This window comes from Sunxiuqinia sp., from assembly GCF_055140945.1.
Genome location: NZ_JBSQYS010000023.1, coordinates 1 through 57,671, shown reverse-complemented (window position 1 = coordinate 57,671; position 57,671 = coordinate 1). Strand labels below are relative to the sequence as shown.

Annotated in this window: 45 protein-coding genes (1 of these 45 running past the window's edge); 19 read left to right on the top strand and 26 right to left on the bottom strand. The window is 40.7% G+C overall.

The window, feature by feature from the left end:
- Window positions 1-2,435, top strand: the 3' portion of a protein-coding gene (locus ACTB00_RS12090; RefSeq protein WP_463300177.1) for a CHAT domain-containing protein. Its footprint begins 427 nt before the window's first position; only the last 2,435 of its 2,862 coding nucleotides appear in the window; its start codon lies off the left edge, out of view; the stop codon is at window positions 2,433-2,435.
- A 249-nt stretch (window positions 2,436-2,684) separates the two neighbouring features.
- Here the strand turns inward: ACTB00_RS12090 and ACTB00_RS12085 are convergent, their stop codons facing one another.
- From ACTB00_RS12085 to ACTB00_RS12075, 3 genes are all read right to left on the bottom strand, one after another.
- The gene (locus ACTB00_RS12085; RefSeq protein ID WP_463300176.1) at window positions 2,685-4,220 is read right to left on the bottom strand and encodes a tetratricopeptide repeat protein; all 1,536 of its coding nucleotides are present in this window, start codon (window positions 4,218-4,220) and stop codon (window positions 2,685-2,687) included.
- A 530-nt stretch (window positions 4,221-4,750) separates the two neighbouring features.
- The gene (locus tag ACTB00_RS12080; protein ID WP_463300175.1) at window positions 4,751-5,335 is read right to left on the bottom strand and encodes an RNA polymerase sigma factor; all 585 of its coding nucleotides are present in this window, start codon (window positions 5,333-5,335) and stop codon (window positions 4,751-4,753) included.
- Window positions 5,336-5,879: 544 nt separating this feature from the next.
- Window positions 5,880-6,617 carry a hypothetical protein gene (locus tag ACTB00_RS12075; RefSeq protein ID WP_463300174.1) on the bottom strand — a complete coding sequence of 246 codons (738 nt, stop codon included), beginning with the start codon at window positions 6,615-6,617 and terminating at the stop codon, window positions 5,880-5,882.
- Window positions 6,618-6,910: 293 nt separating this feature from the next.
- On the opposite strand from ACTB00_RS12075, the gene ACTB00_RS12070 reads away from it, so the two are divergent.
- Window positions 6,911-8,689 (top strand): BamA/TamA family outer membrane protein, encoded by a 1,779-nt coding sequence (locus ACTB00_RS12070; protein ID WP_463300173.1) that lies wholly within the window; start codon window positions 6,911-6,913, stop codon window positions 8,687-8,689.
- A 45-nt stretch (window positions 8,690-8,734) separates the two neighbouring features.
- On the opposite strand, the gene ACTB00_RS12065 is transcribed toward ACTB00_RS12070, so the two are convergent.
- Both ACTB00_RS12065 and ACTB00_RS12060 read right to left on the bottom strand, forming a co-directional pair.
- Window positions 8,735-10,843 carry a S9 family peptidase gene (locus tag ACTB00_RS12065; RefSeq protein WP_463300172.1) on the bottom strand — a complete coding sequence of 703 codons (2,109 nt, stop codon included), beginning with the start codon at window positions 10,841-10,843 and terminating at the stop codon, window positions 8,735-8,737.
- A gap of 92 nt (window positions 10,844-10,935) precedes the next feature.
- The gene (locus ACTB00_RS12060) at window positions 10,936-13,869 is read right to left on the bottom strand and encodes a DEAD/DEAH box helicase (protein ID WP_463300171.1); all 2,934 of its coding nucleotides are present in this window, start codon (window positions 13,867-13,869) and stop codon (window positions 10,936-10,938) included.
- Window positions 13,870-14,125: 256 nt separating this feature from the next.
- Here ACTB00_RS12060 and ACTB00_RS12055 point away from each other — a divergent pair, with 256 nt between their 5' ends.
- The 4 genes from ACTB00_RS12055 to ACTB00_RS12040 all read left to right on the top strand — a co-directional run bounded on the left by ACTB00_RS12055 (window position 14,126) and on the right by ACTB00_RS12040 (window position 20,071).
- A complete protein-coding gene (locus tag ACTB00_RS12055; RefSeq protein WP_463300170.1) occupies window positions 14,126-14,944 on the top strand; it encodes a sulfide/dihydroorotate dehydrogenase-like FAD/NAD-binding protein in 819 nt (272 codons plus the stop codon).
- A gap of 41 nt (window positions 14,945-14,985) precedes the next feature.
- On the top strand, window positions 14,986-16,494 hold the full coding sequence (gltA, locus tag ACTB00_RS12050) for an NADPH-dependent glutamate synthase (RefSeq protein ID WP_463300169.1): 1,509 nt from the start codon (window positions 14,986-14,988) through the stop codon (window positions 16,492-16,494).
- A gap of 41 nt (window positions 16,495-16,535) precedes the next feature.
- Entirely contained in the window at window positions 16,536-17,522 is a 987-nt protein-coding gene (locus ACTB00_RS12045) for a dihydroorotate dehydrogenase-like protein (RefSeq protein ID WP_463300168.1), read from the top strand.
- Between the two features lie 131 nt (window positions 17,523-17,653).
- Window positions 17,654-20,071, top strand: coding sequence for a LysM peptidoglycan-binding domain-containing protein (locus tag ACTB00_RS12040; protein ID WP_463300167.1), 2,418 nt, complete (start codon window positions 17,654-17,656; stop codon window positions 20,069-20,071).
- A 406-nt stretch (window positions 20,072-20,477) separates the two neighbouring features.
- Here the strand turns inward: ACTB00_RS12040 and ACTB00_RS12035 are convergent, their stop codons facing one another.
- Genes ACTB00_RS12035 through ACTB00_RS12025 form a run of 3 tightly spaced genes read right to left on the bottom strand, consistent with a single transcriptional unit; the run spans window position 20,478 to window position 23,365 of the window.
- A complete protein-coding gene (locus ACTB00_RS12035) occupies window positions 20,478-21,527 on the bottom strand; it encodes an NAD(P)/FAD-dependent oxidoreductase (RefSeq protein ID WP_463300166.1) in 1,050 nt (349 codons plus the stop codon).
- A 39-nt stretch (window positions 21,528-21,566) separates the two neighbouring features.
- Window positions 21,567-22,400: an endonuclease/exonuclease/phosphatase family protein gene (locus tag ACTB00_RS12030; protein WP_463300165.1), complete on the bottom strand. Its 834-nt coding sequence runs from the start codon at window positions 22,398-22,400 to the stop codon at window positions 21,567-21,569.
- Between the two features lie 11 nt (window positions 22,401-22,411).
- The gene (locus ACTB00_RS12025) at window positions 22,412-23,365 is read right to left on the bottom strand and encodes an alpha/beta hydrolase (RefSeq protein WP_463300164.1); all 954 of its coding nucleotides are present in this window, start codon (window positions 23,363-23,365) and stop codon (window positions 22,412-22,414) included.
- A 192-nt stretch (window positions 23,366-23,557) separates the two neighbouring features.
- On the opposite strand from ACTB00_RS12025, the gene ACTB00_RS12020 reads away from it, so the two are divergent.
- The 3 genes from ACTB00_RS12020 to ACTB00_RS12010 all read left to right on the top strand — a co-directional run bounded on the left by ACTB00_RS12020 (window position 23,558) and on the right by ACTB00_RS12010 (window position 25,526).
- Window positions 23,558-23,773 (top strand): hypothetical protein, encoded by a 216-nt coding sequence (locus tag ACTB00_RS12020; protein ID WP_463300163.1) that lies wholly within the window; start codon window positions 23,558-23,560, stop codon window positions 23,771-23,773.
- Between the two features lie 288 nt (window positions 23,774-24,061).
- Window positions 24,062-24,763 carry a MarC family protein gene (locus tag ACTB00_RS12015; RefSeq protein ID WP_463300162.1) on the top strand — a complete coding sequence of 234 codons (702 nt, stop codon included), beginning with the start codon at window positions 24,062-24,064 and terminating at the stop codon, window positions 24,761-24,763.
- Between the two features lie 31 nt (window positions 24,764-24,794).
- Complete coding sequence (locus tag ACTB00_RS12010) at window positions 24,795-25,526, top strand: TVP38/TMEM64 family protein (protein WP_463300161.1); 732 nt, start codon at window positions 24,795-24,797, stop codon at window positions 25,524-25,526.
- On the opposite strand, the gene hydF is transcribed toward ACTB00_RS12010, so the two are convergent.
- The gene (gene hydF / locus ACTB00_RS12005; RefSeq protein WP_463300160.1) at window positions 25,523-26,746 is read right to left on the bottom strand and encodes a [FeFe] hydrogenase H-cluster maturation GTPase HydF; all 1,224 of its coding nucleotides are present in this window, start codon (window positions 26,744-26,746) and stop codon (window positions 25,523-25,525) included. The genes ACTB00_RS12010 and hydF overlap by 4 nt on opposite strands.
- Before the next feature lie 361 nt (window positions 26,747-27,107).
- Here hydF and ACTB00_RS12000 point away from each other — a divergent pair, with 361 nt between their 5' ends.
- Both ACTB00_RS12000 and ACTB00_RS11995 read left to right on the top strand, forming a co-directional pair.
- Complete coding sequence (locus ACTB00_RS12000; protein ID WP_463300159.1) at window positions 27,108-27,911, top strand: T9SS type A sorting domain-containing protein; 804 nt, start codon at window positions 27,108-27,110, stop codon at window positions 27,909-27,911.
- Between the two features lie 95 nt (window positions 27,912-28,006).
- The gene (locus ACTB00_RS11995) at window positions 28,007-28,240 is read left to right on the top strand and encodes a PLD nuclease N-terminal domain-containing protein (protein ID WP_463300158.1); all 234 of its coding nucleotides are present in this window, start codon (window positions 28,007-28,009) and stop codon (window positions 28,238-28,240) included.
- A gap of 587 nt (window positions 28,241-28,827) precedes the next feature.
- On the opposite strand, the gene ACTB00_RS11990 is transcribed toward ACTB00_RS11995, so the two are convergent.
- The 4 genes from ACTB00_RS11990 to ACTB00_RS11975 all read right to left on the bottom strand — a co-directional run bounded on the left by ACTB00_RS11990 (window position 28,828) and on the right by ACTB00_RS11975 (window position 32,250).
- Entirely contained in the window at window positions 28,828-29,073 is a 246-nt protein-coding gene (locus ACTB00_RS11990) for a hypothetical protein (RefSeq protein WP_463300157.1), read from the bottom strand.
- A gap of 109 nt (window positions 29,074-29,182) precedes the next feature.
- Window positions 29,183-30,574, bottom strand: coding sequence for an aspartate ammonia-lyase (locus ACTB00_RS11985; protein ID WP_463300156.1), 1,392 nt, complete (start codon window positions 30,572-30,574; stop codon window positions 29,183-29,185).
- Window positions 30,575-30,599: 25 nt separating this feature from the next.
- Window positions 30,600-31,994, bottom strand: coding sequence for a [FeFe] hydrogenase H-cluster radical SAM maturase HydG (gene hydG, locus ACTB00_RS11980; RefSeq protein WP_463300155.1), 1,395 nt, complete (start codon window positions 31,992-31,994; stop codon window positions 30,600-30,602).
- Window position 31,995: 1 nt separating this feature from the next.
- Window positions 31,996-32,250, bottom strand: a complete 255-nt coding sequence (locus tag ACTB00_RS11975) for a TM1266 family iron-only hydrogenase system putative regulator (protein WP_463300154.1) — start codon at window positions 32,248-32,250, stop codon at window positions 31,996-31,998.
- Between the two features lie 325 nt (window positions 32,251-32,575).
- Between ACTB00_RS11975 and hydE the strand changes: the two genes are divergently transcribed.
- Window positions 32,576-33,664, top strand: coding sequence for a [FeFe] hydrogenase H-cluster radical SAM maturase HydE (gene hydE, locus ACTB00_RS11970; RefSeq protein WP_463300153.1), 1,089 nt, complete (start codon window positions 32,576-32,578; stop codon window positions 33,662-33,664).
- A 15-nt stretch (window positions 33,665-33,679) separates the two neighbouring features.
- Here the strand turns inward: hydE and ACTB00_RS11965 are convergent, their stop codons facing one another.
- The 4 genes from ACTB00_RS11965 to ACTB00_RS11950 all read right to left on the bottom strand — a co-directional run bounded on the left by ACTB00_RS11965 (window position 33,680) and on the right by ACTB00_RS11950 (window position 37,924).
- Window positions 33,680-34,159, bottom strand: a complete 480-nt coding sequence (locus tag ACTB00_RS11965; RefSeq protein WP_463300152.1) for a methylated-DNA--[protein]-cysteine S-methyltransferase — start codon at window positions 34,157-34,159, stop codon at window positions 33,680-33,682.
- Window positions 34,160-34,453: 294 nt separating this feature from the next.
- Window positions 34,454-36,244 carry an NADH-dependent [FeFe] hydrogenase, group A6 gene (locus ACTB00_RS11960; protein WP_463300151.1) on the bottom strand — a complete coding sequence of 597 codons (1,791 nt, stop codon included), beginning with the start codon at window positions 36,242-36,244 and terminating at the stop codon, window positions 34,454-34,456.
- Between the two features lie 17 nt (window positions 36,245-36,261).
- Entirely contained in the window at window positions 36,262-37,449 is a 1,188-nt protein-coding gene (locus ACTB00_RS11955; RefSeq protein ID WP_463300150.1) for an NADH-ubiquinone oxidoreductase-F iron-sulfur binding region domain-containing protein, read from the bottom strand.
- Window positions 37,450-37,459: 10 nt separating this feature from the next.
- On the bottom strand, window positions 37,460-37,924 hold the full coding sequence (locus ACTB00_RS11950) for an NADH-quinone oxidoreductase subunit NuoE family protein (protein ID WP_463300149.1): 465 nt from the start codon (window positions 37,922-37,924) through the stop codon (window positions 37,460-37,462).
- Window positions 37,925-38,265: 341 nt separating this feature from the next.
- Here ACTB00_RS11950 and ACTB00_RS11945 point away from each other — a divergent pair, with 341 nt between their 5' ends.
- From ACTB00_RS11945 to ACTB00_RS11935, 3 genes are all read left to right on the top strand, one after another.
- Entirely contained in the window at window positions 38,266-38,730 is a 465-nt protein-coding gene (locus tag ACTB00_RS11945; protein ID WP_463300148.1) for a CYTH domain-containing protein, read from the top strand.
- A gap of 87 nt (window positions 38,731-38,817) precedes the next feature.
- Window positions 38,818-40,794, top strand: a complete 1,977-nt coding sequence (locus tag ACTB00_RS11940) for a DUF3078 domain-containing protein (protein WP_463300147.1) — start codon at window positions 38,818-38,820, stop codon at window positions 40,792-40,794.
- 3 nt (window positions 40,795-40,797) lie between these two features.
- Window positions 40,798-41,178, top strand: a complete 381-nt coding sequence (locus ACTB00_RS11935; protein ID WP_159520050.1) for an SRPBCC domain-containing protein — start codon at window positions 40,798-40,800, stop codon at window positions 41,176-41,178.
- A 79-nt stretch (window positions 41,179-41,257) separates the two neighbouring features.
- On the opposite strand, the gene ACTB00_RS11930 is transcribed toward ACTB00_RS11935, so the two are convergent.
- The 3 genes from ACTB00_RS11930 to ACTB00_RS11920 form a co-directional block, all read right to left on the bottom strand.
- Complete coding sequence (locus ACTB00_RS11930) at window positions 41,258-42,784, bottom strand: TolB family protein (RefSeq protein ID WP_463300146.1); 1,527 nt, start codon at window positions 42,782-42,784, stop codon at window positions 41,258-41,260.
- Window positions 42,785-42,934: 150 nt separating this feature from the next.
- Window positions 42,935-45,229 carry a sodium-translocating pyrophosphatase gene (locus tag ACTB00_RS11925; RefSeq protein ID WP_463300145.1) on the bottom strand — a complete coding sequence of 765 codons (2,295 nt, stop codon included), beginning with the start codon at window positions 45,227-45,229 and terminating at the stop codon, window positions 42,935-42,937.
- 271 nt (window positions 45,230-45,500) lie between these two features.
- Complete coding sequence (locus ACTB00_RS11920) at window positions 45,501-46,847, bottom strand: MATE family efflux transporter (RefSeq protein WP_463300144.1); 1,347 nt, start codon at window positions 46,845-46,847, stop codon at window positions 45,501-45,503.
- 278 nt (window positions 46,848-47,125) lie between these two features.
- On the opposite strand from ACTB00_RS11920, the gene ACTB00_RS11915 reads away from it, so the two are divergent.
- Window positions 47,126-47,596, top strand: coding sequence for a low molecular weight protein-tyrosine-phosphatase (locus tag ACTB00_RS11915; RefSeq protein WP_463300143.1), 471 nt, complete (start codon window positions 47,126-47,128; stop codon window positions 47,594-47,596).
- Window positions 47,597-47,731: 135 nt separating this feature from the next.
- Window positions 47,732-48,484, top strand: coding sequence for a class I SAM-dependent methyltransferase (locus ACTB00_RS11910; protein ID WP_463300142.1), 753 nt, complete (start codon window positions 47,732-47,734; stop codon window positions 48,482-48,484).
- On the opposite strand, the gene ACTB00_RS11905 is transcribed toward ACTB00_RS11910, so the two are convergent.
- From ACTB00_RS11905 to nrfH, 6 genes are all read right to left on the bottom strand, one after another.
- On the bottom strand, window positions 48,481-50,010 hold the full coding sequence (locus ACTB00_RS11905) for a PepSY domain-containing protein (RefSeq protein ID WP_463300141.1): 1,530 nt from the start codon (window positions 50,008-50,010) through the stop codon (window positions 48,481-48,483). The genes ACTB00_RS11910 and ACTB00_RS11905 overlap by 4 nt on opposite strands.
- A gap of 109 nt (window positions 50,011-50,119) precedes the next feature.
- A complete protein-coding gene (gene ccsA, locus ACTB00_RS11900; protein WP_463300140.1) occupies window positions 50,120-50,923 on the bottom strand; it encodes a cytochrome c biogenesis protein CcsA in 804 nt (267 codons plus the stop codon).
- Window positions 50,923-52,158 carry a cytochrome c biogenesis ResB family protein gene (locus ACTB00_RS11895; protein ID WP_463300139.1) on the bottom strand — a complete coding sequence of 412 codons (1,236 nt, stop codon included), beginning with the start codon at window positions 52,156-52,158 and terminating at the stop codon, window positions 50,923-50,925. The genes ccsA and ACTB00_RS11895 overlap by 1 nt, the downstream gene beginning before the upstream one ends.
- 2 nt (window positions 52,159-52,160) lie before the next feature.
- On the bottom strand, window positions 52,161-53,378 hold the full coding sequence (locus ACTB00_RS11890) for an alginate export family protein (protein WP_463300138.1): 1,218 nt from the start codon (window positions 53,376-53,378) through the stop codon (window positions 52,161-52,163).
- Between the two features lie 12 nt (window positions 53,379-53,390).
- On the bottom strand, window positions 53,391-54,905 hold the full coding sequence (gene nrfA / locus ACTB00_RS11885; protein ID WP_463300137.1) for an ammonia-forming cytochrome c nitrite reductase: 1,515 nt from the start codon (window positions 54,903-54,905) through the stop codon (window positions 53,391-53,393).
- Window positions 54,906-54,920: 15 nt separating this feature from the next.
- Window positions 54,921-55,493, bottom strand: a complete 573-nt coding sequence (gene nrfH, locus ACTB00_RS11880; RefSeq protein ID WP_463300136.1) for a cytochrome c nitrite reductase small subunit — start codon at window positions 55,491-55,493, stop codon at window positions 54,921-54,923.
- A 331-nt stretch (window positions 55,494-55,824) separates the two neighbouring features.
- Between nrfH and ACTB00_RS11875 the strand changes: the two genes are divergently transcribed.
- Window positions 55,825-57,099 (top strand): hypothetical protein, encoded by a 1,275-nt coding sequence (locus ACTB00_RS11875; protein ID WP_463300135.1) that lies wholly within the window; start codon window positions 55,825-55,827, stop codon window positions 57,097-57,099.
- 218 nt (window positions 57,100-57,317) lie between these two features.
- Window positions 57,318-57,470: a hypothetical protein gene (locus tag ACTB00_RS11870; protein WP_463300134.1), complete on the top strand. Its 153-nt coding sequence runs from the start codon at window positions 57,318-57,320 to the stop codon at window positions 57,468-57,470.
- Window positions 57,471-57,671: the final 201 nt, after the last annotated feature.

Below are 57,671 nucleotides of genomic sequence, written 5' to 3'. Positions count from 1 at the left end.
CATTAAGAGCTTTTCAATTAGAAAATAGTAAATACCGTAATCAAATTGAAATTGCTCAATATACTATTTGCGAAGCTTTGTTTCTGTTGGGTGAATACAATCAGGCAATTGACAGAGCAATCCAGAATATAAGTCAATCTTCAAATGACTCTAAGTCTTTTTATTATAGTTTGTTAGCGCGCATTTACAATGAGCTTGAAAATATTGAGCTTACAAAGAAATACTATTTGAAAACATTCAATATTTTAGTTAAAATAGCTGGGGAAGACTCGTATGATTTGGGATTGGAATATACTGATTATACAGAGTTCTTATTGTCTGTTGATGAATATGATGAGGCTTTAAAATACGCTCAATTATCGGAAGGCATTGTAAAAAAGTATTTCGCAGAAAAGAGTCAGCAGTACAGTGATGTGATGCTGAATTATGCAGATTATTATTTCAACCGTAGTTCTTCTGCAAGCGTTGTTGCTGATTTTTATAGCAAGCGAAAGGAAGATTTAGCTGAGGCGCTAAAGTATTATCAAAAAGCTCTAGTTGCAGGATCAGAAGGATTTAACTCTCTTGTAGTCAGAGATAATCCAGAACTTGGACAGGAGGTGTCGGAAGTACAGGTTCTTAAGGCTTTAAAGAAAAAAGCGAATTGTTTGGAGACAATTGCTGATTTAAATATTTCTTCATCAAACAGACAGGGTGCGATTTCAAACTATAACCTGGCATTAAACACCATTGAGCGGGCTACTGAACTGATTCATCAAATTAGAACCGGCTACGTTTCAGAAGATAGTCAGTTTTTCTTGGCTGAAAATCAGGAGTCTACATTTGTTGACGCTGTCGGACTTAGTTATAAACTATTTCAACAAACAAATGATTTTAGTTATGCAGAAAGAGGGTTTGAATTTGCGGAAAAGAGCAAGTCGGCCAGCTTTTTAGCAGCTGTTAAAGACACCAAAGCCAAGGAGTTTGGTGGTATTCCAGATCGTTTGATAAATCGGGAGAATTATTTAAAAATGAATATCTCTAATTATAAGGAGATGTTATTTGAAGAAAAGCAAAATTCAGATCCCGATTCTGCGAGAATCGAATTGTTTAATTCCAAGATATTTCAGATGGGTGAGCAGTATGGGCAGTTAGTACAAGTGTTGGAAGATTCTTTTCCTAATTACTATTCGTTTAAATATCAGAATGATGTGGTTGGGGTTGTTGAGGTTCAGAAGAGAATTGACGAGAAAACAGCTCTTGTTGAGTACTTGATTGAAGAGCCAACCACAAGCTTACCTGAAGGGCAGGTTTTTAAATTTGTTGTTACTTCGGATGAGCTTCGTTTTACAAAAGAACTTGTAGATTCAAGCTTTGTGGAAAATATAGAATCTGTCTACCAGTTTTTAACGAGTTCAGCTTATTTATTTACTGGTTTAGAGGAGTTTAAAGGCTATGCTGTGTCGGCGTTCCAATTGTACGATGTGTTGTTGGATAATGAAAGTATGTTTCTGGATGGCAAAGATTTAGTGATTGTTCCTGACGATAAGCTTGCGTATATTCCTTTTGACGCTTTGCTTTCTGAATTTCCCGATACCACCAAAATGAACTTTAGGGTATTGCCATACCTGGTTAGGGATTATTCAATTAGTTACACTTATTCTGCAACCCTTTTGTACGATTATTTTGAGAATGATAAAACTGCAAAAAATGATTTGTTAGCATTTGCTCCAAGTTATGAAGGAGATAGCAGGGATTATACAGCCAACGCGGAGTATAGAGCAGGCTTGCTACCCTTACCTGCCGTAAAAAAAGAAGTAGAGTTCATTCATAAGTATGTGAATGGCGATGTTTTTGAAGATTCGCTGGCACAGGAAAGCCGATTTAAAGAAATGGCTTCTGATTATGATATCCTTCATTTAGCGATGCATACAATCGTTAATGACACACTGCCGATGTATTCAAAATTGGCCTTTTCGAAGCCATATTTGGACGAAAAGGAGGATGGATGGCTAAATACCAATGAAATTTACACAATGGATTTAAAGGCTCGTATGGCAGTTTTGAGTGCCTGCAATACCGGTAGCGGTAAATTGCAAAAGGGAGAAGGGGTAATGAGCCTTGCCCGTGGTTTCCTGTATGCCGGGTGTCCGTCTATTGTGATGACTTTATGGGAAGTGGAGGACGAGTCCGGCGCTCACATCATGAAAGACTTTTACAAGTTTCTATCAAAAGGGAAAAGTAAGAATGAATCTTTACGTTCAGCCAAGTTAGCCCATATTGAAAATGCTGATCCACTAAAGGCTCATCCTCATTATTGGCTTGGTTATGTGGTTGTTGGGAATGCTGACCCTCTTTTTGGAAGTAAAGACTTCTATTTTATTTTAATCATTTTTGGCGTTATCGTATTCCTATTTATCGATCAAATTTACCGCAAAAGAAAAGCCCGGGATTAACCAATCCGGGCTTTGTATAACCATTATTTAAAAACTTTATTTGCGAAAGGAAAGGTATTCGTAATTACTCTTCATGAACGTTTTAGGATAATTAGGAATTTCATCAGGAATACCGAAAAAAAAATGAACTTTTGAACTAAGGATATTGAACTGAACTAAGGAACGATTGAACAAAGGATGTTAAGTATTAACGGTTCATTTTTTCTATTTGCTAACGTTGTATCTTTCTATATTTACGTATTTAATTTGTTATTCGATGTATTTTATTTTTCTCAGGACAGCACTTGCTTTCTCCTGATAGTAGCCTTGGCTTGCTGCTATTCTTTTAAATTGCTTATAAGCTTTTTCCCTGTTTTCTGTTTGCAGGTAGCACAATCCGATGTACCACTGAGCTTGTTCAATAAACAGGTTATCTCTGTCGAGTATTACTCTCTGGTATGATTCCAGAGCCATTTTAACTTGACCTGTTTCCTGATAGGCAATACCTGAATAAAAGTTACTTACCGGATTATTTTTGTCTATTTCCAGTACTTCACCAAATAAGTTGATTGCCCCCTGGTATTCTTGTTTGTTGAACTGGTGCAGTGCTTTGGTTAGCTTGCTGTCGATCAGCGCGTCACCCGAACGGAATATACCGGTTGTTTCGTAAGGCTGATAAAACTGGCTGTAAAGTTGGGCATCGCTCGAGTTCGAGTGCCTGTTTATCAGTCCTGTAATGCTTAATATTAATATCAGCGAGGCCGCAACAGATGCAATGGCAAGTCTTGATGTTGTTATTTTGGTTGTGAACGATCGTTTTTGTTTTTCTTCCTGGTTTACCTGATCAATGATGGTTCCAAGTTTAGCCCGAAGATCCATAACACCTTTTTCCTGAACCGCCCGATCAATTTCTTCGAATAATTCGAGTTCGGCCGCTAAATCCTGATTGCTTTCCAGTTCAGCTTCAAAAGAGGCCAATGCTTCTTCGTTCAACTCATTATTCAGGTATTGGTCTATTTCTTCAACTTTGTGGGCTGTTGAAGCCTCGGTTTGTTGTATGGATTGCAGGTTAGCCCTAAGGTCCATGATGTCGCTTTCAGAAACAGCCAGGTCAATATCGTTGTGTAACTCAAAATCATTTTTCAAATCATTGCTTAGCATCATTTCCTGTTCGAAATCAGCCAGTTGCTGTTCGCTGAGTTCGTTGTTGATGTATTGATCAATTTCCTGAGTTGTTCTTTGGTGTGCCGGTACACTCGCTGCAATTTGTTGCAGGTTTGCCCTTAAATCATGGATGTCTGTTTCGTTTAGTGCATTCTGCACATCTTCAAAGATAGCTTCATCCATTGGGGTGAGGGTAAACTCGTCATCAGAAGCGACATCCTGTGCTTGTTGTTCTTTATAAAAGTGGTGGATATTTTCTTTGGAAGCGATGTTGTGCTGAGCCAGATGAATTTTAGGCAGGCTCTGTCCCAGGCTAATTAAATCGTTGATACTGACCGGTTGATTAAATTCTTTGAAAGACGATAGGTCTTCAGAAAGTTCGAAGCTGAAATATTCGTCTTCGCAATCTGTAATGGTTTCATTTATAGCCTCTTGTTCCTGCGAGATAATATTCTGCAGATTTTTTCTCAGGCTTTGGATGTCGGTTTCGCTGATAGCGTCCCGGATTTCCAGTTGAAGCTTTAATTCTTCTTTTAATTCTGAATCGTAGCTCAGTTGTGTATTGAATTCGCTTAGCGCTTCGCCGGTCAACTCCCCGCTAAGGTACTTATCAATTAGTTCTATTTTATTCTTACGTATCATCTTTCCAAAATTTTAATTTTCAATATCCTCTTCTACTTTTTTACGGGATTTATTTGAGATGTTTATACAAATTTCCCGTAGCACAAACATTTAATGACTATTGTTTTTAGGCGTTCTTTGATTTTTGCCAGTCAAATCACACTGTTTGTTTAAAAAAGCGAGCAAAAATTATACTTGAGAAGTTCGGTTGGTTAGAAACAATCATGAAAAAATGGATTGTCGTTACCGAAATCTTTGGGTAAATGTTCTTGTAGAATTGCTGTAGAATTAGAAGTCAACTCGGAATCTCCTGAGAAATTCTTCGTTCGTGTATTTTATCATTTTCACTCTTTTATTCCGGAAAGGGACAAAAGGTAACCCCTTAAATTTAATTTTTATAAGAATTTGTGTGTATTTCTTCAAATAGATATTCTTAGTAGTGATTCCCTGTATAGCACGACAACGATCTTTTTCAGAAAAAAATCAATCGGTAAAACGGTTGATTAGTGGCAATGGAAAATAAAATGTGTTTGGGTATATAAAATATAGAGTTAAGCGTTGTCTTCCAATATTTTTTTATACTCAATGTCCTGTTTAATACTTTTTACCAGATATTCTTTGCATTTATATTTTCTCTTTTTAGCGTATTTTTCGCTTTGGTAGCCCATTACCTGAGCTATTTGTTTAAGGGGAACCTTATCAAAAAAAAGTTGTAAAATCTTTTGGCAGTCTTTACCTAGATTTTTAAAATGCTTTTGATAGAGTTTGTATTTTTCATTTAAATCTGCTGTTTCTTCAAAACTGTTATCATAAATATCTTCATTGAAATCATGATTGTCTTGAATTTTTTCACGCTCATTTTTTCTTTTTTCAAGCTGTTTCAACCATAGAAACCTGCACACAGAGTACAGATAAGTTTCGAATGAGCAATCAAGGACAAGATCATTGGCTTTTAACTTACGATAGATAATAATAATTGCTTCCTGGAAAATGTCATTTGAATCCTCATCATCTCCGTTATTCTTTTTTATGAAGAAGTTGATTTTATAAAAGAAGTTTTTGTAAATGTACTGGAGAATTAAATTATCATTCCTCAGAATTCCATTGAGAAGCTCTTCATTCGTATAGTTAACCATTTTCTCTATTTAATTCTTTTATGTCTGGAACAGGCGGATTCGCTGCCACTAAAGTTAAAACCCAAACGGTACAGTCAATACCTCTGTTTTCCGCATTAAATATCCCTATAAAATGTTTAAAAAACAAATGAACGGTCGTATTCAAGGGTGGCTATTACTTTATTTAATTCAATTAATCGCTCAGTATTTTCTTAAGTATTCAACAACTGCTACAGCTTTTTAAAGTCCAAATTAATAAACCGAAGAACTAGAATGATGAATTATGGGATGTTCCAAAAATGGGTGTAAATTTCTAAAGTTTGAAATAAAACAGATTTTAAAGATGCTGTCGAATCTGAGATTCTAAGAAGTATGGTGGCTGAGATTGTGTTTTAAAAATAAAAAGGTAGACCCTCTGGCCTACCTTTTCTCACTAAACTAAGTAACCTAACTAAACCTAAACTTATGAAAAAAAACGTACTACAAAGATATGCTCTAAAGCATTAACTTGAGTTAAAAATTTGTTAATTGATGTTAAATATTTGTTTTTTCTTCACGAAGCCCACTATTGTGCTACAAATGTGTAGGAAATTGTACCTTTTTGTTGGGGTGGCGCGGTGTTGTCTGAATTAAAAACAGTACGATCTGCAGCTTGTTTGGCATAAATGGCTAACATCGGATCTTTTAAATCCCTCTCATTTCTAACATTTGATTCAATAACTCGCCCTCGCCGGTTTACAACAATATCTACAACAACCAGGCCTCCACCCTGTGTCAGGTACACGGGTATTGGAAGTCGGCGATGATACCGATCCTCGAGAAAATAGTGAATATTGCTTTCTCCCGAATAAATGGTACTTTTTATCGAATCTGGGTTCATCCCTTCTGTGGTTTCCTCAGGCATCGCAAATTCTTCAATGTCTTTTACTTCTTTTGACAGTTGTTTGTTCACATCCGCTACAAGCTTTTGGGCTTCGGCGATTTCTCGCTGATAATCCTCGTCGAAAAATGGGTCTTTTTTCGGCGCATCATTTACGGCCCGGTTACTTCTGGATGCCAATTGCTCCAATTCGCTGGGTGTTGAAGGGGTATTTTCGTCTTGTGTTTTTTCTTGCAGCTCTTCAGGTTTCGGTTCTTCCAATTCTTTGATGTTAGAAAAGTCAATAATGATTGGTTCTTCTTTCACCTCGCCTTTGGGCTTAACATTGACAAGTAAGAAACTACTAAATAATAGAATGTGGAAAAGCAGGGTTCCTATTATTCCATATATATTTTCTTTATATAATTTCTTGAATTTTGACATGTTCGGCAAAGTTAATAACAAAATGCCCTCAATATGATCATTCAATACAAAATTGCGTATCGTTTTTTTCATCAACAATATTTATTGAAGTATCTTCAGATTTCGATTTTTAGAGTAATTTAAACGAATTAATAAAGCGATTTATGTAGATGTTAAAACTAGTTAAAATGATAATTCGACTAAGGTTTGAACGTTTATAAAAGATAATATTGTGTAAAAAAGCTACTGTGATTAGGGCGGTTAACTTAATAGTGATTTTTTGTTTCGGATTGTTCTTGAGCAGCAACGTTATAGTGGCTCAAGAACAAATTGAAGACTCGGTGGATGTTGACGGTAGCACGGAGCTATTTTATGACTCCCTAAAAAACAAGGCCTATCGACATCGGATTACCCGATTAGTATACAATAACCTTGTGTCTCAAAAAGGGAAAAGGAATCAGAACCAACTTGAAGTAGAACTTTTTCAAATGAGCCTTCTTGAAGGGAAGACCATTGCATCAATTCAGATTCAACAGTTAGATATTATTGGCCCCTCGTTTAGGGATACTGCCCGGACAAGTCATACCTGGCTTGGACAAACAGCCAATAAGTTGCATACCCAAACAAATGAGCGAATTATACGGAAAAATATTCTGGTGCAAAGAGGAGATACTTTGAATGTTGAGCAGGTATTGGACAATGAGCGGATTATAAGACGCTTACCATTTATAAAAGACGTGCGTTTTTTGGTACGACAAGATTCCCTGAATACAGAGCAGGTCCATCTCACAGTTCTTACAAAAGATGTTTTTGCATTTGGAATTGGTGGAAGTGTCAATGGATTGAAGGGGGCAAGCCTGGAAATGTATAACAAAAATATTTGGGGGGCTGGACACCAGATTTCTGCAAAAATAGTTGGACATGTTGATCGGGAGCCTTACGTGGGATTCGAAACGTTCTATAAAATTAATAATATCGGAGGTAATTTCTTAAACATCTCCTTGGGATATGCCAATACATATAAGCGAAAAGGAATAGGGTTCGAATTTGAAAAGGAATTTCTACGATCTTCAACTGAATGGGGAGGCGGATTGAAGTTGCTTCGATGGAAGCGGGCGGATCGCCTATTTGAAGACTCGCCTATTATTCTTGATGAATTGGAATTGGATTATCGGCACTATGACTTATGGGGTGGTTATGCTTTTCAACTAAATGAAGGAATGCCGTATAGAAGCAGTCAGTTGGTTGCAGCCGGACGGGTGCGTTATTATCATTTTTTTGAACGTCCGGAGCCCGACCCGATGAATAATCAGTATTTCGCCAATTCAAAATTCTATCTCGCCAGTATTAGTTTATCAAAACGAAGCTATTACAGAGATTACCTAATCTATAGCTACGGTATTACCGAAGACATTCCAAAGGGATACCTACATGAATGGGTAATTGGGTTCGATGACAATGAATTCGTCAAGCGTTGGTATTCTCATCTGTATTTTTCTTCAGGAAACTTTATAAAATATCGTCCGTCGTTTTTATTTGCTTCGGCAGGTATAGGCGGTTTTTTTAATTCTCATAAATTCGAACAAGGGCAGATTGATCTAACCGGAAGTTATATTTCGCGTTTGTACACAGTTGGAAGAAAGAATTTCAGGCAATTTGTAAAGCTAAATTATATAATTGGTTTAAAACGATTCGATTTAGAGCAATTGTATTTGTCGCGGGAGCGAGGGATTCGAGGCTTTGATAGTAATTCAGCCACGGGAAAGCAACGATTGAGCTTAAATATCGAGTCGGTTTTGTTTACTCCGAAACATGTTTTAGACTTCAATTTTGCATTTTTTGGATTTGTTGATCTTGGAATAATTGGCTCTAATAAAAGTCTGATTTTTGATCAGAACTATTATGCAGGAATCGGGGCCGGCGTTCGAATAAGAAACGAAAATCTGGTGTTCAGAACAATACAGTTGCGTTTATCTTATTTCCCAAATCATCCGGCAGACATTGGAGCTTTTGGTGGAGTGTTGAATGAACGTTCAAAAACACAATTTTATAGCTTTCAACCACGTAAACCTCAGGTGCTACGGTTCGAATAGAATATAAAATAAATCGATCTGTGGGTAACTACTGCGGTTCATCTATTACAGGTAGTCCAGAAAATACTGACTAACTTTATCCATTAAATGAACACGGTCTTTTCCGCGCACGTTATGCGGATGAGTGGGGTAGGTGAAAAAGTCGACGGGTTTATTTTGTCTTACACATTCTCTTAAAAACTTCATACTATGTTGCATCACTACCGTAGAGTCCTGAGCACCATGAATGAGCATCAACTTCCCTTGTAAGCTATTTACATGGTTGGTTATATTTGCTTCCTGATATCCTGCCGGATTTTCCTGTGGTGTATCCATGTAGCGTTCTCCGTACATAATTTCGTACATGCTCCAGTCAACTACCGGTCCACCGGCAACTCCCACCTTAAAAGTTTCGGGGTGGCGCAACATTAAATTAAGAGTCATGAAACCACCGTAGCTCCAGCCATGAGCTCCAATGCGATTTGCATCAACATATGGCAGACTTTTTAAATATTCGATTCCACGCATTTGGTCGGCTGTTTCAGCAATCCCTAAATTTCGGTGAATTACATTTTCAAATGCAGCCCCCCGATTTCCTGATCCGCGGCTATCCATGGTAAATATAATAAAGTCATGCGATGCCATGTAATATTGCCACCATCGCACATCATTGTGCCATGTATTGTTTATTAGTTGTGCATGCGGACCTCCGTATACGTAAATGATAGTCGGATATTTTTTTGTTTGATTAAAATTTGGAGGAAAAATCAGTCGACCGTATAAATTCGTTGAATCATCGTCTGCTTTAATTGTAACGATTTCATTTTTCCCGAATTGAAAATCAGCAACAGGATTATCTGCTTTGTTAATGGTGCGAACTAGTTTCCCATCAGACGTTGATAAATCCGTTTGACCCGGAACATCGAAAGCTTCCCATTGATCAATTAAATAACTGAAGTCGGATGAAAACTTGGCTTGATGTGTTCCTGCTGCTCGATCTAAACGGGTGATTTCACCATTCGTAATTTTCACCTTGTATAAATGTCTTTCAATCGGCGATTCTTTGGTTGATTGAATGTAAACGTACTTTTTGTCTGCTCCATAAAAGTTTGTGACTTCCCAGTTCCCCTTTGTTATTTGCCTAATTTGCTTACCTGAAATATCGTACAGGTAGAGGTGGAACCACCCATCTTTGCGTGTCCGGTAGTAAAATTGATCCGGATTTGAAGATGAAAAAACAAGGGGGTATTGCGGTTCAACATAGGTGCTACTTGTTTCTTCAAACAAGGTCTTTACTTTTTCACCGGATGAAATTTCGTACTTGTTCATTTCCATATGATCCTGTCCACGGTTCAGTTCAGCTAGGTAAATAAATTTGTCGTTTGGTCCCCAGCTTATGTTTGTGAGGTAATGTTCATCGGGGTCTCCTGTGTTTAAAAAAATAGTTTTGCCGCTTTCCAAATCATAGATGCCAACGGTAACCTGGTGGCTTTTCATTCCGGCCATCGGATACTTTATTGGCGTGTACTCTGCTTCGCGAGCCATAAAGTCAACCAGAGGATAATCGTTTACCATGCTTTCATCTTTATGGTAAAAGGCAACTTGTTTTCCTGTTGAAGACCAAAAGATTCCTTTGGTAATACCAAACTCACGACGATGAACGTAATGTCCATTCAAAATTCCTTTTTCAGAATCAAATGTAATTTGCGTTTCTCCGTCCTTATTCAACACAAATAGGTTTCGACCTTTGGTGTATGCAAGTGTTTTTGATGTTTTACAAAAAGACAGGTTCTCAGCATTCTCTGGAATGGATAATTGTAAGGAAACAGTTTTCTTCTCAATATTAAAAAGAACCAGGTATTGATTGTGCCGGAATTGAATGGTTTGTGAATCAATAAACTTAAAGGCAGGGAATCTGGAAAGAGAGAATTCCCGGATGTCGGATAAAGTCAATAGAACATCTGAATTATTCTTATTACAAGAATACTGTAAAAGTGTATCTTTTCTCACAAAAACGTAGTGTTCGTTGTCTCTCCATTGCAGCGATTTTAGTTGTTCGGGGCGCAAATAACTTCGGCTGCCGACTATGGCATCTTTAAGTGTGAGCTCTTTCTTTTGTGCAAAAGTAAAGGTTGAAATCAAGATGATTAACAGGAACGAATAGGCAGTTTTCATGACGAATATTTTCTTGTATTGATGCTACGAAACTAAAATTTTTTCTGATTATGAGGAATGAGTTTCTTCAGTCCTTATTTTATGACAACTTTTTAATTGAAAAGGTTGATGATTTCCTTTTGAGTGACCGCTTGAAACGGATTGTTGGAGTTGACAAATTTTTCGGCAAGTGACGATTTTCGCTCTTTCAGCAGTTGTATTTTTTCTTCGATGGAACCTTCGGTAATAAAGCGGTAAACAAATACTTTTTTGTCTTGACCAATGCGATGTGCCCGGTTGATGGCCTGGTTCTCAGCAGCGGGATTCCACCAGGGGTCGATAATAAAAACATAGTCGGCCGAAGTGAGGTTGAGCCCAACTCCACCTGCTTTCAGCGATATGAGGAAAATTCGGTTCGCTGGATCTTCCTGAAAATTTTTAATAACCTGACTCCGGTTAGTTGTCCGTCCGGTGAGTAGGGAGTATTTCCAGTTTTCCGATTCAATTTTTTCTTTGATTAATTCTAAGTGTTTAACAAACGAGGAAAAAATCAGTACCTTGTGGTTTTCGGCCATCAAACTTTTCAAGCTTCTGTATATTTCATCGAATTTGCCCGACTCCGCTTCACTGTCATCGTTCAGCATCGAAGGGTGGTTGGCAAGTTGGCGAAGCTTCGTCAGCCCTTGTAATATAACAATGGCCGATTTATCCATGCCGTCCTTTTCAATGTTTTGCAGAATGTTATTTCGAATGATGGATTTTTCCTTTTCGTACGATGTTTTTTGCTCTTTCGACATCCCGCAATATCGAATTTGCTCTGTCAGCGCTGGCAGGTCGCGGGCTACTTGTTCTTTTTTGCGACGCAAAACAAAGGGGCGGATCAGCGTTTGCAATTTTTCCTGTTTCTCCTGGTCGTTTTTCTTTTCGATAGGCGTGATAAATTCGCGCTTAAAATAGGCTTGGTTGCCAAGCAGCCCTTTGTTCAGGAAGTTGAATTGAGACCACAGATCTGAGAGCGAGTTTTCAATAGGGGTTCCGGTCAGAACAAGTCGGTGTTTTGCCTTTAATTTGCTGATTGTTTGGTACGTTTTTGAACCGGAGTTTTTGATGTTTTGGCTTTCGTCCAGGATGAGGTAAAAAAACTCCTGTTCTTTTAAGATTTCGTAGTCATTTCGAACCGTTCCATAGGTAGTCAGAATAATATCGTAGTACGAAAGTATTCCTTTTAAATTGAGCGATTTCTTACGCTGAATACCAACGTGTTTATAGGCTTTTAATGACGGGGTGAACTTTTTGATCTCATTTTCCCAGTTGTGAATCAATGAGGTTGGCATAACAATCAGCGAGGCCGCTTGCCCCTGTTCCTTTTCTCTTTTTTCCTCTGAAAAGATGTTTAATTGGTTGTCCGGTTCAGTTGGGTCAGCCACCATGATCTGCCTTTTCATGCGCTTCAGTTTTAAAAGAAGCGTTAATGTTTGAAGTGTTTTCCCAAGACCCATGTCATCAGCGAGACAGCCGCCGAATTGGTGTTCATATAAATGATACATCCATGAAAAACCTTCTTCCTGATAGGCTCGGAGTTTGGCTTGTATATTGGCCGGAACAGTTATTGGTTCCGAAGCTGTTTCGCCAATCTTTTCCAGACGCTGAAAAAAGCTTTTATCAATCCCTTTCAGTCTTTTCTGGAGCAGCTGGTAGTGGTATTTTTTTAGTTTTAAAGCTTGCCCATCTTGCTTCGCAAAAGGTAATATATCTTCATATTGGGTGAACCATTCTTTTGGTAGTATTGCTATTTCACCATTGGGTAATTCAAACTCTCGAATTCCGCTAAGAATATTTCGTTTCAGCTTAATAAAAGGAATTTCGTATTCCCCAAAACGAACTTTGGCGTAAATATCAAACCAATCTTCACTGGTTTTTATTTCTACCTGTAAATTCTGTGTGTCGGTTGAGTAGCGTTTTCCAAACTGATTTTGCTGTAGCTCAAATCCGTGCTCGGCAAGCTTTTCTTTGTTTTTATTTAGCCAGGTCAGCATTTCAAATAAGCGATCGGTATCATCCAGCAGCTCAACTTGTTTTGGGTAAAAGCAACCATCTTTTTCCTTCAAGCCCAATTGTTTTAAAAGCTGAATTTGTTGTTTTTCCCAGTTTTCGTCGCGGTTGTATTTCTGAAATAAATACTGGTTGTTTGCTTTTGTGAGATGAACAAATACCGACGATTTGCTATTGGCCAAATATTCCGTGTCGCCATATTTAAACTTGGGGATGAAAACAGGTTCAAGCTTTAAATTGGGTTCCAAAGAAAGCAGCGGATGTTTGTCGCTATCGTGTTCTTCAATCGAAAAACCGGTCGCACGCACCGGATATTCTCTTATGGTGCTGAGGATAAATGTTTCAAAGTATTTTTCTTCTACGGACTTGGGAATGGTGATAAATTCCTTTGTTAAAAATGGAACCAGCTTTTTAGCGCTAATATGCCGGAATAGGTATAGCCGGTTTTGCCACGCAAAACTGCATGGCTGACTGGTGACTACCGTTAGGTTTTTATGCAGAATATTGATTTTACTCTGGCTATGTTTAATTTCCAGCGAATAGCGTGTGCCTTCCTCATTTTTTTCGAAGCAAAAAGTTGCACGCGAAAATTGCTCGGGCACAACAATTAGGTCCTCGTCGTATAGGTTCGAATACTTAGCCTGCTTGAAAAATAAACGGGTCTTTTGCTGCATCAGTAAAACAGCAATTTGTCGCATGTGCTTATCAATGTACGGACTGATGTGATCCTGAAAGAGTCGTTGATCCAGTTGCTGAAAAAATTTGCTCGATTCTTTTTGCTTTGAAAATTTCTTAAACAACATTTCATCGCTGTACTGATTGGTTAGCTTAACCAATCCTTCTTCAAATGAATTGAGGTTTAGTTCAGGCAGATCATGCATTCTTACCAGCTTTACAATACTGTAAAAGGAGACCTTTTTTTCAATTAAAAAAGCCTGAAAGATATTGCCAAAAGTTCGGTGTTCTGTAAGTCCGATTATAAGTTCCTGAGCCATATTGAAAAAACTGCGTTATAAATCGAGTAATGTTTAAACTGCGTGTTAAAAAAAGTCGAACCTCAAATATAAGCGAATTCTGCCAGAGCCAGCTTTTTTCGTCGTATTTTGACGAATAATTAGTGTGAGTTTAATGTGAAATCAAAATTCAATGATTAAAATCAATAAAGTTTCGTAAAATAACACACACAATGCCTGTAGAGTTGTTTCACATTATTATTTTTGCAGAGCAAGAAAATAACGAGGCGAAATAAACATGTATAAAATAGTTCAAAAAGAACAATTCTCTGAAAAGGTTGTCAAACTGGTGGTTCACGCTCCGCGAGTTGCTCGTTCACGAAAGCCCGGACACTTTATTATTTTACGGATTGATGAACATGGCGAACGAATTCCGCTTACCATTGCCGAAGCTGATACTTTGGCCGGAACAATTACCTTGGTGGTTCAGAAGGTTGGCGTGAGTTCAACCCGTTTGTGCAACATGTCTCCGGGAGATACCATTCTTGATTTGGTGGGGCCGTTGGGGAAAGCAACCCAGATTGATAAAGTTGGAACCGTATTGGCTTGTGGTGGTGGTGTTGGAATTGCTCCGCTATTGCCTATTGTTGAAGGATTTAAAAAAGCAGGAAATCGTGTTATTACTGTCTTGGCAGCCAGAAATAAAGACTTAATTATTTTAGAAGAAGAGATTCGTCAGTGGTCGGATGAAGTTATTATAATGACCGATGATGGATCGTATGGCGAAAAAGGACTGGTGACCACGGGAGCTGAGAAAGTAATCAAGCGTGAGAACGTGGATGAGTGCATTGCAATTGGTCCTGCCGTGATGATGAAATTTACAGCTCTGCTTACCAAAAAATATCAACTTCCAACTCAGGCTAGCTTAAATGCCATTATGGTTGATGGAACAGGGATGTGCGGCGCATGTCGTGCTAATGTTGGTGGTCAAACAAAGTTTACCTGCATTGACGGGCCGGAATTTGATGCGCACAAAATTGATTTCGACGAATTGATTTCACGACTTGGCGGATATAAAGAGCAGGAAAAAGAGGCTTGGGAGAAAGTCGTGGAATAATTTTTCATTGGAAGACTGAAAACGAACAACTGACAACTTGAATGGAAGAGTACCTGAAGATAGAACGCGAAAAAGAGTGGCGAGCAGATTTACGCAAAACCATTAAAAATAAGGAACGGATTGAGCTGCAACGAGTAAAGATGCCTTCGCTTGATCCGATGGAGCGGATTAAATACCAGGATCGGGAAGTTAATCTTGGTCTCGATATACAAAGCGCCAAAGCTGAGGCTGTAAGGTGTATGGATTGTGTGAATCCAACTTGTATTGAAGGATGCCCGGTTAGCATCAATATTCCAAAATTCATTAAAAATATTGAGCGGGGAGAGGTTCTGGAAGCTGCAAAAGCATTAAAAGAAACTTCTGCTTTGCCTGCCGTTTGCGGTCGGGTTTGCCCGCAGGAAAAACAGTGCGAAGCGAACTGTTTTTATACGTTGAAACTAAAAAAGGAGCCGGTTGCTATCGGATTTCTGGAGCGTTTTGCGGCTGATTTTGAGCAAAACAGCGATACGATTTCCGTTCCTGAAACAGCTCCTGGAAATAACATTAAAGTGGCTGCTATTGGTTCCGGTCCGGCATCATTGTCGTTTGCCGGCGATATGGTTAAGCTAGGCTACGATGTCACCGTATTTGAAGCGCTGCATGAAATTGGTGGAGTGTTGAAATATGGTATCCCTGAATTTCGCTTGCCTAATAAAGTTGTTGATATTGAGCTGGAAAGCCTGCGAAAAATGGGAGTGAAATTCGAGCGCAATTTTATTGTTGGTCGCACGGCTTCTTTCAACGATTTGAAAGAAGAAGGATTTCAAGCATTTTTTGTGGCCAGCGGAGCCGGACTACCACGTTTTATGAATTTACCCGGAGAGAATTACAATGGTATTTTGTCATCGAACGAGTATTTGACGCGGGTAAATCTTATGCATGCCGCCCAGGATAATTATGATACGCCGGTACTAAAAGGCAAAAATGTAGCTGTGATTGGGGGAGGAAATACAGCAATGGACTCGGTTCGTACAGCCAAGCGATTGGGAGCCGAACGAGCCATGATTGTATACCGTCGTTCGCGTGAGGAAATGCCCGCCAGGGTGGAAGAGGTTCATCATGCTGAAGAGGAGGGGATCGAGTTTCTGAATTTGAATAACCCAGTCGAGTATTTTGCTGATGAAAACGGACGAGTAAATCGCATGCGGGTGCAAAAAATGGAGCTAGGAGAACCCGATGCTTCAGGACGGCGACGTCCGGTGGTGATTGAAGGTTCAGAGTATGACATTCCCGTTGATGTTGTGGTTGTTGCTATTGGTGTGTCGCCAAACCCGCTTGTGCCATCGGAACTGCCGGATTTGAAGGTCAGTCGTTGGGGAACGATTGACGTTGATCCGGAGACCATGCAGAGTTCGATGCCGGAGCTGTTTGCTGGCGGTGATATCGTTCGGGGAGGAGCTACCGTTATTTTGGCGATGGGCGACGGACGAAAAGCAGCTGCCGGAATGCATCAGTATTTATTAACAGCAAACAAAACCAACAAAGAAAAGATAGAGGCAAAAGCAAAGTAAAATGAATCCATTTTCATAAAGAAATAAGAACAAACAAAGCTATGGCAAATCTTAAAACTCAATTTTTTGGTTTAGAATTGAAAAGCCCTGTAATTGCTGCAAGCAGCAGTATGACTGCCGATTTGAACCAAATAAAAAAGCTGGCCAAAGCTGGTGCAGGAGCAATTGTCTTAAAGTCGATTTTTGAAGAAGAGATTGATACTCAATTACAAGAAGAGCTGACAAAAAGCAGAGATTTGGAGCCCGATCCCGAATACCTGGATTACTTTGATTACATCATTAAGGACGAGAATCTGAAGGATTACACCAACCTGATAAAGCAGGCTAAAGAGGCTGTTGATGTGCCGATTGTGGCGAGTGTGAGCTGCATTAGCGCTTCGGATTGGGTGTTGTTTGCTCAAAAGCTTGCTGAAGCCGGAGCCGATGCGCTGGAACTAAACTTGTTTTTATTACCTGCCGATGTTTACAAAACCAGTTACCACAACGAACAGTTTTATTTTGAAACCATTAAAAAGGTATTGGAAGTCGTCTCAATTCCGGTGAGTATCAAGATCAGCCATTATTTTTCGAATCTTGGCAATGTTGTAAAAAAACTATCGGAAACCGGAGTAGCTGGAATTACCTTATTCAATCGGTTTTATTCTCCTGATATCGATATCAGAAACGAAACGGTGATTGGTGCCGATGTGTTAAGCCACGATAACGACTATTTATTGCCATTAAGGTGGACAGGTATTTTGTCGTCGAAAATTGATTGTCCGTTATCGGCCACAACAGGCATACATGCTGCCGAAACAGTTATTAAATTTTTATTGGCCGGAGCCAGTGCAGTTCAGGTTGCATCGGTATTGTATAATGGAGGAGCTGAAATGATTAGTCAGTTCAATGAAGAGATTGCCGAGTGGATGGATGAGAAAGCTTATACTGAAATTAATGACTTTAAAGGTAAATTGGCCATCTCATCCAAACATGTAGCAGTTTATGAACGGGCACAATTCATGAAATACTTTTCTGCTAAAAGATACTGATTATCGAAAATCAAATACAATTTAAACTTTTTTAATCCGTTTTTTGTCTGAAACATCGGACTTAATATCTTATTTTTGATCACTTGTAGCGAGATCGGAAATATCTTCCGCCTCAACCAGAATTTAAACACATGAATATTCGATTTTTAACATTCATATTACTAATCTTTATTAGTGTTCAACTTAACGCTCAGGAACGTCGAATTCAAGAAGATGGAAAAACATATGTGATTCATGTTGTTGTAAAAGGCGAGACTATTTTTTCGCTGAGCGAAGCATACACTGTTGATAAAAAAGAATTGCTTGGCGCAAACCCTGATTTGATATTTGGCTTGAAAACGGGGCAGGAATTGAAAATTCCGGTAGCCGAAACTTCCTTGGATAAGAATTTGTCTCCTGCGCAAAAGGAAGAACTGCCTTCTTTTCATACTTACCGCGTAAAACGCAAAGACGGGCTGCATTTTATAGCCAATAAATATGATGTTGAAGTAGAAGATATATTGAAGTATAATCCGGACGTTGAGGAGGATGGTCTGCAGAAAAGAATGATTTTGCTAATTCCTGATGCCGCTGACTTGAAACGAATACGAGAAGCTGCCAAAACGAAAAAACGAGTTGCAGCCAGCCAGGATACATTTAGGGTTAAAACTCACCGGGTAAAAGGTGATGAGACGTTGTACTCCATTTCAAAGAAATACAATGTTTCTATTGCATCAATATTGGACGCCAATCCAGAAGCGAACAATGGTTTACCAATTGGCATGATGCTGACGATTCCCGAGAAGGAGATCCGTATGACTACTGAAACAGCTCCACAAAGTGGCTTCTTTACTCACTTAGTTGAGTCGGGCGAAACATTCTGGAGCTTGGAACGCAAATATCATGTTACCCGCGACGTGTTGGAAAAATACAATCCCGCTCTTGAAAATGGGCTGCTCGCGGGGCTGCGAATTAAAATTCCGGTTTCGGAAAAGCTACCTGAATTTGACGTAAAACCTGTAAGTGATGGCCAGTTTCAGAAACATCATGTATTGCGTGGCGAAACTCTTTACAGTATTTCCAATAAGTATGGTGTAAAGATTAGTGAAATCAAAAAAATAAATCCGGTACTCAACTACCGGGGCTTGATGGCCGGAGAAACCATATTGATTACGGATGTTGTCGCTCAGGAACCGCTGGAGACTGATAAGCAAGATACCCCCGATAAGGAAGTTTTTATAGAGCGATCAGAAAATAAGGTGGCGGTGTCCGAGCAAGCAGTAAGAATCATCCCGAGGAGCGTGCCCGAAAGTTGTAAGCCTGATTTGATGGCTGCCTATGATGAATATGATGTGGCTTTGCTTTTGCCACTTTATCTTCCCGCAAACGATACGGTGAATCGCGTGCCAATGACCAAAGAGGAAATGATAATGGATGAAACATTCATGAGTCAGGTTGAAGATCCGGATGAATTGCCGGCGGATACATTTAAAATTAGGGATGAGGAAATTATTTATCCGCGCTCAGAGAACTTTGTTCATTTTTATGAAGGAGTACTTATGGCAGTTGACAGCCTACAGAAAGCCGGGATGAAGATCCAATTACACGTTTTTGATACCAATCAGGAACAAGCAGTTGTTGATTCTCTGGTGCAGCTGGATGTGTTTCGTGAGCTCGACCTGATTATTGGGCCCGTGTTTCCTAATCTTCAACAACCGGTTGCCGATTTTGCATATAAAAACCATATTCCGATGGTTTCGCCTTTGTCTTCGTCGGGTAACTTTGAAGACAAAAATCCCTACTATTTTAAGGTGAATCCAACTAAAGACTATCTGGTTAGGGAAACAGCTGATTTTATAGGCGAAGAGTATTTCAATAAAAACTTAATTGTGCTCGAAATGGGGGAGTACAAACATCTGCCCGAAGCTACTTTGGTTGATCTTTGCCGCGAGAAATTTTTCTCGAACGGCTTCTTAAATGCTGATCGCGAAGTGCACTTTCACGAATATAATTTCAATCGGGAAGGCTATTGGGGCTTGCGACGAATATTAAGCAAGGACCGAGAAAACGTATTTATTATCCCTTCGGAAACAGAGGCTCAGATAAGCGTGGCTATTTCCAATGTCAATTCGTTATCGGAAGATTTTCCGATTACCTTGGTTGGAATGTCGAACTTTCAGCGATACCACAGTATTCAGCCTGAATACCTTCATCATACCAAGTTACATTTGTTGAGTCCTTATTTTGTCGATTACAGTTCTAATTTGACAAACCGATTCATTGAAGACTTCAGGAGTAATTTTTCTGCTGAACCAAACCAATTTAGCTTTCAAGGGTACGATATCGCCTTTTATTTTATGTCGGCATTGTTCAACTATGGAAAAGATTTTAACGAGTGTTTGGCATACCATCGTGTGAAACTCAACCAAGGGGAATTTTATTTCGACAGAGTAAGCCGTTTTGGAGGCTATATGAATCGTGGCTTATTTGTGGTAAACTACACGAAAAATTTCAAGGTCGCTATTGATGGAGTCACAGGTGTTCCCGGCTTGATCTTTGCCGAAGACTAAAACGCGAACACATAACCACATAAGCTTATAATGATCTCTAACGATGCTTTTCTGAAAGCATAAATGGGCAGCCTTTTTCTTAGTTTTATCTAGTTTATGTATCAAGTATAGAGATGATTGCAGGTGTTTTTAACGAGAGCTGCGTACTGGATCTACAATCCAACTTGTAGCTCTTCTCGCAGGTATTTTGCTGATTGGGTCAGCTACGGTAAAATGTCTGATATATAAATTGGAGTATTCTCATTTAAATGAAATGTAATAAATATACGCTTTGTGGATAAATATTTCTGAATTTCGCTTCGGTCAAGTTTTTCGTAGTCAAATTTAGCTTAGAAACGATTAACCAATGACCAAGTTGCTCGTAAATGAAACAGCATATCCGTTTTGTTTTAATAGAGTATTTAATTTATTTCTGAAAGTAGCGAGCCAAGTCAACTTCGGGATGAAGGCCGTCTGTTTTACCACAAAGATAATCGCAGAACTGTTTGGCAAAATAGGGACCGAGCATGGTTCCTTTCGAGCCCAGCCCATTAAAAATACCCATCCGGTTGTATTTAGGATGAATGCCGATGACCGGCCGGCGGTCGTGAGTTGTTGGGCGAATACCTGCCTGCTGATCTAAAATCTGATAGCGATCGTTGAATACCTTGCTCAATTTTTCTTGCAATTCGTCTTTGGCCTGTTGCGTTGTTTCTAGCGATAAATTGTCCCAATCGTAAGTTGCTCCCAGTCGGTAAAACTGCCTTCCTTCGGGCATGAGAAAAATTGCTTTGTTCAATATAAAGTTGGCTGAAAAGTTTTCTGTTTTTATACGGAGCACTTCACCTTTGGTATGTTTAAATTTGATATCCTGAAAATAGGGATTGTCCGAAACGGCATGTCCTTCGCAAAAAATAATTTTGTCGGCCAAAATATCGTGGTAACGAACTTGATCGTTGGTAAGTTCTAGATCCAAATGGTTTATCTTTTCAAATCTTATACATGCCTGTCTTACAAGCAGGGCTTTGATTTTTTCAATAAGAAGCTTGAGATCAATCCGGGCACTTTTTTCAACCATCCCCATCCCAAAGTTATTGTTTATGAACTGATGATGATCATATTCAATTGTAGAGTGGATGTAATCTTGCAAATCATTGTCAATGTATTTCTTCATCCATAATGCGGCATCACCTTCACCCAGTACTTTTTTTATTGGAAGCGGATAAAGAATTTTCACCTCTAAAAACGTTTCCAGTTCAGCATAGGTTTTTAGTAACTGCGAATATAGCTCATCAATGAGCCAGCTTTTGGTCATTCGTCTAAAAACAACGGGATTAATAATTCCTGCAGCAACGTCTGACGCTTTTTTCAGATCTGGATTATCAAATACGAAGTAGCTTTTGCCGGCCTTATTTAATTCGTGGATTAACAAACTTCCGGCCAATCCTTGTCCAATGATGAGGTAGTCAACTTTCATTGGATAGTTAGACAGAAAAGCATGCGAAAAGTTCAGTAATTATAGTTCAATTTCAACCAATACGGGTAAATGATCCGAAGGATAGCGTTGTTCGTAGGAGTCAGTCAACACGCCATACTTCTTAACATCTAGCTTTCCTTTTACAAAAATGTAGTCGATGCGTCTTTTTAATTCGCTGTTAAAATCGAACCCGTTGAATGTTCCGTCCGGACCGTAGGGAGCTTGCTCCGACACTTTTTTGCTATCGAAAAATTCCGTTTCAATGATCTCAATTGGTTTTTGATTGGGAGTGAGATTTAAATCGCCCATTAAAATTACCGGATAATTTTTCTCATTCAACCGATCTATTTTTTGTAGAATGATTCGGACTGAATTAAATTGGGCGACCTCTCCAACATGATCAAAATGAGTATTAAACACCCAAACTGATTTCCGTTTATCGTAGTTTTCCAGTAAGGCGTAAGTGCAAATGCGCTTACAAGCAGCATCCCATCCTAAGCTCGGGTATGTTGGCGTTTCGGAGAGCCAAAACCAACCATGGTCTTTAAGCTGATACTTTCTACTATCGTAGAAAATCGGGGAGTACTCGCCGGCAGCTTTCCCGTCGTCACGGCCAACACCTACTTGGTCAAAGCCCGGCATTTGCAACGAAATATCAGTGACTTGTCCGTACAAAGCTTCCTGAAGACCAATAATATCAGCTTCATGAAACCGAAGTAAGTCGGTTACCTGGAATTTCCGATTTGGCCAGGCATTAATACCATCACCTTCATTATTATATCGGATATTGTAAGTAACCACCTTCGCTGTTTGAGAAAGTGCCGAATTTAGGATTGTTAGTAAAAGCATGGCGAATACTAGTGAAGCTCTCATTGATGTTAAGTTTATTCGTTGCAGAAATCAAAAGCGGGATAGTCACAGTTATGCTTTCCCGGAACAACCGTATGGATTTGGTCTTTCGAACCATGAAGCACAAAGTCATAGCAAAATGTCATGATTTCTTCCATTTGGTTGGTCATTGGAGATCCGGCTACACTGTGATTTTCTCCACAAAAGGTGTACAGCCAGTAAGGTTTGTTTAGTTGATGAAGTTTGTCTGCAATGGCTTTAGCTCCATGTAAAATCAGATAACCGGCCTTGCTTTCATCGCAGTAATGATGGGGCGCTGTGGCGTAGGGGACAAGATTGTCGCAGGTACCATGAAAAAGCAAGGATGGAACGGCTGATTCATCATAAATTCTGGCTGTGTCGGCTATTGCTCCGGCCATGGAAACAACACCGGCATAAGAAACAGGACCAGAATCTAAGCCGTAGCAATAAGGTGGTTCGTAGGCTGTCGCTAAAACAGTTTCTGCGCCAGCACTGCTACCTGCCAGAATAATGTTTTGAGGATCGATCCCAAATGTTTCTCTATTTTCAATGAGAAAAAAAGTGGCGTCCTGAACGTCTTCAACGGCACTGGCTATTGTGCTCAACTTTTCATTGGCCGGGCAGTCGCATCCGAAAGCGGTTTCAGTTCCTTTTCTGGTTAAACGATAGCTCATTGAAACCACTACAAAACCGCGTTCTGCAATTCGTTTACAAAAGGCAATTGTATTTTTCCCATTTCGAGTGCCACCGGAAAAACCGCCTCCATGCACATAAATAATTACCGGACGTTCCAGCTCGCTGTCGAAAGCAGGTGTGTATATATCAAGGTCTAATTCTTCACCATCTTTTTGGGCGTAGGTGTAGGTGTCGGTTTTTACCGAGTCCGTAATTTGTTCCAGATAGCGTTCCTGGGCAATTCCAACTGAAGCGAGTGAAAAAATGAGCAGGGTTAAAATCAGGGTTTTCATATCGAATACGTGTTGTTGGTTGTTGATTCAGAATAAATATGGTGTTTGCTAAATTAAGCAAAAAAAAGTCATTTAATAAAAGACAACTCTGCAAAACAAAACCCTTATGGTTGGAGTGGTTTAATTTCGAAGTATCTTCGAGTAGTTTTATGTAATTTGGTATGATTACAACTACAATAAAAACGATAAACCATGAAAACAAAACACGACCCCGACTATTTGGACTCGATGAGTAAAAACCCGAACAATTGGAGAGGACCTTTTTACTTCAACCGAAAAGATCCAAGATTACTTGTTCCTAAACTTTACCCGGCATTCGGTAAAACATTGAACTTTGCAAGTCCCTATTCCTATGTTTTCCTGATTGCTCTTATTTTGGTTATCGTTCTTGCTCAGTTTTTTCTTTAATAAACTTGTGTGGGTTCGTTATCCCTCCAGTGGTTTGAATTAGAAAACAGGGGGCCGAAATCTAGAGTGAGATCGGAAAAGGAATAAATTCATGGTCATATTTCAAGGTATGTTTTCATGTGTTTATACTTGTTTATTTTTTGCAACACATGGAACTCGCTTTAAATAATCATGCTCCTGCGTGTGAATATTTTTACATGCTCGTTTCAACTATCTAATCGTGTCGTTGTTTGCATGATTAAGAGTTAAGAAAATGATTTTGCGAGAAAACATACATGAAGAAATGATATGAATTGGGATTACTATTTAAATTTCCTAGTTGCCATGTTCGCTATTGTAAACCCAATTGGAATTTGGCCGGTATGGAGTGACCTGACCAATGATGCCGTCAGCTCTATTCGGCATCGGATTGCTTTTCTGTTGATTTTGTCTGCCGTAATGATTTTGTCTGTTTTTTTGGTAGCGGGCAGATTGTTGCTTGACGTTTTTTCTATCAATTTGCAGGTATTTAAGATCGCAGGTGGGATTTTGCTGCTATACACAGGCATTTCCATGGTTCAGGGATCGGCATCGCAATTGACAGACCGAAATGAAGATGGAAAGACAAATATGTCAGTTGCCAAACAACGCTTCCATAAGGTGTTTGTCCCTTTGGTTATTCCCATGCTTGCTGGTCCCGGCTCAATTACAACTGTGATTTTATTTGGTACAAAAGCGACATCTGCTACTGATTATGCTTTTTTGATTGGCGTTGTTCTCGTCACGTTCTTGATCCTGTTTCTGGTATTTTTGTCTTCGCCGTTTTTAGAGAAAAAGGTTGATGATATTGTTTTTACCGTATTTACCCGGGTTTTTGGAATTATTGTAACAGCAATTGCCATTCAATTTATGGTTGAAGGGTTGGGTAAAGTTTTTCCGAATTGGCTGGAAGGCGGATCGGTGCTGAAAGAAGCAAAGGAAGTTTCTTTTATTACAGGATTCTTCTGGTAATCGGTAGTGGATCTCATTAATACGAGTTTGAATGACAACGAATAACCAGGAAAAGCGTGTGAAACAAAGACGGTGGCCATTCTACATGAGTTTAGGATTATTACTTTCGATTGTATTACTTTATTTCACTGTTCCAGACGTAAATAGCTTTTTCAAAGAGGCTTTTGAAATATTGACCAGCGATAATAATCAGCGAATATCAAACTGGGTTGGTAAGCTCGGTTTTTGGGGTCCGGTTTTTATCATATTGGCAATGGTGCTTCAGATGTTTCTACTCATTATTCCATCTCCTTTGCTCATGGTTGTTTCGGTACTGGCCTATGGCCCTTATTGGGGAACTTTAATCTCCGTGGCTGCCGTAGCAGTTGCTTCAAGTATTGGCTACCTGATCGGCCGCTACCTGGGAGAAATAGCAATTGCTCGTTTAATAGGAGACCAGAAAGAAAAACAATTAAAATTTTACGTTGAAAAATACGGAGTGTGGGCAGTTGTTATCACCCGCCTGGCTCCTTTTCTGTCAAACGATGCCATTAGTTTTGTAGGCGGCATTTTGCAAATGGGATATTGGCGGTTTATTGGTGCAACATTAGCAGGAATCTTTCCTTTGGCTGCTTTGATTGGCTATTTTGGCGAAAACAACGATCGATTGAAAACGGGTTTAATTTGGGTGTCGGCTTTGAGTTTGATCTTGTTCGTTGGTTATATTATTTACGACAGCAAAACGAAGTCTCATAAGTCTAAATCGGGAAAAAATAGTTCTTAACGTCCGTTCTTATATACTTCCAGTGCCGCAGGAAAAGGTTGCAAAGCTCGTTCAAAAATACCCAACGAATAGGCAATGGTCAGCCCATAATTGGTTAGTGGAACTCCGGCTTGCCTGGCTTTCATGATGCGCGAAAGCATTGCACGACGGTTCCACATGCATGCTCCACAGTGAATAATGATTTTATAGTCACTCAGGTTTGGAGGAAAGTCGTGTCCCCGCATATGTTCAATTTCCAGTTTGCCACCAACATATTGAGTGAGCCAGCGCGGTATTTTTACCGTGCCAATATCTTCGCCAATCGGGTGGTGCGAGCAAGCTTCGGCAATCAGCACTTTGTCGCCTGCTTTTAGCTTATCGATGGCCATAGCGCCTTTTACCATTTCAGACAAATCACCCTGATGGCGGGCAAATAGAATGGAGAAGCTGGTTAGTGGAATTTCGGGAGGCGTGTCGGCAGCTACTTTTAAAAAAGCCTGACTGTCGGTTACCACCAGTTTGGGCGGCTTGTTAAATCTGGAAATGGCTTCGCGCAGTTCACGTTCTTTCACCACCATGCAAAACGAGTCGCCATCCAGCAAGTCACGAATGCTCTGTACCTGCGGGAGAATCAATCGGCCTTTGGGAGCTTCTTTGTCAATCGGGACAACCAGAATTGCAGCTTCGCCCGGGCCAACTAAATCAGCGACAATGCTGGGGCGGTTGATGAAATCTTCGGGCGCTTTTTTCAATATCGTTTGGCGCAATTCCGCAATTCCGGCCTTCGTTGTTGCCGATGTTTCAACAACAGGTAGCTTGACACTTTCGAGGATATTAATGGTATCGAAAGCAGAGTCGTACAAGTCTGATTTGTTAAAAACGACAATGATTGGAATGTTCAGGTCTTTCAATTCCTGAAGCGTCTTTTCTTCAAACTCCCCCCAGTCGTTGCTATTCGAAATAAGGATAGCCAAATCAGTTCGGTCGAAAACCGCTCGCGTTTTCTGAATTCGCTGTTCGCCCAGTGCCCCTTCGTCGTCAATTCCGGCGGTGTCGATAAAGAGTACCGGTCCCAGAGGTAATAGTTCCATGGGCTTTTCTACCGGGTCGGTCGTAGTTCCGGCAATGTCCGACACAATGGAAACTTCCTGTTGGGTCAGGGCATTCAGGATCGATGATTTACCAACATTGCGACGGCCAAAAAGCCCGATGTGCAAGCGAAATGATTTGGGTGCTTTCATGCAATTCAAATTTGCCCGAAAAGTACAAAGGATCGTGATGCTAATCAATGTTTTTGGGGAAGAAAATAAGGATTGAATAAAGGACTTTTTTATCAAACGGAGTAAAACCAGTATTGTGTCAACCAGAAACCATTGGACTCGAGTCATGCTGAACTCGCTTCAGCATGACGCTTTCTTGGCGATTTGTTTCCACAACACAAGCAGCGAGGAATTAGCCTACCCATGTTGAAAACTCGACAAAAAAATTATTGTTTAGTAAATAAGTTATAGTTAAATTCGTAGAGCTTTTTTCGGTGGTATAAACACCTTTTTGCATGGATATTTCTAAAGTCATTTCAAATTTGAATGTAACATTAGGTTTATGAAAAGACTGATCAGTGTAATCATTCTAATATTTGTATTTTGCAGTTTTGGACAGTCTGCCAGAGTTATTTCAAGCTTCGATATTGCAAGATGGTATCTTGATGGCGATGTGGTATTGATTTGTAGTGTAAATCATAACGACACATTGACGATCGAAGAATATGACTCACTATTAACTGATGGCTTTCATCTCCGTTATAATATTTTTCGAGAGCAGTATCGTATATCAATAGATTCCATTATAAAAGACGATCAAAATATAGCAGGAGCTATTGATACCATTTTTACACCTAAATTTTCGACTCAAGCTAGAAAGGAAAAATTCGAATTCACCGGATTAGATTCAAAAGGAGATTCCACTTTTATAAATACCGTTGTGTATAATGGCGACTTTTATTCTGATGATAGTTATTTCAGAATCGAATCTTCAGAAAAACGATTAGTGATTCTTCGAAAGAAAGAAATTGGCTATGTTATAGATTACCAGTCAAAATGCGATTCCATCACTTTAAATCTAATTCAAGAGGTCGAAAGGCAAGGCGAAGATTTTTTTAACTTGCTGTCTGCTGAAAATTTAAAATCTGAAAGCTTCAAAGTTTATCCTAATCCGTTTATTGATACAATTGAAATAGAAGGTATTCAAGCAAAAAGAATAGAAATAACAGATATTGATGGAAATACCAATAAGATAAAGATGAATGACCCGAATCATGTTGATTTAAGTTATTTAAATCCCGGAGTGTACGTTATTTCCATATACACCAAGACTAAAAAGTGGACTCAAAAGATTGTTAAGAAATAACTGCTCGCTTGATCATATCGGTGTCTGTTAGTTGAGAGTCTGTTGGTTTTGGGATAGGAATGTTAAAACCATAATATGAACCATAATTTGAAATAATGATGATAATTCTTGGATTTATCAGTGCAGTAGAACTAATAATAGTTCTGTTTTTTCTTTTATTTATTTTAATTCTTCCGCTGATTGCACTTGTAGATATTTTAAAAAGCAATTTTGAAGGAAATAATAAATTAATCTGGGTGATTGTTGTGATTTTTCTATCTGCAGTAGGAGCCCTTCTTTATTGGTTGATCGGCAGAAAACAAAAAGTGGCAGATACGAATCCAGTTTGACCCTCGCTGCAGCGGATTGAAAAGCTTCCTCTCCCAATAACAATAAGGCTTTTGTATGGTTTTGATGTTGGGAATAGCTCTTATTCCATCGCGCAGAGGCCTTCTGACACAGCGCAGCGAGGCTATTCCATCTTGCTGAACGACTATTCCATAGGTCAGCAAGACCATTCCAACGGTCAGCAAGACTATTCCCTTTGGAACCATAAATATTCTCTATGGAATTGTTGTTCTGACTTAGAGAATAGCTATGGTTCCGTGAGGCAGCGAGCTTATTCCACGTGGCTGGACGTCTGTTCGATCGTGCATTTTCCGGCAGAAGTTGTTTGCTTCCCTCCTGATCCTTTGCAGGTCTCCGATAATCGTGATTGTCTCTGTTGTGAGTGGATGAGATGCTGCTCTTATTGACGTATTTCCAGCTTGGCAGGATTGCTCACAATAGCAACAGGATGATTTGTTAGGGGTTAAGACGTGACAATTTTGGCTTTGCAGGAAACGCAAACGTTAAAAATATGGAGGAGACTTTTGACCACGAATGGCCATAAAAAAAGCCGGCGTTAACCGGCTTTCTGAAGTATGTTATAAAAGTTTTATTCTTTGTCGTCGCTTGCTTTTTTATCGCAGCTAGCTTTCTTCTCACAGCAAGCTTTTTTCTCGCTGCAATCTTTTTTCTTTTCACATCCTTCTTTTTTGTCAGCTTTTGCTTCTTTCTTCACTTTATCATCCTTGCTCATTGTGCTCACTTGCTCAGTTTTTGTTTCTTGAACATTAACAGCGTAACTAGCTGATACACCAAAAGCGAAAACAATTGCCAACATTAAAATCAACTTTTTCATAATTTCTCGTTTTTTAAAGTTTATAACGGGAGCAATTTATTAAGAATAATTCTAAATAAAAACAACTTTAACATTTATTTAGAATTATTTTTGTTTTTAACCAACTTACTTAAAACCCTAATTTATTGATTGCTTCAGGAGTGATCAGCGCTTCAAATTCACGTTCTGTAAGTAATTTTTCAGTCAGAATAATCTGGCGAATACTTACTTTTTTATCTTGAGACTGTTGAACAATTTGGGCGCATTTTGCATAACCCAGTGCCGGAATCATAGCGGTAATCATGGCTGTCGAATTTAGCACCTGCTCTTTGCATTTTTCCGGATTGGCCGTAATTCCCCGTATGCATTTATTGTTTAAGCTGATAACTGTTCGCTCTAATAATTGTAGGTTTTCAAGCAAGTTATGAGCAATTGTCGGCATAAACTGATTGAGTTCGAGCGTGCCATTTGACGCCGCCTGTGTAATTACCGTGTCGTTGCCAATGACCTGCATAGCAGCCTGAATGGTGGCTTCGGGTATTACGGGGTTTACTTTTCCGGGCATAATGGATGAGCCCGCCTGAACCGGGGGAAGGTTAATTTCTCCAAATCCGGCATCGGGGCCGCTGGATAACAAGCGCAAGTCGTTAGACACTTTAATCAGGCTGCTGGCACAAGCTTTTAAAATGCCGGATACTTCAACAAAAACATCGGCATTCTGCGTGTTCTCAACCAGATTTTCGGCTCGTGCCAGCGATGTGTTTGTAAGCTCCCGCAGTCGGTCGGTTACCTGAAAAATAAATTGACGTGGAGCACCCAGACCACTGCCAATCGCTGTTCCACCCAAATTGACTACTCGTAATCGTTCTTCGCATTTGTAAATCCGCCAGCGATCGCGGTTGAATGCTTCGGCATAGGCGGCCATCTCGCGCCCCAGCGTGGTTAGTACAGCATCCTGCAGTTGTGTTCTTCCGAGTTTAACGATATCGGCAAACTCTTTTTCTTTTTGCTGAAAGGTTTCCTGTAGCTCTAAAACTGCTTGTTCCAATCGGCGAAGCAGAAAGATAGCGGCAAGTTTTAAAGCGGTTGGATACGTGTCATTGGTAGATTGATGCAGGTTGATCTCGTTGAGAGGAGAGATTGTTTTATAATCACCAAGCGGTTTCCCTACCAGCTGCAGTGCGCGGTTGGCAATCACTTCATTCACATTCATATTGGTTGACGTTCCGGCGCCTCCTTGCAGCGCATCGACAAGAACATGCTCTGTTAGCTGGCCGTTGGCCATTTCCTGACAAGCACGTTCAATGGCATCGCTATTTTCATCATCCGACAAATAGCCCAGCTTTCGGTTGATTTGCGCGCAAGCCAGTTTTACCCAGCCATAAGCTTTAACCAATTCTGGATTAACCGGACGTTGTGTTAGCTGAAAGTTTTCTAAGGCTCGTGTGGTGTGAATGCCGTAAAGCGCATCGATAGGGATTTCCTTTGAGCCTAAAAAGTCAGTTTCAGTGCGTGTCGTCATGGTTTGAGTTTCAAGTTTTGGTTCATTAACAAAAGACATCGGACTGCCCTTGGTTGACCCGATCGACCAATTTTCGGGCTCTTTCTGCTGGTAGTCCTTCCAGATCGGCAATGGTGTTTTCTATTAATTGAATACCTGTTTTATATGTTTCGGGCGATGCATAATTATTGAGGTACTCCATAAAACTCGACAAAGCGTTTGGACCGCAGTGTGCTTTTATCGCTCCGGGTTTGGCGATATCCATGAAATCCTGTCCTGTCCGGCCTAACCGATAACATCCGGTACAAAATGAGGGTATATAACCCATTTGAGCAACATCGCGAATAACTTCATCTAACGAGCGGTGATCACCCAGACTAAATTGGCCGGAAATCTCATCGTCGTGTTCATATCCTCCGGGGTTGGTTCGGCTGCCGGCAGATATTTGCGACACACCTAGTGAGAATGTTTCCGTTCGTGTTTTTGCATTTTCCCGTGTCGACATGATGATGCCGGTGTAGGGAACAGCCAGGCGAAGAATAGCTACTATCTTCCGAAATTCGAAATCGCTGATCGCATAGGGTGGATTTGAGGCCATGTCGGAACCTGTTGCCGGTTCTATACGTGGAACACTAATCGTGTGTGGTCCAACACCGAAAGCTCGCTCCAGTTCTGTAATGTGTTGCATCATTGCCAACAAGTCGAAGCGGTAATCATATAGTCCTAACAGAACGCCAATACCGACATCGTCGATTCCTGCTTCCATCGCACGATGCAAGGCCGTTACACGCCAGTCGTAGTTCATTTTTAGTCCACCGGTATGCACCTTTTTGTAGGTTGGCTGGTGGTAAGTTTCCTGAAAAATCTGGTAAGTGCCAATCTTTTCATTTTTAAGTAATTTGAATTGATCGACTGTGAGTGGAGCGACGTTTACATTCACCCGTCTTATTTCGGCATTGTTTTGCCTGGCTTCGTATACTGAGCGAACAGAATCCAGTACATATTGAAAGTCGTTGTTTGGATAGGATTCACCCGCTACCAGAAGTACCCGTTTGTGTCCTTGTTTGATCAGCATTTCTGTTTCCTTAACAATCTCGGGCTGAGTTAACGAGCGCCGCACGATGCCCTTGTTTTTAGCGCGAAACGCACAGTAGGTACATTCGTTCGCGCACAGGTTTGAGATGTACAGTGGGGCAAAAATAACCAACCGCTTTCCATAAATGGTGTCTTTAATATGGTTTGCTGTTTCGAAAAGTTCTTGCAATTGCACCGGATCACTCATGCTTGCCAGTGCGGCCACATCTTGTAAATTTAAGCCTTTCATTTCTCTGGCTTTTGCTAAAATATCGTTGACCGCTTCAGCTGAGGGATTGCTGTGTTTGTCAAGGATATTGCTTATTTCTTGTTCGTTGATGAACGACTGTGTTGTTGTATGCATCATTTTATTTTTTTGCTAGTCCTGATTTTACCTGAACGCCATTGATAGCTCCCAGACGACCGGTTAGTTTGCCTATTTCGTCGGTGTTGCTGTTTACAACTAATGTGATAACTGATGTATTCCCTTTTATTTTGGGAATGCCTGTTCGGGCAAGAATTAAGTCGGCATGCTCGCTAAGTATTTGGTTTACAACACCTGCTGACTGTTCACGATCTTCAATAATTATTCCTACAAAACCTAGACGATTCTGTGTATTCATGATCTTTTTTTTGTGCAGGAATAGGGGAGTAGCAATACAAAATACCGCTCATGACAAAGAACAGTAGTTGTAACTGATGGATATTTAGTAGTTCCCCCTTGAAGTCAGTCTGTTGACCTTCCCGCAGGTTTCGCTGCAAAACTACAATAGTTTGGTCATATTGTATCAAACAACAGACCTATTTAAATTGAATATGAATAAAAACTTTCGATTTTTCATGAAGAGCATTTAAATAGAAATACTGCAAGTTTTCTTTGAGTTTAGTTTGGGAAAAGAATATGACTATTCTGCATGTTGAGATTTTTGAAAAGTTTATCTTCGCAGGGTGAGAAATGTACAGGAAATCGTTGGTCAGAAATCATTTTCGAAAGCTGATTTATTAACTCTGTTGGAAGCAGAAGGGCAGGATCGGCAATTGCTGTTTGAGGCTGCTCAGGCAAAGAAACTAAAAGTGGTCGGAAAGAAAGTATTTTTCCGTGGATTGGTTGAATTCTCTAATATCTGCTCCAAAGACTGCCTTTATTGTGGAATCAGAAAGAGTAACGAAAAGGTTGTTCGTTACGAAGCTAGCGACGATGAGATATTGGGCGCTTGCCGTTTTGCGTGGGAGAACCGTTTTGGCTCAGTCGTTCTGCAATCGGGTGAGTTGTCGTCACCGGTGTTTATCAATCGGGTTGATCGCTTGGTGAAATCCATCAAAAGATTGTCAAATGACGAGTTGGGAATTACGCTTTCATGCGGAGAGCAGACTCCCAAAACTTATCAACGTTGGTTTAATAGTGGAGCTCATCGGTATTTGTTGCGTATTGAAAGTTCAAATGCAGAGTTATATCAAAAAATTCATCCCAATAATTCGTTGCACTCCTTTGAAAAGCGACTTGAATGTCTCAATTTGTTAAAAGAGTGTGGGTATCAGGTAGGAACCGGAGTGATGATCGGCTTACCTTTTCAGGAGATCGGCCACTTGGCAGAAGACTTGCTTTTTCTTAAAAAACTGGATGTCGATATGGTTGGCATGGGGCCCTATATTGAGCATGAAGATACACCCCTTTATCAATTTCGTGAGCAGTTGGCAACTAAGCAGGAGCGCTTTGATTTAGCTTTGAAAATGATTGCTGTTTTGCGATTGCTCATGCCAGATATTAATATTGCTGCTGCTACAGCATTGCAGGCGATTGATCCGGTGGGAAGAGAAAAAGCCCTGAAAATAGGAGCTAACGTGATTATGCCAAATCTGACTCCTTGCGATTTCCGGAAGGAATATCAGTTATATGAAGATAAACCGTGTTTGGACGAAGATGCAGAACTTTGCCGCAATTGCCTGGAGGCTCGAATTGAAATGGCCGGCAGCGAAATTGGCTACGGAGAGTGGGGCGATTCCAAACATTTTAAAGGGCGAACTGCTCAAAATTGAAGCACTTCCCATTGATTAGAACAACGTTTCTTTATAATTGGCATTCTCCATTTCGTGACGCAGTAACCATTTTTTCCGCCAAACTCCCCCGGCATAACCCACAAGCTTATTATGGCGCCCAATTACCCGATGGCAAGGAACAACGATTGAAAGCGGATTTTTGGCATTGGCTCCTCCCACGGCTCGCACCAGCTTTTTATCGCTAAGTAGGTCTGCCAACTCACTATAGGTAATTTGTCGTCCGTACTCAACTGCTTCCAATTGTTTCCAAACTCTTAGTTGAAATTCGGTTCCCGATGGCTGAATTGGCAAATCGAATTGGAATAAACGACCCGCAAAGTACTCGTCAAATTGCTCAGTGATTAGCTTTTTTAGTTTTGGACAGAAATCGGTTGTATTGACTTCGTGTTCCGTGAAATGAATTCGAGAGATAGCGTTTTCTGATGAATTAATCTGCAGCAATCCAATTGGAGATATGTATGTAATAGATGGCATTGACCTTTTTTGTTTTATTATAGTTAACATTTAGGTAACGTAGAATTAACAAAAAAGTTTGGATGAAAATGAGTTTTAAAGGAAGAACAATTTTGCGGTTCGTCTTTCTTTATTGGTCGATCTGCCTATCGGTTACTGTTGTTAGGTGATTGTGAAAATCCGCCTGGAATGCATCCGTTTTTAGCTACTTTTCGATTAAACTATCGGTTTGTGCCAAGCAGGAAAGCGGGTAATTAATTAAAAGAGTCAGCCTTTATGCAAAAGAGAATAGAAGGCTGACTCGAAGAATTTTCTTTAAAAGCGATCTCTTGGAGTATACTTCGTGTGTAGTAAAAGATGAGATTTTGCCCCCAGCGGCTCGCCCAGATAGTCTTGATAAATTTTAAGTACTTCAGGATTTTCGTGAGACTTTCGCAAGGGCATGCTTTTATCTTCGGCATAAATTGCTTCAGTCCTTTTTTGCCTGATCTCTGGACTTGTAGGAATCGGCTGTCCTCCGCCTCCCAGGCATCCTCCCGGGCAAGCCATTATTTCAATAAAATGATAGTCGTTAGTTCCGTTTTTTACGGCGTCCATTACTTTTTTCGCATTCACCAATCCGTGTGCTACTGCGCATTTCAGTTCAATACCATCCAGGAAACTCCACTCTTTTAATGGATGATCAATTTTAATGCTGGCTTCTTTAACGCCCTCCATACCCCGCACAGGAATGATGTCGAGGTTTTTAAATGGGACCTCGCGGCCGGTAACTAATTCGTAGGCAGTTCGTAGCGCAGCTTCCATTACTCCGCCGGTAGCTCCAAAGATAGCACCGGCTCCTGTCGATTCTCCCATAAGACGGTCGTATTTGGCATCGGGAAGTTTGGCGAAATTGATACCCGCTTGCTTGATCATAATAGCCAACTCACGGGTGGTCAGCACATAGTCAACATCGCGAAAACCACTGTCGTGCATTTCGGGTCGATTGGCTTCAAATTTTTTGGCTGTGCAAGGCATGATTGAGACTGAAACAATTTTGTTGGGATCGATTTTATTGGCTTTTGCATAGTATGTTTTCACAAGTGCTCCGAACATTTGTTGAGGCGACTTACACGTTGAAAGGTTCTCCAAAAACTCGGGGTACATGTGCTCAATGTATTTGATCCAGCCTGGAGAACAAGACGTTGCCAGCGGAAGCTTCACTTGATCGTTTTTTTCTGCAACCACTTTTTTGAGCCTGTTTAGAAGTTCTGTTCCTTCTTCAATAATCGTGAGGTCGGCTGTAAAATCGGTATCCATAACTGAGTTAAACCCCAGCCGTTTGAGTGCTGATACCATTTTGCCTGTCACCCGTTCGCCAACCTCCAGTCCGAGTTCTTCGCCAAGTCCAACACGTATGGCCGGAGCTGTTTGAACAACCACATGCTTTTGTGGATCAGAAATGGCATCCCAAACTTCCTCAATATAGTTGTGTTCAACCAAGGCACCGGTAGGGCAATGATTAACACACTGCCCGCAATTGGTGCACACCACCTCATTCATTGCTTTTTCAAAAAAGGTAGCAATCTTCATTTCATCGCCTTTATAAGCAACCGTGAGCGCATTCACCCCTTGCATTTCAGCACAAGTGCGAACGCAACGCTGGCAACGAATGCACTTGCTGTCGTCTTTTATGATTGAAGGTGAAAACTGGTCGATGGTATAATTTTTCAGGGGAGCTAGTCGCAAAAAGTCCTGCGTCATTATTTTATATTCCGAAGCTAGCGTCTGTAGCTCGCAATTTCCGTTTTTGTAGCACCTGGTGCAATCAGCATTGTGTTCAGAAAGTAATAATTCGATGATGTGTTTGCGCGAGTTTCTTACTTTCAAACTATTGGTGTGAATTTCCATTTCTTCCTCACAAGGAGTAGCGCATGCAGCGGCCAGCCGCTTCTGTCCGGTAACTTCAACCACGCACACCCGGCAATTTCCGGCAATGCAAAGGTCTTTGTGGTAGCAGAGTGTTGGAATAATTATTCCGGCTTTGTTTGCAGCATCCAGTATTGTTTTTCCTTTTTCAATTTCAAACTGAAAACCATTAATCGTGACATTTATTTGATTACTCATTGTTTTTCCTTTTGGTATTAGTAAATCATTTCTTCCCTGAAATTTTCGACAATGGAACTGAACGAATTGGCAACTGATTGCCCCAGCCCGCACTTGGCCGTCAGTTGCATGGTTTCGGTAAGCTTCAGGAGTTTGTTGAGATATTGAGCCGGTTTTTCACCTCTTTTTACTGCTTTTATTCCACTGTGAAGTTGCTGGCAACCCACGCGGCAAGGGGTGCATTGTCCGCAACTTTCCTCGCGAAAAAAATCCAGGTAATTGTCTAGTACATTGTACATCGAACGAGAGCTATTAAACAGCATCATGGAGCCTCCGGTGGGTAATGAAATGCCGGTGAGTTTTCCCCGGTAGCCAATTGTTGTTTTTCCGAAGCGTTTGCGGGGGACCAAAAAACCGGATGCTCCGCCAACCTGAACGGCCTTGGTGTCGCCATCGCCAAATTCAGTTACAAAATCCTGCAAGCTCATTCCCAATTCCAGCTCGTAAATACCTGGCTTTGGTGTATCGCCCGAAACGGAAAATAGCTTTGAACCACGAGAATACTGCACGCCCAGGTCGTAGAATTTTTTTGCTCCGTACTTGAAAATGGTAAAAGCGTGTGCCAGGGTTTCAACATTATTCACAACTGTGGCTTTTCCCTGATAACCGAATGATGTCGGGTAGGGTGGTTTGTTGCGAGGTTCACCCCGCTTTCCTTCCATCGACTCAAAAAGTGCTGTTTCCTCGCCGCAAATGTAGGCTCCGCTGCCAAGGAATATTTTCACCTTAAAATTGAGACCTGCTTTTTTGCAGTAGTGTTCAAACTCGCCAATTACTTTTGTTAATTCGGGAACCAGAAATTTATATTCGCCACGCAGGTAAATAAAACCTTCTTGCGAATTAACAACATGGGCGCAAACAGCCATCGCAGTTAGCACTTTATAGGGAACCTCCGAAAGGATTTCGCGGTCTTTGAATGTTCCCGGTTCTCCTTCGTCGGCATTGCAAATCACGTATTTTTTATCCGATTGGTCTTCGGCTGTTAATTTCCATTTTAAGCCGGTCGGAAATCCTGCTCCTCCGCGCCCCTTAAGTTCTGAACTCATCAATTCGTTAATCAGTTCCTGAGCGGGTCTCTTTAAGGTTTTGTCGAGAATTTTTTTCCAGTCGTTGTCATTTTTAAAAATGAAATCGGCTCTTTTTAATTGATATGTTGCTGCAACCATAATGTTGTATTTATTTTTTAAGGTACTGGGTTAAAATATCTCTGACAGACTCAGGAGTAAGTTCCGTGTACACTTCGTTATTGATCAGCATTGCCGGAGCCTTGTGGCACCAACCCAGACAGTTGGTTTGTAGTAGCGAAAATTTACCGTCTGGCGTGGTCTCACCCATGCCAATTTTCAACATGTTTTCAATGGTTAGTAGAATTTGGTTTTTGCCTTTCATCGAACAAGTGATTGTTTTGCATACCCGAATAATATAAGTACCCATTTTTTGATATTCGAGAAACGAATAGAACGTCGCCGTGCCATAAACATCAGCTGCAGGCATGTCCAGTTCACGGGCAATTTCAATCATCGAATACTCCGACAGATATTTTTCCTGTTCGACAACGCCTTGTAAAATTGGCAATAAATTGGTTCGATTTCTTCCGTGTTGGCTTGCCAGATTTTTAATCAGATCTTGTACTGGATCCATGTAGATTGAGTTATTGGTTTTTAAACGATGATAATAGTAGTTGTTTGAAAAAACGCCTAATAAAAGGCTGGGTCGGGTCCGTTGATGACTTTGCTTTTTTTAGAGTGTAAGTAAAGATCATTTGTGCACTTTAGTGGTAAAATTAAGAAGGGTGAATCGATTTATATAGAGACATTTGTCAGAATATTAAAATAGTAATCTGTTTTGCAGCATAGTTTAGTTATTTACCCCATCGTTGAAGTGATTTGTGGCGTCATCGTGCTTATTAAGAATTATTTGATCTTTTAATTCTTATAATGCCCGGCTGAAGTGTATTTTTGCGGAGAAGAATCAACAAAATTATGGCAATAGAAATAGAAAGGAAGTTCCTGATTAATGAGGAGCTACTTCAAAAGCCCGTGAAAAAGATAAGTATGGTGCAAGCTTACTTGCAAACAGATCCGGATCGAACAATTCGTGTTCGGATTACCGATGAAGCGGCTTTCCTTACAATAAAGGGACGAGGAAACGGAATTTCGAGACCGGAGTTTGAATATCAAATTCCGGTTGATGATGCCGAAGAGCTATTAAAGTTAGCTGTGTATCCACCAGTTGAAAAGGATCGTTTCCATATTGTCGTAAATAATCGCACTTGGGAAGTTGACTTTTTTAAGGGAGCCAACAAAGGACTATTTTTAGCAGAATTGGAGCTAGATGCTGAAGATGAGTCTTTTGAAATGCCAATCTGGATCACAAAGGAAGTAACCGGTCAGGAGAAATATCATAATTCGTATCTGGCAAAATATCCATTTTCTACCTGGAAATAGTCGAATGGCTTAATTTTTGTGCGTTGAGCACAAGATTTTTTTGTGTGCGTCGTTTTTAAGAAAAGCCAATATAACCCGTTTTAGTTTATGAGAAGCAGATTAATACTAGCTGTTACTTTTTTCCTTGTCGTTTTTTGTGTCGTTTCTAAGGCCGAAGAGTCGCCTATTAGAAACCAGAAAAGTTCTTCAATTGATTCGGTTCAAGTCAGCGTTGATTACCTTAACCATTTTTTATATCAGAACAGCGATTGGATCCCAGTCGATAATGAGCTTGGGAAAAGCCTGAAAGGCTTGGTTCACTTTGCTGAGGATGAAGATATCGATACGATACTGTACAAGCTTGAAAAGTATCGCATGGTAGATGATCCTAGTTTTTTTTATCGGCCGATAGATCGTGTTTCCGATTCGTTAGAAGTAGCGGGCTATGTGTCGAAAACGGAATTGGATGAGAAATTGAGTCGTAAGGAACGATCCATTCGGTCAACAATCGTAAAAGATGAGATTGCTGTCCCTGAGGAAATTTTTGAAAAACTGGATGAGAAAGTGAATCTGCTGGCAAAGGATGAGGTTGATTTCCTGTTAAGAGATTCTCTTGTCATTTTACCCGATAGCTTAAAAGGGTTTGATGTAATTCCTGATTCAATTATTAGTAGTCCGGCAGACTTTATACGCCTGCAAAAAATGGATAGTCTGAAACGCATACTGCTCGAAGAAGCCCGTATTCATTATAATAATAATATGCTGAATTTTTATATAGACTCAGTCAGCGATGCTTATCGGACTCAGTATATTCAGGAATATGTCCAAAAGGAAAAAGCTGATCTGGTTGATTCAATTCGGGCTCAAAACAGGGAAATACTGAGAAAATACAATCAGGCGGTGATGAAGGCAATCAATGATTCGATCTCAAAAAAGATTGATGTGTTAACCAATTTTGCTAAAAAGGATTCGGTAAATATATGGGTGAAAAACAGTGAAGGAGATTCAACAAGAGTTATCCTTCGCAATAATGCTAATCGTTATACCCGAATGTTTCTAAAAAATGAGCAAAAGGATTCCTTGGGTATCCGTATTCATAATGATGGTAAAAACTCGATGCAGATTTTTATTGATGATGCCGTGACCCTTAAGCGATTTTCAACTCAACAAACAAAGGCTTTCGATTTCGATCAGTTTGAACCCGAGAGTAGCCTTCGTTCAATTGATCAACGCTATAAGGTGATTACTCCGTGGAGTTTAGGGGGCGATGGGAATTTTGGTTTTTCTCAAACTGCACTGAGCAATTGGAAAAAGGGTGGGAAGAGTGCTCTTTCTACTTTGCTGGTTTTAAAAGGATTTGCGAATTATTCGTACAAAAAAGTAAAGTGGGAAAACTCAATTGAACTTCGAAATGGCTGGATAAAACCATCAGGAGTGATCCAGAAGAATGATGATAAATTTGAATTTATCTCGCGTTATGGATTAAGTGCCTTTAAAAAATGGTATTATAGTGCGGAGATCGATTTTCAAACTCAGCTGTTTAACGGTTATAATTACCCAGATAAAGAGACTAAAATTTCAGCATTTTTAGCTCCGACAAAAACATTGATTAAGATTGGTTTAGATTATAAACCGAACAAAAACTTTTCGCTGTTCCTTTCACCTTTTACATCCAAAACGGTTTATGTGAGAGACACCGCTGAGGTGGACCCAACTAAGTTTGGAATTGATAAAGGAAAGAAACGCTATTGGGAACCGGGTTTAAATGCCGATGTTTCGTATAAAACAGACATAACGCCTGATATTTCTTATCAGATGAAGTATAAGATGTTCATCAATTACAGCTCCCCTTTTTCAAAATTCGATGTTGATTGGGAAAATAATTTCGTAATGAAATTGAACGATTTTATCAATCTTCGGGCAATGTTGCATTTTATATACGACGATAATGTGAAATTCAAGGTGGGAGAAAGGGCTGATGGAAGTGATATCCTGGAGCCCAGATGGCAAATCAAAGAATTTGTAACCATTGGCTTTTCCTATAAACTAAATAAACGTATCTTCCGACGAGAAAAAGTAAATTAAGAGATGAAGGATTATAAAAAATATTTTAGTCTGGATGCCAGTCCGGCGGATGTGTACAATGCGTTGACTAATAAAACGATGCTTGAGATATGGACAGGTGAAGCTGCCGTGATGGAGGAAAAACCGGATACTGAGTTTTCGCTTTGGGAGGGAAGTATAAGTGGTAAAAACCTGGAGTTTGAAAAGAACCACAAGCTTGTTCAGGAATGGTATTTTGGCGACCAGGATGCTGCATCGATTGTGACCATCAAACTGCATAAGGATGGGGACGGTACGAGCATGGAAGTTCGCCAAAGTAATATCCCCGATGAAGCGTATGATAATATTGTTGAGGGCTGGGAGGAAGATTATTTTGAATCTCTAAATCAGCTGTTTGAGCAATAAGCCATTCAAAAAATATAGAAAAAAGGACGGGATATCTCAAACTTGAGATATCCCGTCCTTTTTTACAAAATATGTTCTTCTATTTTTTGCCCGAATTGCTCACAAATGCAATGTGTTTGCTATCGGGTGACCAGGAAGGTACATTAATGGTTCCCTGCCCACCATACAGATAGGCAATTACTTGAGGTGCACCTCCGCTGGTGGGCATCAGGCGAAGCATCACTCTTTTGTACGAAGGATGGGAGTTGAACTCAATATCAGCAGGAAAGGATATAAAAGCAATCCACTTTCCATCCGGCGAAATGTGAGGAAACCAATCATTGTACTCATCAAAGGTTAGTTGTTCATGATCGCTTCCATCAGGTTTCATGCGCCAAAGTTGCATGGTGCCGGATTTACTTCCATTGTAATAAATATATTTTCCGTCAGGCGAAAATTCGCAGCCGTCAACATGCTCACCGGGCTGACTATTGGTTAGTGCAACTTCTTTTCCTCCGTCAATGGAGTTTTTGTAAATGTTGAATACATGGCTTCCACTGCGTTGAGCAACATAGAGTACTTCGTTATTATTAGGAGCCCAGCCATGCCAGTATGAGGGAGCCTCTTCGGTAACCAGTTGTGGTGTTCCGCCCTCTAAAGGCAAAACATATACCCTTGACCCACCACCGCCTTTTTGCATTTGGCTGTGATGGCTAATTGCAAGCATCTTTCCATCGAATGAAATTCCATGATCATTATTGAGATTATCGGCAAAATCGGTGTTTAATTTTTCTAAATTACCACCTTCAATCGGAATTTTGTAAAGAGAACCATCCATGTTGAATAATAGCTTTCTGCCATCAGTCATCCAGTTTGGTGCTTCAAAACGATCATTTTTTTCGTAGATGATTTTCCGTTCTCCATTAAAAATATTCATTGTTTCAAGTCTGCACCCAAGCCAACCTTCTTGTCCCGGGTCATAGTCGTCTGACACAGGTTGATCAATTCGAACGTTCCAGATTTTTGCTTTTTCGATTACATCCGGATTATGAGAATTGACAAATAGGCCTGCAAATACTTTCTCCGGTAGGCTTTCCATAACCTGTGAGCCAATTAGCTGTAGTGGTTCTCCAATATGAGCAGCCCGAAAAATCATCTTTTTACCTTTGCGTTCGAGTTGTAATATTTGGTAATTTGGTTTTGGAGCAAATCGTTCATCTTCCGGATCGCGCATAAATGCCCCTTTTAAAGGTCGCCACTGCATTACGGTTAACCCATCTCCATGAAGAACAGCAGAACAGTGTGCATCATTTTCTTCTTCAGAAGCTCTAACCATCCAGCCGATTTTTCGATTCGGATCAGTTCCTTTTTCAACAAAAGAAAAATTGGCTGTCAATATGAAATCACCTTCCAATTCGTTGTATAGGTAATGAAACTCATCTCGTTCGAACCAAATATTGTAACCAGATCCCCCGATTAAGTATTCTTGGGTTTCACTATTGTAGTTTGCAGAACCACTAATCTTGGGGTTTCCAATGTCTTTATTATTACTAAATATACCTGTCGGGAGTTGTGCAAAAAGCGAAGAGAGATTAAAGCACAGAAGAAAGAAAATTAAGTATTTCATAGTTAGTCATTTCGGTTAGAATAGCTAAAGGTAAAAAAATCAGAAGAGGATTTTGAATGCTATAAAGCAAAAATGATCTATTTGTACAAGCAAAAAAAACCTGTGAGCAGAAGCCCACAGGTTATCAGTTTATTTAGCAATCTATTATTTTTACATTAAGCTCAATGTAACGGTTAAACCGGCCATTACAACAGAAACCATGGTCATCAATTTAATTAAGATATTAAGTGATGGGCCTGACGTATCTTTAAACGGATCGCCGACAGTATCGCCAACAACACCGGCCTTGTGGGCCTCGCTACCTTTTCCACCGTAGTTTCCTTTTTCAATATATTTTTTGGCATTATCCCAGGCACCACCAGCGTTATTCATAAATACAGCCAATGTAAATCCTGAGGTTAAGCCACCGGCAAGTAAGCCAATAACTCCGGCAACACCCATTGATGCTCCAACAAGCACGGGAACGATGATGGCAACCAATGATGGCAACAACATTTCTTTTTGGGCTCCAATGGTTGAAATTTCAACACACTTGGCATATTCAGGTGTCGCAGTGCCCTCGAGGATTCCTTTTATTTCGCGGAACTGACGACGCACTTCTTCAACCATAGCACCAGCGGCACGCCCAACTGCTTTCATGGTCATCGCACTAAAAACAAATGCCATCATAGATCCCAGGAACAAACCTCCCAAAAACAAGGGGTTGAAAAGCGTGATATCGTAGGCAGCTGAAAAATCCTTTACAGAAGCCATATTGAGCTGAACGACTTTAATGCCTTCTTCAACGTTAGGCACGACGTCGGTATAAAAAGCGAAATCGCCGACACGCACAAAACCTTCTCCGGCATTAGCAATTTTGCCAAACCACAAGCGAATTTCTTCCATGTAAGCTGCAATCAAAGCCATAGCTGTCAGTGCGGCTGATCCGATAGCAAAACCTTTTCCGGTCGCGGCGGTTGTGTTTCCAAGCATGTCCAAGGCATCGGTACGTTCACGAACCTCTTTGGGTAGTTCGGCCATTTCAGCATTTCCTCCGGCATTATCAGCAATAGGACCAAAAGCGTCGGTTGCCAGCGTGATTCCAAGTGTTGAAAGCATTCCAACCGCAGCAAATCCAATTCCATAAACTCCCATCGCAAAGTGATCAAAACCTCCTGCTGACCAAAAAGAACCAATGATTCCGAGTACGATTGTTACAACGGGAATCCAGGTTGAGTACATTCCGACAGCTATACCGTCGATAATTGTTGTTGCAGGTCCCTGTAGTGCCTGGGCTGCAATCCCTTGAGTAGGCTTGTATTCATCCGATGTGAAATATTCAGTTGCTTGACCAATAATTACGCCGGCAGCTAGTCCAATGATTACAGCACCAAAAACGCCCCAGGTAATCCATCCCATGTAAACCATTCCAATCATTGCCACCAGCACCAATACCGACGAACCGCCGGTTCCGAGAAGAAGCGCATTCAGTAGGTTTTTCTGTGTTGCAGATTCTTTCGTACGAACCATGAAAATACCAACAATAGAGAAAATAATACCAATTGCGGCTACAAGCATGGGGGCAATTACGGCCATTTCGGTCGTCATTCCCGAAACTTGTAATGCAGCAACTGGCAGGGCAGCACCCAGCGCGGCGGTTGCTAGAATAGATCCGCAATAAGATTCGTAAAGGTCGGCACCCATACCGGCGACATCTCCTACGTTGTCTCCTACGTTATCGGCAATTGTAGCGGGATTACGGGGATCGTCTTCAGGAATCCCAGCTTCTACTTTTCCAACAAGGTCGGCACCTACATCGGCAGCTTTGGTATAAATTCCACCTCCCACACGAGCGAAAAGTGCTTGTGTTGATGCACCCATTCCGAAGGTAAGCATGGTGGTTGTAATTTCCACTAGCTTTTGTGCTTCACTGGTTCCGGCATGTACGAAGTTCAACCCAATTAGATGAAACCCGTTAGTCATGTGCTCGGGGGTAAAGATTACGCTGTTTAGGAACCAGTACCATAAGGCAATGTCTAACAGTCCAAATCCTACAACAATTAAGCCCATTACGGCACCACTTCGGAAAGCTACTTTCAACCCTTTGTTTAGTGATTGAGAAGCACCATGAGTTGTTCGTGCTGAGGCAAAGGTGGCTGTTTTCATTCCAAGAAAGCCACAAAGGCCAGAGAAAAAACCACCAGTTAAAAAGGCAATGGGTACAAACGGATTCTGTACACCAAGGTATGCCAAAAGCAATAAAATAAGTAAAAGAATAAGAAAAACGATGCCAACAACTTTATATTGGCGATACAAATACGCCATTGCCCCTTCGCGAACATATTGAGCGATTTCAATCATTCGTGGTGTGCCTTCCGAATTCTTCATCATTGATTTGAAGAAAAACCAGGCAAAGACAAGAGCCAAGATCGAACATAAAGGAATTATCCAGAATATAGCATTCATAAGAAAAATTAGTTTTTTGCAACGCTGTTGCGGTTAGAGATTTATTTTTTTTGTTTTTACAAACAGCCCTCAAAATAGTAAATATTGATGACTGAAAAGTACCCTATCAACTGTTATATGGCAGACCGCTTGTAAGGTTTTTGAAGTAAGTAAAGATAATTAAAAATGGCTGAATCGATTCTTTTTAGCGTGCAGGGATGTCAATTTGTAAAGATTCTAAAGTAATATGTGTTCAATTAACACTTTTGGATGAGGGTGTTTGGGAGCGATCTTATTTTTGAGGTGGCTTTTGAACGACCTCTTTTCCTCTCCACTTTCCTGTAAAGTAGTAAATAATAAGAATAATTGTACCGGCAAACCACCCTGTCGGTTCAGCCCACCAGATGCCATTTACGCCAATGTGGTCGGATAAAAAATAGGCCATCGGAATGCGAAAAACATACAATGCCGTAAGTGTGGTAAGCATGGGGATAAAAGTGGCTCCCGCACCACGCAGAAACCCGGTAAATGTAAACATAACAGACAACAGCAGGTAAAATGAAGAAACGATGACCAGGTAGTCTTGCCCGATTGCAATTACAGCCGGATCAGGGGTGAATAGCTTAATCAGGTATTTTCCGAATACGATGATAATGACAGATATAAAGGCCGAATAAATCAAAGAAAACAGGAGGGTGATTTTAAGGCCTTTCTTTGCCCGATCTTCTCGGAAAGCTCCAAGATTTTGTCCGGTAAAGCTCGAAAGGGCTGAAGAAAAAGTTATCGCTGGCATTTTGGCAAAAGAGTCAATTCTGATTGCAGCTGAGTAGGCTGCCACGGCATTGGTGCCAAAACCGTTCACAATAACCATAATGGCCATCATCCCAAAAGCGACAAACGACTGCTGAAAACCGGTTGGAAGTCCGATGCGTATGCAGCTTTTGAATATCTCTTTGTCGAACACGTATTTGCGGAACGACAGTTTAATAACCGCATGTTTCTTATTTAAATACCAGGCAGCGGTAAAAAAAGCACTGGCCTGTGCTATCACTGTTGCAAATGCTGCTCCCTCAATTCCCCATTTAAAAACCAGGATAAAGAGTAAATCTAAAACGATATTACTAAAAGTTGAAAAGATCATAAAGTAGAGCGGTGTTTTTGCATCTCCCAAACCTCTTAAAATAGAGGTGATTCCAGCGAATCCGAAGAAGAAAAACATTCCCGTTAAGTATATCTTAATGTAACTGACAGCTTCGGGCAAAATAGCAACTGGCAATTGCAATAACCGGAATATTTCTTCGCTGAAATAAATACCGAGTGAAGTGACCACCAGCGAGGCAGCAAGGAAAAAGATAAAAATGGTATCGATTGTTTTGGATACATTCTCCATCTGTTTAGCTCCAAAATATTGCGAAACAACTGTTGAGGCTCCGGAGCCAACTCCAATAATCAGAGAGATGAGAGTGAAAATAATTGGAAACGATGCGCCAACAGCGGCCAGTGCCTCTTTTCCCAGGTAATTTCCTACGATAATACTGTCGACAATATTGTAAAGGTTCTGAAATAAATTACCAATAACTAAAGGGACAGAAAAATTCAGGATAATTTTTGCTTCACTTCCAACCGTAAAATCTTTCATTCTCTTTTATAACAGAATGCAAAGCTGAGTATTTTAAACTTCTTTTCAAAATGAACAATGCGTATACAACATCAGCTGATAAAATGGATTTTTTTCAACTCTTTGGAGATGATTTCTAAAATTTACTGGAATAAACTTTCATGCTCAATAGAATAATTTAATTTTGTATTGAAAGCAATTGATGGTATGAAACGAGCACGTAAAAGCTTTTACACACAGAAGAATAATTTTATGCGAGTTCCATGTGATGCCATAAAAAAACAAACAATTATAATCGGATGAAAAAGCGGGTGTTATTTGTCTGTTTAGGAAATATTTGCCGGTCGCCCAGTGCAGAGGCGGTATTTAATTCTGTAATTCAGACACAAGGATTGGAAGATCAAATTGAATGTGATTCGGCCGGAACAACTGGATATCATGCGGGAGAGCCGGCAGACCGAAGAATGCAGGGACATGCCATTCAACGTGGTTATCGGTTGACATCCATCTCGCGCCCGGTAAATCCCGAAAGAGATTTCCATGATTTTGACTACATTATTGGAATGGATGATAACAATGTTTGGGATTTAAAAAAAATGACATCGAAGCCCGAAGAGATCAGGAAGATTTATAAGATGACAGATTTTTCATCGGGCAATCAGTATAAATTAGTTCCTGATCCGTATTATGGGGGAGAAGAAGGATTCGAGTTGGTGTTAGATATTCTCGAAGATTCCTGTCGTGGACTACTTAAAAAAATGCAGGAGTAGTATTCAGGCTTTCTGTTGCCAATTGCCAGAGTATTTTTCTCCAGTTATATTTTTGTTGACCGGCAGGCTATTAATAGATATTACAAGACGCAGCTGTTCAAAAAGCTAGAAACATTAAGATAAAAATTTCCAACCATGAAGATTGATCAGGCCATTTTTTATTCATCGATTGCAAAGTATTACAATCAAATATTTCCATTAAACGAAAATCAAGTTCAATTTGTGAAAACAAGCCTTGGATCGCTTGATGGCAAAAATATCCTGGACATTGGTTGTTCCACTGGTCAGTTGGCTATGAAATTAGCCTCCGCAGGAGCCCAGATTACAGCAATCGATTTAAATGAGGAAATGATCAACATAGCTGAGAAGGAGAATCATTTTCCCGGTTTGTCGTTTCAGGTTGGCAATATGCTGGAAGCCGGGACTTTTTCTACTGAGTCGAGCTTGGATGCTGTTTTATGTTTTGGAAATACCTTGGTACATCTGGATTCGATCAATGAAATTGCTCAATTCTTTAAAGCTGTTGCCAAAGCATTGAAGCCGGGAGGAAGATTTATGATCCAGATTCTGAACTACGATTACATTCTTGATCATGAAGTGGAAGAACTTCCATTGATAGATACTCCAAAAATAAGTTTTATCCGGAAATATGATTTGCCGACAGAAGATGAAGAGAAGGTCATTTTTAACACAGAGCTGGTAATTAAAAACAGTCGCGATTCCTTGTTTCATGCTTCACGATTACTCCCGATACGGAAAGAAGATTTAAATGCTTTGCTGAAACACTATGGCTTTGAGCGCATGGTTTATTATGCAAATTTCCAAAAGAAGCCTTACGGCGGAAATCATTTACCACTGATTGTTACGGCAGAACGATCAGCTTCTTAATTCGCTTTTTTTAACCGTTTTTTCCGATACGCTTTCCACCAAATCACAAAACCACTGACGAGGACCATAATCAGGCAGAGGCCTGATAGAGGAACATACAGAATGTAGAAGGGGCCAATGAGATGCTCAAATATCCGTCCGGTATGCACTTCCAGTGCGGTATTCCAGAGTGAGATCGGCGATTTTTTCAGAACCTCATTGGGCATTTCCCAGTTTGGCATATTTTCAAAGTTCTGCATGCCGAGACTGTAATCGAATAGATAGTGAGCATTTTTACTGAACTCAAAATATCCGGTAATGAGGTGGTCTGATATTGGTCGGCCGCTACTGGCTTGGGGTGGCTTTTGGCTGAATGCATCAAGTACGGACTGGTTTTTTAGATCCCAAATGAATAGCCCGCTAAATGAACCAACCAAATAGCTGGTTGAGCTGAGTGGCTCTAGCACATTGCACCCCATCACACTCACCGGAGGTTGCCCGCTTGCTTTTTTTAGTGTTTGGCTTAGTCCCTCATTGGCCAAATAAAAACCATCGGGGGTTGAAATGAGATACGATTTTAGTGTTTCGTTCCACGTTCCACGTCTTAGTTTGTCAAACCACGGATTTGGATCGTCTAAATGAGTTCCCGGTATTAATCCAACTTTCGAGTTCGCGATTGGAATCAACAATGGAGGACGTAAAAACATACCCGCTGTCGTGTTCAGAATTAGAAAAACAATGAAGGTGTAACCCACCACGTTGTGCCAACGGAGATTAAGTTTCCGGGTGGCGGTGAGTTTCGAATTGTCTTTTAGCTTCTTTCTTCGGCGCTTAGCAATTTTAGGAAAGAAAAAATGAAGCAAGCCGGTAACGGATAGTAAAATGGTTACCAAGCCAAGCAAGTCAACAAAAAGCTTTCCGGCTAATCCAAATAGCTCGCCGCTATGTAGTTCCCATAGGGTGTTGAATAAACCAGTTTTTCGCTCATAGTCAACAGGCTTGGGCAGCTGAATAACTTCAAATTGGTGGTTGCCGACCGACTTCAGTAAATGATGACGACTCATCACCATCAGCGTGTCTTCCTTGATGAACAAATCTGTTAGCCGGGTTTCTTTTGTGGGTAGTGGAATGTGTTGCCACTTTTCGCTGCCTATTTTTCTTTCGTAAAGTCCAAAGTGAGTCGCAGCAAATAAGGTATTCTGAAATTTTTCAACCTTGTAGATTTTTCTTTTGTCGATTCCCTCAGGAAAACCAGTGTTAAAATCAGCTATTGTATTTCCGTTTTTCTTCCAAACGCCTATGTTTCCGTAGAATATAAAGTTTGCTGAATCTACTGGCAAACCGCCACGCACTGCTGCCAGATTCCAGTTTTTGTATTGGTAGTCGGAAGGAAGCCAGTTTCGATTAATGTCGATGGAAGAAACCACGGACCGGTGGTTCATCACAATGCCGGATAAGGCGAAAAGAATTGCCAGAAATGCAATGATTACTCCGGGCCATTTGTGCAACTTTCGGAACAGTTTTAAGAGTTTATTTTTTCGCTTCATGAATGACTTGTAGTTGATAATCTCATTTGAGACGATCTTGATTTCTGCTTTGCAAAATTAAGCGAAGTCTGATCTTAACATGTATCTAATGTTACAAATCAACGAAATGTTAGTTGCTATAGGTGTGTACGCTATTCTGAGCCGTTGGCAAGTAATTCACCCCAAACCAACAAACCAGCAATAACGCAAAAGCAATCAGAAGGATCCACATAGCCTGTTCGTTTCGTTTTAAGTGTTTATACCGATGATGAATGTAAATCAGGTATGCGCTCCATGTAATAAAAGCCCAGGTTTCTTTGGGGTCCCAAGTCCAGTAATGTCCCCAGGCTTCCTTCGCCCAAAGTGCGCCAAAGAGCAAACCCATGGTTAAAAATGAAAAGCCCAGGTACACGAAATTATCAGCCAGAGATGGAAGTGCTTGCCAGTCTTTATTACGATAATTTTGATAGATGGCTTTTAGAGCTACTAAGCTCGAAGCGGCCAACAAGGCATAAGCAAACATGTACACGATAACATGCGGAATAAACCAAACACTTTGCAGTGCCGGCATTAGGCTTTTATCGTGTGTTTCAGGGTTTAAATAGTTGATGACAATAAACAGCCCTCCCATGAACAGGCTGTATGCTAACAGCCATTTATATTTCCAGCGGGCAAAACTTACCAGCCCAATTGCTGGTAATAGCAAGGAATACCACAGCCGGGTTTCTCCCAAAGTCCGCATGGGCGGACGGTCAATTTTTGTCCATAGAATGATGATGAACAATGACAGGCTCAAAATTCCGCCGAAAGCCAGAAGAGACGGAAGATATTTTTGTATTGATTTATTAGCAGACCGCAAAAATAAGCTACCGACGCTCGCCAGCCAAAAGAACAAGGTGATAACAACATAAACTTCAAAATTAATCCATCCCATTACAATTGTTCCTTTCTCTTTTTTGTTCCATCCCGAAACAAGAACAGTGTTCCGGCCAACAACATGAAAATGCCTAAGTAAACTGCCGGAATCCATGGATCTCGCACCAGCTCAATCACACTCAAGGTAGACCACTTACCCATTTCAGTGTCGTAACTTAGTTGATAAAGTTTCCATCCTCCCAGCTTAAATGGTTTATTCACTTCCAGTGTAGTTTCCAGTTGTTGGCCATCCTGGGTGAAAATTCGAATAGCCGACTGATACTTTTGTGGCTCGGGCGGTAGCATTACAATGGAGTGCTCACCGCTGATCTTAAAAGCGTACGGTTGTTGCCTGAAGCTTCCTGAGCTAACCCAGCCGTTTGTTGTTTCCCCAGTTTTGGTATGTGTAACTTTAAGTTGCGCAGCAGGCGGCGATCCGATTTCATTCACCCGTTCAAATCGATTGCCAATGAGGCCAGCTTCGCCTAGCAGTTTTTCAACTTCAACCTTGTAGCTTAACAATTGGAAAGGAGCTTCTGCAACTGAAAAATACTGGTTCTTTTTGCCTTCTGTTACCACCTTTCCTGTTTCATTATCAATCAATGTTAGCTTGGGGGGATACTCATCAATACTGAAGTTGAGCAACTCAATCGCGATGGGGAGCTCAATCACTTGTCCGCGTTGATTGGTTGCCCGCCATTCCGCCTGACCTTCCTGACAATTCATACTTAGTCGTTGCAGGTCGCTGCTCCCCAAGGCAGCTGCAGTCAGGGCAATCCACAATCCCAGATGGTTTAAAATATAACCTGTGTTTTTTAGTTTGAAGGGGATGAAGCGTTTCAAAGTCGCCAGTCCGAGACTGGATAAAAAATAGACGTTTGCCAAAGCAAAAAGCCAGCTGCTTGTCAACTGATTTAATCCGGTCAGGTTGATGATTAAGGATGGCGACTGCTGGTGTTGAGGGATAATTCCCATCAGAATAGCCAACCCACAATAAAAAGCAGCTGAAGTTACCGCAGCGGGAACCGAGGATAGCCATTTGTGGAAAGCTGATTTTTTTGAGAAGAAATGAATTCCCAGTAAAATGGAGATAAACAATAGTCCAAGAATCAGATTTCCCGGCCACCGAGGAATTTGTGCTTTTAGGGAAGGAAAAAATGCCTGCCAAACGATTCCCAGTATTGCCAATCCACCTACAACAATCCAACCTTCACGATACGACCAGGGCGTTTGCCAGGTACTTCTCTTCGTCATACTTAGTTAAAAAATTTGGGGTTTACACTTAACATCAGCCAACTCCAGTAATTCGTGGCCGTATGATCTCCTCCTTTGATTAATTCCATGTTTTCGCCAGCAAACATAATCGAAAGTCCACAGCTCAATTTAGCTTCAGGACTAACTTTCCAACCCGCTCCTAGATCCAACTCAGTACCCAGATAGTTGGAGGCGTCAGCATTAATTTTAGCTGCTGCTGAAAAATAATGGACGTGAGCATTCAGGCTCCACTGGTTTTTTGAGTAATTGTACTTTGCATAGATGTCATTCAATCCAACATTGTTGGCATGGTTGCCCACATAGAAATAGTCCATGAAACCATTGAATTTATGGTTGGTGCCATACAAGGGAGTGAATGATTTGTTTTTATCATCATCGTATGCAGTTCCCGAAAGCCGCTCGTATCCCCACGTAATTCCTCTTGGGCAAGTCGCTTCAAGCAATACGTTGTAAGCGCTCAACTCCTTGCCATTGCCGGTTTTACCTGTTTGTAGATAAGCATTGGCGGCTAAATTAAATTGGCCTAGTTGAAACCTTGTGTGACCACCCAGCGTCTGACTGTAGTTTACTTCTTGTCCGTCGGTGGTTAGTTGAGGAACGCCGTTGTTTAAAGCAAGCAAGCTCAAACTGGAGTTGTTCCATTTTTTATTAACCCAAACAAATTGCAAATTTTTATAGGCGTCATTTCCGTCAAAAATATTATTGGTTGGATTTGTGTTTCCGTGATGAGCAATACCCAAATGCAGACTAATTTCACTTTGGTATTTCAGGATTGCCAAATCGTGCGAACGTGCCTGATGTGCCCAGCCCACATTTCCAAAGATGCGGTGGTCATCGTAGACTAATTCTTGTCGTCCGGCTTTGAGTGAAAATTCCGGAGTGAAAAATATTTCGGCCCATGCCTGATGTATTGAAGTGGCATAGTCTTCGTTTGCAACTAGCTGTGTCTGACTCCCCCAAGTCCGAACGTCTTGCAATACCAAATAGGTCATAACTTTTTCGGATTGGTACCAGGCGTTGAGTCGCGTTCGCTGAGCTGTGAATAATGATGCATCCTGATCGGCGGCAGCCAGGCTTTTATAGCCATGGCTCAACTCCGTGCGAGGTCGAAACTCGCCGCTCAACGAGAACTGCGCATAGGTTTTTGATATCGTCAGCGCCAGAACGATAACTAATCCAATGACTGATATCTTCTTCATCGTAATATTGGTTTAGTTTCGTTTGATATCCCAGGAGGCTTCTCTTTCTTTGGCTTGTTCAAGCCATTGAGGAACCACTGTTTCTAAAAACTCTTCTTTTTCCTTATTTAGTTTGGCCATATCCAGACCGATGAATTCCTGCGCTTTGGCTTTGGTTGAAATATCGGGGTAAGGTAACTCTTCGTTAAAACCTTTTGAAGCCAGCAAACGCGACAGTTTAATTCTGGTTTCCTGAGCGATGGTAATTCCGGTTGAAATAATCCGGCTGGTTTCAAGTGGAGCGTGGAACGAACCACCGTGAGCTGCTGCTGCATAATCCCAGCGCCATTGTGCATGACGAATTCCCATCAGGATTTCTTGCATTTCATCTTCACTAGCTTCTAAATCCCAGGCTTTTTTGGCTTCAAGGTGTGCGCGAACAATAAGCTCTTCCAATTTGTCACGGTTTTCAATGACTTTATCCTGTCGGTCAAATACATTTTGCAACAAGGTCGCAGTTTCTTCACGGTGGCAAACCTGACAGGAATTAGCAACATTGTTCAATGGAGATTGAATGTGGTGATCGGTAAATTTCTGTCCACCCTCTGATTTGTATGGCATGTGGCAATCGGCGCACGAAACACCACGTTCGGCATGGATTCCCTGCTTGTAAATTTCATATCCCGGGTGCTGGGCTTTCAGCATCGGAGCTTTACTAATGGCATGTGTCCAATCGCTGAAATTCATTTCGTCGTAATATTCTTCGGCGGCTTCCACTGTCATTCCTTTCTCCCATGGAAAGGTGAGGTATTGAGCACCACCAACTGTGTTTTTGTTGAAGTAATATTCTACGTGGCATTGAGCGCAAACCAAGGAACGCATTTCCTGGTGAGTGGCTTTATTAACATCTTTTCCCATTTTCTCAAATGCTTCGACCAATGCTGGTCGGGTTACGCGAAGATTCATTGTTTCCGGATCATGGCAGTCCGCACAGCCAATCGGATTTACAATCTCGGAACCCAAACGAGCCCATTTCCCTTTGTAAAACTCGGCTACTCCTTCTTCCTGCATCACGCGAGGAACATCCGGGCTCTTACAAGTCCAACAAGTCGATGGCATGGGGCCTTCATCGGGGCCGTCCGGAGCACCAGTTCGCAGCGTTTTACGGATGTCTTCCACTGCATAGTAGTGACCTCTACCTTGATTATAATCTTTGGAAAAACCATACCCAGCCCAAAGTACAACAAGCCGAGGATCAACTTCGAGCATGTCGATCATGGCATTTCCATTGTATTTACTTTGGAATGAAGTATCTGCCGTCTGGTAATACGACTGAAATTCTCTTGGAAAGTTTTCTCCCCAGACCTCGTTGCGAGGTTCAAATTCCGACAACTTCACTTTAGGTACATTAACGAAACTGGCTTCAGCCCGGCGTTCCATGATGGAGGAAGCCAACAGCCCAAGCAGAAAAACGACAAGGATGGTAGCTGCGAAAAGAAGCCATCCGATAATTGGTTTTTGTTCAATGGTAGTCTTTAATGGTTTCATTGTATTGATGATTTTTTAGTTATTGTCTAATTTTTTAATCCACTCAGGTACGGGGCTCTCAGGAAGAGGAACACGGGCGAAAGGCGCGCTTGATAAACTGTTGACTCTTCCGTGAGGGACTTCTCTATGGCACTCCCAGCACTTTCGATCGGTGCGATGCTCTTTATAATTTGAAATGCAGACTGATTGCTTGGCATCCATCAACTGTCTTTCGTGGCAACGCACGCAATTTTGATGGACGACTTCAGCACCTTCCTCTTTGATGAAGATTACCTGAGGTTCTTTTCGAAGGGTGAAAATGGTAGCATGACGCAGCCCATCTTTTGCCTTGAAGTAATATTTATTGAACACGTTGTTGTGTGGTACGTGGCAGTCGTTGCAGTTGGTCCACTCGCGGTGTGAACTGTGATTCCAGGTTGCGTACTGAGGAGCCATGATGTGGCAATTCACACAGGTTTTCGGATCGTCAGACAAATATGAATGGGCTTTGGATAAGTAGACGGATAATACAAAAAGTCCGGCAAAAATCCCTAACGCAATAATAACGGGAATTCTCCAGATTTTAGGCGGATGAAATTTTTTGATCATGTCAGGCTTGTTTTTTTTATTGCTTAAAGCTACGCAGGTCAATGGAGGAAGGTTGTAACCAATGTTACAAAACGTAACAATTCCGGGAAATATTTGAACGTTTAATCCTTATCTAGACTCATTCAAAATTACTCCTGTTTTGTATCAATTTGTTAATATTGGCATTTACGCTTGTACACAGGTAGTTAATGTTTGGGCTTCTTGTCTGGGTATTTATTAGTCTATAGTTTGAATTTCCAGCAAACGTTTTCTTCTACTTTTGCGGCTTGAATCAGAAACGATGAAACCGAGTTGTTTCATCGTTTCTTGTTGAAGTAAAAACAGAACAGACATGCGCAGAAGAATTATTTTAGCAGTTATCTTGCTCACTTCTTTTATAGTGGGACAGTCTCAGGAAAAGTTAAGTAAAGATTTTAATCTGGATATTTACGGGTTCGTGAGAAATGATTTGATTGTTGATACCTACAAAGGAATTGATGCAGGCTACGACTTGTTTTACTTGTTTCCTTTGTATGCCGGGCAAGATCAGAATGGGGAAGATATTAATGAATGTACTAGTGCAACGCTTTCAGCAATGTCGACCAGATTGGGAGTGAAAGTAGACGGTCCCGAGATTTTTGGTGCAAAGACGAATGCGGTTGTTGAGTTCGACTTTCTGGGAATCACCAAGTCGGAGCCTACCTTATTTCGCATCCGCCATGCCAATGTGACGTTTAATTGGGAAAATTCAAAACTGCTGGTTGGACAAACCTGGCATCCGTTCTTCGGCGGAAGCGCTTATCCGATTGTTGCCGGGTTAAATACGGGTGCCCCGTTTCATGCATTTAACCGTTCGCCACAAATACGCTACGATTATAATGTAGGCCAATTTCAATTATCAGTTGCTGCCGTTTATGAAAATCAATATACATCGAAAGGATTGGAAGCCGGTGGTTTCGTTACCGGTAATCAAGCTCAGCGAAATGCGGTAATGCCAGAACTTGTTTTAACCACAGAATATCATCATGCAGGTGTGAAAATTGGAGCAGGAGCTGAGGTGAAACGCATTAAGCCTTGTATGACTACTGTGGGAACTGAAGGCTCCTTTAAGTTGGACGAAACTCTGACTAGCGCGGGTCTTATGGCCTACATTCAATATAAAAAGGAAAAGTTTTCCATTTTGGCTAAAGGTTTTTACGGACAAAATATGACTCACTTGACACAGGTTGGAGGATATGGAATTACGTCAGTTGATGAAGCAACCGGAGCCATGACATATACGAACTATACCAATTACACCAGCTTGTTGAATATTGTTTATGGTGAAAAATGGCAGGTGGGTATGTTTTTGGGTTATGGCGCCAACCTGGGAACTGGAGAGGCATTGTATGAATATCCAACGACAGGAACTGCGCTTACTAAAGGTGTTTTGCCCAATGTTCAGGACTTGGCCCGGATTGCACCGCACGTTTCACTTAACCTGTCTAAAATTCGATTGTCTGCTGAATATGAAATGACTACAGCAAATTATGGCGTCGGTGGTTTTCAGTTCGACGATGGTTTATACGCCGACACCCATCGCACGACGAATAATCGCATTATCGCCGTTATGACATACTTCTTTTAATTCAGCCTGAGTTTATAGCTTCATAAAAAGCGAATTTCATTTTAGTCACTTTGCTCGAAACTCTTCTAGCAAGAAACTTTTAAAGGTTTTTTGTCTATAAAAAATCAATATTAAGTATCTTTATGCCCTTTCTGATGGATTTGACGTTTTAATCGGCTTTTTCTTTTAAATACGGTGGGGTAATCAGAAGACTCTTTAACTTTTTGATAAAATTAAAAATGATAAAGCGAAAGTTAAGCAGCAACGAAAAGTTTCTAATTAGTTTTATTATTGTGTTGATTGTTGCCATTGCTTTTAATTGGAAAGAATTTTCGAAACAGATAAAAGAGGTTTTCGACCAGTCGACACCAACAGAGCAAACTGTTGAATAAGAAAACCGTTGGAAGTCGATTTGACGTTGATGGATAAAATGAAGCTTAAATGATCTCACATTGTTGAGGTATTATATAAAATAAGTATGAAACGAGCATGAACTTTTTTAATCAAAAATTCACAAACAAGGATGATTAAAAAAGTTGATGTGAGAGCGGAGCGGTTCCATCCGTTCTCAAATTTTAAAGTAAGTTTTTAAA

Bases quoted from the DNA above. Each gene is read 5' to 3' on its own strand.
- ACTB00_RS12020 (WP_463300163.1), top strand. From the start codon at position 23,558: ATGAAAACAAAACACGACCCCGACTATTTGGACTCGATGAGTAAAAAC.
- ACTB00_RS11995 (WP_463300158.1), top strand. From the start codon at position 28,007: ATGATGATAATTCTTGGATTTATCAGTGCAGTAGAACTAATAATAGTT.
- ACTB00_RS12060 (WP_463300171.1), bottom strand. From the start codon at position 13,869: ATGGCTCAGGAACTTATAATCGGACTTACAGAACACCGAACTTTTGGC.
- ACTB00_RS11960 (WP_463300151.1), bottom strand. From the start codon at position 36,244: ATGAGTAATCAAATAAATGTCACGATTAATGGTTTTCAGTTTGAAATT.
- ACTB00_RS12030 (WP_463300165.1), bottom strand. From the start codon at position 22,400: ATGAGAGCTTCACTAGTATTCGCCATGCTTTTACTAACAATCCTAAAT.
- ACTB00_RS12065 (WP_463300172.1), bottom strand. From the start codon at position 10,843: ATGAAAACTGCCTATTCGTTCCTGTTAATCATCTTGATTTCAACCTTT.
- ACTB00_RS11965 (WP_463300152.1), bottom strand. From the start codon at position 34,159: ATGCCATCTATTACATACATATCTCCAATTGGATTGCTGCAGATTAAT.
- ACTB00_RS11875 (WP_463300135.1), top strand. From the start codon at position 55,825: ATGCGCAGAAGAATTATTTTAGCAGTTATCTTGCTCACTTCTTTTATA.
- ACTB00_RS11905 (WP_463300141.1), bottom strand. From the start codon at position 50,010: ATGAAGCGAAAAAATAAACTCTTAAAACTGTTCCGAAAGTTGCACAAA.
- ACTB00_RS11920 (WP_463300144.1), bottom strand. From the start codon at position 46,847: ATGAAAGATTTTACGGTTGGAAGTGAAGCAAAAATTATCCTGAATTTT.
- ACTB00_RS11940 (WP_463300147.1), top strand. From the start codon at position 38,818: ATGAGAAGCAGATTAATACTAGCTGTTACTTTTTTCCTTGTCGTTTTT.
- ACTB00_RS11945 (WP_463300148.1), top strand. From the start codon at position 38,266: ATGGCAATAGAAATAGAAAGGAAGTTCCTGATTAATGAGGAGCTACTT.
- ACTB00_RS11910 (WP_463300142.1), top strand. From the start codon at position 47,732: ATGAAGATTGATCAGGCCATTTTTTATTCATCGATTGCAAAGTATTAC.
- ACTB00_RS11990 (WP_463300157.1), bottom strand. From the start codon at position 29,073: ATGAAAAAGTTGATTTTAATGTTGGCAATTGTTTTCGCTTTTGGTGTA.
- ACTB00_RS11915 (WP_463300143.1), top strand. From the start codon at position 47,126: ATGAAAAAGCGGGTGTTATTTGTCTGTTTAGGAAATATTTGCCGGTCG.
- ACTB00_RS12075 (WP_463300174.1), bottom strand. From the start codon at position 6,617: ATGTCAAAATTCAAGAAATTATATAAAGAAAATATATATGGAATAATA.
- ACTB00_RS11890 (WP_463300138.1), bottom strand. From the start codon at position 53,378: ATGAAGAAGATATCAGTCATTGGATTAGTTATCGTTCTGGCGCTGACG.
- hydF (WP_463300160.1), bottom strand. From the start codon at position 26,746: ATGAAAGCACCCAAATCATTTCGCTTGCACATCGGGCTTTTTGGCCGT.
- ACTB00_RS12085 (WP_463300176.1), bottom strand. From the start codon at position 4,220: ATGATACGTAAGAATAAAATAGAACTAATTGATAAGTACCTTAGCGGG.
- nrfH (WP_463300136.1), bottom strand. From the start codon at position 55,493: ATGATCAAAAAATTTCATCCGCCTAAAATCTGGAGAATTCCCGTTATT.
- ACTB00_RS11935 (WP_159520050.1), top strand. From the start codon at position 40,798: ATGAAGGATTATAAAAAATATTTTAGTCTGGATGCCAGTCCGGCGGAT.
- ccsA (WP_463300140.1), bottom strand. From the start codon at position 50,923: ATGGGATGGATTAATTTTGAAGTTTATGTTGTTATCACCTTGTTCTTT.
- ACTB00_RS11895 (WP_463300139.1), bottom strand. From the start codon at position 52,158: ATGACGAAGAGAAGTACCTGGCAAACGCCCTGGTCGTATCGTGAAGGT.
- ACTB00_RS11975 (WP_463300154.1), bottom strand. From the start codon at position 32,250: ATGAATACACAGAATCGTCTAGGTTTTGTAGGAATAATTATTGAAGAT.
- ACTB00_RS12010 (WP_463300161.1), top strand. From the start codon at position 24,795: ATGACAACGAATAACCAGGAAAAGCGTGTGAAACAAAGACGGTGGCCA.
- ACTB00_RS11955 (WP_463300150.1), bottom strand. From the start codon at position 37,449: ATGGTTGCAGCAACATATCAATTAAAAAGAGCCGATTTCATTTTTAAA.
- ACTB00_RS11930 (WP_463300146.1), bottom strand. From the start codon at position 42,784: ATGAAATACTTAATTTTCTTTCTTCTGTGCTTTAATCTCTCTTCGCTT.
- hydG (WP_463300155.1), bottom strand. From the start codon at position 31,994: ATGATGCATACAACAACACAGTCGTTCATCAACGAACAAGAAATAAGC.
- ACTB00_RS11985 (WP_463300156.1), bottom strand. From the start codon at position 30,574: ATGACGACACGCACTGAAACTGACTTTTTAGGCTCAAAGGAAATCCCT.
- ACTB00_RS12000 (WP_463300159.1), top strand. From the start codon at position 27,108: ATGAAAAGACTGATCAGTGTAATCATTCTAATATTTGTATTTTGCAGT.
- ACTB00_RS12035 (WP_463300166.1), bottom strand. From the start codon at position 21,527: ATGAAAGTTGACTACCTCATCATTGGACAAGGATTGGCCGGAAGTTTG.
- ACTB00_RS12015 (WP_463300162.1), top strand. From the start codon at position 24,062: ATGAATTGGGATTACTATTTAAATTTCCTAGTTGCCATGTTCGCTATT.
- gltA (WP_463300169.1), top strand. From the start codon at position 14,986: ATGGAAGAGTACCTGAAGATAGAACGCGAAAAAGAGTGGCGAGCAGAT.
- ACTB00_RS12080 (WP_463300175.1), bottom strand. From the start codon at position 5,335: ATGGTTAACTATACGAATGAAGAGCTTCTCAATGGAATTCTGAGGAAT.
- nrfA (WP_463300137.1), bottom strand. From the start codon at position 54,905: ATGAAACCATTAAAGACTACCATTGAACAAAAACCAATTATCGGATGG.
- ACTB00_RS11870 (WP_463300134.1), top strand. From the start codon at position 57,318: ATGATAAAGCGAAAGTTAAGCAGCAACGAAAAGTTTCTAATTAGTTTT.
- ACTB00_RS12055 (WP_463300170.1), top strand. From the start codon at position 14,126: ATGTATAAAATAGTTCAAAAAGAACAATTCTCTGAAAAGGTTGTCAAA.
- ACTB00_RS12025 (WP_463300164.1), bottom strand. From the start codon at position 23,365: ATGAAAACCCTGATTTTAACCCTGCTCATTTTTTCACTCGCTTCAGTT.
- ACTB00_RS12040 (WP_463300167.1), top strand. From the start codon at position 17,654: ATGAATATTCGATTTTTAACATTCATATTACTAATCTTTATTAGTGTT.
- ACTB00_RS11950 (WP_463300149.1), bottom strand. From the start codon at position 37,924: ATGGATCCAGTACAAGATCTGATTAAAAATCTGGCAAGCCAACACGGA.
- ACTB00_RS12045 (WP_463300168.1), top strand. From the start codon at position 16,536: ATGGCAAATCTTAAAACTCAATTTTTTGGTTTAGAATTGAAAAGCCCT.
- ACTB00_RS11925 (WP_463300145.1), bottom strand. From the start codon at position 45,229: ATGAATGCTATATTCTGGATAATTCCTTTATGTTCGATCTTGGCTCTT.